The organism is Empedobacter sp. UBA5987, from assembly GCF_002429865.1.
Taxonomy (GTDB): domain Bacteria; phylum Bacteroidota; class Bacteroidia; order Flavobacteriales; family Weeksellaceae; genus Empedobacter; species Empedobacter falsenii_B.
On the sequence record NZ_DJBB01000028.1, the window covers coordinates 1 to 52189 of the forward strand.

Annotated in this window: 55 protein-coding genes and 1 pseudogene; 40 read left to right on the top strand and 16 right to left on the bottom strand. The window is 32.2% G+C overall.

Features of this window, described 5'->3' with window-relative positions; all coding sequences use genetic code 11:
• Positions 1–330: 330 nt before the first annotated feature.
• Positions 331–474, bottom strand: a complete 144-nt coding sequence (locus tag B3J26_RS04420; protein ID WP_185144204.1) for a hypothetical protein — start codon at positions 472–474, stop codon at positions 331–333.
• 1396 nt (positions 475–1870) lie between these two features.
• Between B3J26_RS04420 and B3J26_RS04425 the strand changes: the two genes are divergently transcribed.
• The 3 genes from B3J26_RS04425 to B3J26_RS04435 all read left to right on the top strand — a co-directional run bounded on the left by B3J26_RS04425 (position 1871) and on the right by B3J26_RS04435 (position 5299).
• A complete protein-coding gene (locus B3J26_RS04425) occupies positions 1871–3028 on the top strand; it encodes a homogentisate 1,2-dioxygenase (RefSeq protein ID WP_286496248.1) in 1158 nt (385 codons plus the stop codon).
• A gap of 207 nt (positions 3029–3235) precedes the next feature.
• A complete protein-coding gene (hppD, locus tag B3J26_RS04430; protein ID WP_125350265.1) occupies positions 3236–4366 on the top strand; it encodes a 4-hydroxyphenylpyruvate dioxygenase in 1131 nt (376 codons plus the stop codon).
• 144 nt (positions 4367–4510) lie between these two features.
• Positions 4511–5299 carry a phosphatase PAP2 family protein gene (locus tag B3J26_RS04435; RefSeq protein ID WP_260509578.1) on the top strand — a complete coding sequence of 263 codons (789 nt, stop codon included), beginning with the start codon at positions 4511–4513 and terminating at the stop codon, positions 5297–5299.
• Here B3J26_RS04435 and B3J26_RS14890 read toward each other — a convergent pair.
• Positions 5296–5499: a PLDc N-terminal domain-containing protein gene (locus tag B3J26_RS14890; protein WP_409410641.1), complete on the bottom strand. Its 204-nt coding sequence runs from the start codon at positions 5497–5499 to the stop codon at positions 5296–5298. The genes B3J26_RS04435 and B3J26_RS14890 overlap by 4 nt on opposite strands.
• Before the next feature lie 102 nt (positions 5500–5601).
• Here B3J26_RS14890 and B3J26_RS04440 point away from each other — a divergent pair, with 102 nt between their 5' ends.
• The 17 genes from B3J26_RS04440 (at position 5602) to B3J26_RS04520 (ending at position 22366) form a co-directional block, all read left to right on the top strand.
• Positions 5602–6861, top strand: a complete 1260-nt coding sequence (locus B3J26_RS04440; RefSeq protein ID WP_291073452.1) for a dihydrolipoamide acetyltransferase family protein — start codon at positions 5602–5604, stop codon at positions 6859–6861.
• Between the two features lie 5 nt (positions 6862–6866).
• Complete coding sequence (locus tag B3J26_RS04445; RefSeq protein ID WP_291073454.1) at positions 6867–8921, top strand: alpha-ketoacid dehydrogenase subunit alpha/beta; 2055 nt, start codon at positions 6867–6869, stop codon at positions 8919–8921.
• A gap of 115 nt (positions 8922–9036) precedes the next feature.
• The gene (locus B3J26_RS04450; RefSeq protein WP_291073456.1) at positions 9037–10374 is read left to right on the top strand and encodes a phenylacetate--CoA ligase family protein; all 1338 of its coding nucleotides are present in this window, start codon (positions 9037–9039) and stop codon (positions 10372–10374) included.
• 4 nt (positions 10375–10378) lie between these two features.
• Positions 10379–10951 carry a TetR/AcrR family transcriptional regulator gene (locus B3J26_RS04455; protein ID WP_038335706.1) on the top strand — a complete coding sequence of 191 codons (573 nt, stop codon included), beginning with the start codon at positions 10379–10381 and terminating at the stop codon, positions 10949–10951.
• Position 10952: 1 nt separating this feature from the next.
• Positions 10953–12035 (top strand): 1,2-phenylacetyl-CoA epoxidase subunit PaaE, encoded by a 1083-nt coding sequence (gene paaE, locus B3J26_RS04460; protein ID WP_291073458.1) that lies wholly within the window; start codon positions 10953–10955, stop codon positions 12033–12035.
• Between the two features lie 22 nt (positions 12036–12057).
• Positions 12058–13023, top strand: a complete 966-nt coding sequence (gene paaA, locus B3J26_RS04465) for a 1,2-phenylacetyl-CoA epoxidase subunit PaaA (protein WP_038335708.1) — start codon at positions 12058–12060, stop codon at positions 13021–13023.
• A 4-nt stretch (positions 13024–13027) separates the two neighbouring features.
• Positions 13028–13315 (top strand): 1,2-phenylacetyl-CoA epoxidase subunit PaaB, encoded by a 288-nt coding sequence (gene paaB, locus B3J26_RS04470; RefSeq protein ID WP_038335709.1) that lies wholly within the window; start codon positions 13028–13030, stop codon positions 13313–13315.
• A 3-nt stretch (positions 13316–13318) separates the two neighbouring features.
• Positions 13319–14095 carry a 1,2-phenylacetyl-CoA epoxidase subunit PaaC gene (gene paaC / locus B3J26_RS04475; RefSeq protein WP_219035123.1) on the top strand — a complete coding sequence of 259 codons (777 nt, stop codon included), beginning with the start codon at positions 13319–13321 and terminating at the stop codon, positions 14093–14095.
• Complete coding sequence (gene paaD, locus B3J26_RS04480; RefSeq protein ID WP_291073460.1) at positions 14089–14577, top strand: 1,2-phenylacetyl-CoA epoxidase subunit PaaD; 489 nt, start codon at positions 14089–14091, stop codon at positions 14575–14577. Before paaC ends, paaD begins: the two co-directional genes overlap by 7 nt.
• Positions 14578–14583: 6 nt before the next feature.
• Positions 14584–15369, top strand: a complete 786-nt coding sequence (locus B3J26_RS04485; RefSeq protein ID WP_038335712.1) for an enoyl-CoA hydratase-related protein — start codon at positions 14584–14586, stop codon at positions 15367–15369.
• A 3-nt stretch (positions 15370–15372) separates the two neighbouring features.
• Entirely contained in the window at positions 15373–16530 is a 1158-nt protein-coding gene (locus B3J26_RS04490) for a 3-hydroxyacyl-CoA dehydrogenase NAD-binding domain-containing protein (RefSeq protein ID WP_038335714.1), read from the top strand.
• 14 nt (positions 16531–16544) lie between these two features.
• Positions 16545–16958, top strand: coding sequence for a hydroxyphenylacetyl-CoA thioesterase PaaI (gene paaI, locus B3J26_RS04495; protein ID WP_038335715.1), 414 nt, complete (start codon positions 16545–16547; stop codon positions 16956–16958).
• Positions 16959–17009: 51 nt separating this feature from the next.
• Positions 17010–18215, top strand: coding sequence for a 3-oxoadipyl-CoA thiolase (gene pcaF / locus B3J26_RS04500; protein WP_291073463.1), 1206 nt, complete (start codon positions 17010–17012; stop codon positions 18213–18215).
• A gap of 81 nt (positions 18216–18296) precedes the next feature.
• The gene (locus B3J26_RS04505) at positions 18297–18890 is read left to right on the top strand and encodes a transferase hexapeptide repeat family protein (protein WP_219035117.1); all 594 of its coding nucleotides are present in this window, start codon (positions 18297–18299) and stop codon (positions 18888–18890) included.
• Between the two features lie 56 nt (positions 18891–18946).
• Complete coding sequence (gene paaZ, locus B3J26_RS04510; RefSeq protein ID WP_291062447.1) at positions 18947–20998, top strand: phenylacetic acid degradation bifunctional protein PaaZ; 2052 nt, start codon at positions 18947–18949, stop codon at positions 20996–20998.
• A 78-nt stretch (positions 20999–21076) separates the two neighbouring features.
• The gene (locus B3J26_RS04515; protein ID WP_291062448.1) at positions 21077–21832 is read left to right on the top strand and encodes an enoyl-CoA hydratase/isomerase family protein; all 756 of its coding nucleotides are present in this window, start codon (positions 21077–21079) and stop codon (positions 21830–21832) included.
• Between the two features lie 99 nt (positions 21833–21931).
• Positions 21932–22366, top strand: coding sequence for an FKBP-type peptidyl-prolyl cis-trans isomerase (locus B3J26_RS04520; protein ID WP_291062450.1), 435 nt, complete (start codon positions 21932–21934; stop codon positions 22364–22366).
• A 56-nt stretch (positions 22367–22422) separates the two neighbouring features.
• Here B3J26_RS04520 and B3J26_RS04525 read toward each other — a convergent pair whose 3' ends face one another.
• The 6 genes from B3J26_RS04525 to B3J26_RS04550 all read right to left on the bottom strand — a co-directional run bounded on the left by B3J26_RS04525 (position 22423) and on the right by B3J26_RS04550 (position 27665).
• Positions 22423–22773 carry a hypothetical protein gene (locus B3J26_RS04525; RefSeq protein ID WP_291062452.1) on the bottom strand — a complete coding sequence of 117 codons (351 nt, stop codon included), beginning with the start codon at positions 22771–22773 and terminating at the stop codon, positions 22423–22425.
• A gap of 21 nt (positions 22774–22794) precedes the next feature.
• Positions 22795–24477 carry an RluA family pseudouridine synthase gene (locus B3J26_RS04530; protein WP_291073465.1) on the bottom strand — a complete coding sequence of 561 codons (1683 nt, stop codon included), beginning with the start codon at positions 24475–24477 and terminating at the stop codon, positions 22795–22797.
• Positions 24478–24579: 102 nt separating this feature from the next.
• Positions 24580–25407 carry a hypothetical protein gene (locus B3J26_RS04535; protein ID WP_260391969.1) on the bottom strand — a complete coding sequence of 276 codons (828 nt, stop codon included), beginning with the start codon at positions 25405–25407 and terminating at the stop codon, positions 24580–24582.
• Between the two features lie 105 nt (positions 25408–25512).
• Positions 25513–26277 (bottom strand): hypothetical protein, encoded by a 765-nt coding sequence (locus B3J26_RS04540; RefSeq protein WP_291073468.1) that lies wholly within the window; start codon positions 26275–26277, stop codon positions 25513–25515.
• Positions 26278–26284: 7 nt separating this feature from the next.
• Complete coding sequence (locus B3J26_RS04545) at positions 26285–27172, bottom strand: glycosyltransferase (protein ID WP_291073469.1); 888 nt, start codon at positions 27170–27172, stop codon at positions 26285–26287.
• Entirely contained in the window at positions 27132–27665 is a 534-nt protein-coding gene (locus B3J26_RS04550) for a methyltransferase (RefSeq protein WP_125349489.1), read from the bottom strand. Before B3J26_RS04550 ends, B3J26_RS04545 begins: the two co-directional genes overlap by 41 nt.
• Before the next feature lie 89 nt (positions 27666–27754).
• Here B3J26_RS04550 and B3J26_RS04555 point away from each other — a divergent pair, with 89 nt between their 5' ends.
• The 7 genes from B3J26_RS04555 to B3J26_RS04585 all read left to right on the top strand — a co-directional run bounded on the left by B3J26_RS04555 (position 27755) and on the right by B3J26_RS04585 (position 35752).
• On the top strand, positions 27755–28147 hold the full coding sequence (locus tag B3J26_RS04555; protein ID WP_125349490.1) for a hypothetical protein: 393 nt from the start codon (positions 27755–27757) through the stop codon (positions 28145–28147).
• A gap of 199 nt (positions 28148–28346) precedes the next feature.
• Positions 28347–28592, top strand: a complete 246-nt coding sequence (locus B3J26_RS04560) for a hypothetical protein (protein WP_291073471.1) — start codon at positions 28347–28349, stop codon at positions 28590–28592.
• Between the two features lie 98 nt (positions 28593–28690).
• Entirely contained in the window at positions 28691–33019 is a 4329-nt protein-coding gene (locus tag B3J26_RS04565) for a CusA/CzcA family heavy metal efflux RND transporter (RefSeq protein ID WP_291073473.1), read from the top strand.
• Position 33020: 1 nt separating this feature from the next.
• Positions 33021–34157 carry an efflux RND transporter periplasmic adaptor subunit gene (locus tag B3J26_RS04570; RefSeq protein ID WP_125349493.1) on the top strand — a complete coding sequence of 379 codons (1137 nt, stop codon included), beginning with the start codon at positions 33021–33023 and terminating at the stop codon, positions 34155–34157.
• Positions 34158–34305: 148 nt separating this feature from the next.
• Positions 34306–34488 (top strand): response regulator, encoded by a 183-nt coding sequence (locus B3J26_RS04575; RefSeq protein ID WP_291073475.1) that lies wholly within the window; start codon positions 34306–34308, stop codon positions 34486–34488.
• A 731-nt stretch (positions 34489–35219) separates the two neighbouring features.
• A complete protein-coding gene (locus tag B3J26_RS04580; RefSeq protein WP_291062467.1) occupies positions 35220–35468 on the top strand; it encodes a LytR/AlgR family response regulator transcription factor in 249 nt (82 codons plus the stop codon).
• Positions 35399–35752 (top strand): LytR/AlgR family response regulator transcription factor, encoded by a 354-nt coding sequence (locus B3J26_RS04585; RefSeq protein WP_291062469.1) that lies wholly within the window; start codon positions 35399–35401, stop codon positions 35750–35752. The genes B3J26_RS04580 and B3J26_RS04585 overlap by 70 nt, the downstream gene beginning before the upstream one ends.
• A 129-nt stretch (positions 35753–35881) precedes the next feature.
• Here the strand turns inward: B3J26_RS04585 and B3J26_RS04590 are convergent, their stop codons facing one another.
• The 3 genes from B3J26_RS04590 to B3J26_RS04600 form a co-directional block, all read right to left on the bottom strand.
• Positions 35882–36637, bottom strand: coding sequence for a DUF4241 domain-containing protein (locus B3J26_RS04590; protein ID WP_038335748.1), 756 nt, complete (start codon positions 36635–36637; stop codon positions 35882–35884).
• A gap of 80 nt (positions 36638–36717) precedes the next feature.
• Positions 36718–37317: a hypothetical protein gene (locus B3J26_RS04595; RefSeq protein ID WP_291073477.1), complete on the bottom strand. Its 600-nt coding sequence runs from the start codon at positions 37315–37317 to the stop codon at positions 36718–36720.
• Positions 37310–37885 carry a Crp/Fnr family transcriptional regulator gene (locus B3J26_RS04600; RefSeq protein ID WP_280051264.1) on the bottom strand — a complete coding sequence of 192 codons (576 nt, stop codon included), beginning with the start codon at positions 37883–37885 and terminating at the stop codon, positions 37310–37312. The genes B3J26_RS04595 and B3J26_RS04600 overlap by 8 nt, the downstream gene beginning before the upstream one ends.
• 108 nt (positions 37886–37993) lie before the next feature.
• Between B3J26_RS04600 and B3J26_RS04605 the strand changes: the two genes are divergently transcribed.
• The 4 genes from B3J26_RS04605 to B3J26_RS04620 all read left to right on the top strand — a co-directional run bounded on the left by B3J26_RS04605 (position 37994) and on the right by B3J26_RS04620 (position 39989).
• The gene (locus B3J26_RS04605) at positions 37994–38401 is read left to right on the top strand and encodes an RrF2 family transcriptional regulator (protein WP_291073479.1); all 408 of its coding nucleotides are present in this window, start codon (positions 37994–37996) and stop codon (positions 38399–38401) included.
• A gap of 53 nt (positions 38402–38454) precedes the next feature.
• The gene (locus tag B3J26_RS04610) at positions 38455–39111 is read left to right on the top strand and encodes an NAD(P)-dependent oxidoreductase (protein WP_291073481.1); all 657 of its coding nucleotides are present in this window, start codon (positions 38455–38457) and stop codon (positions 39109–39111) included.
• A gap of 94 nt (positions 39112–39205) precedes the next feature.
• Positions 39206–39637, top strand: a complete 432-nt coding sequence (locus B3J26_RS04615; RefSeq protein WP_291073483.1) for a hypothetical protein — start codon at positions 39206–39208, stop codon at positions 39635–39637.
• A 211-nt stretch (positions 39638–39848) separates the two neighbouring features.
• On the top strand, positions 39849–39989 hold the full coding sequence (locus tag B3J26_RS04620; protein WP_291062477.1) for a hypothetical protein: 141 nt from the start codon (positions 39849–39851) through the stop codon (positions 39987–39989).
• Positions 39990–40171: 182 nt separating this feature from the next.
• Here the strand turns inward: B3J26_RS04620 and B3J26_RS04625 are convergent, their stop codons facing one another.
• The gene (locus B3J26_RS04625) at positions 40172–40537 is read right to left on the bottom strand and encodes a methylglyoxal synthase (protein WP_019973715.1); all 366 of its coding nucleotides are present in this window, start codon (positions 40535–40537) and stop codon (positions 40172–40174) included.
• A gap of 99 nt (positions 40538–40636) precedes the next feature.
• Here B3J26_RS04625 and B3J26_RS04630 point away from each other — a divergent pair, with 99 nt between their 5' ends.
• Positions 40637–41686 carry a 2Fe-2S iron-sulfur cluster-binding protein gene (locus tag B3J26_RS04630; RefSeq protein WP_125349352.1) on the top strand — a complete coding sequence of 350 codons (1050 nt, stop codon included), beginning with the start codon at positions 40637–40639 and terminating at the stop codon, positions 41684–41686.
• A 118-nt stretch (positions 41687–41804) separates the two neighbouring features.
• Here the strand turns inward: B3J26_RS04630 and B3J26_RS04635 are convergent, their stop codons facing one another.
• A complete protein-coding gene (locus B3J26_RS04635; RefSeq protein WP_291073485.1) occupies positions 41805–43127 on the bottom strand; it encodes a solute carrier family 23 protein in 1323 nt (440 codons plus the stop codon).
• A 149-nt stretch (positions 43128–43276) separates the two neighbouring features.
• On the opposite strand from B3J26_RS04635, the gene B3J26_RS04640 reads away from it, so the two are divergent.
• Entirely contained in the window at positions 43277–43498 is a 222-nt protein-coding gene (locus B3J26_RS04640; protein WP_038335762.1) for a heavy-metal-associated domain-containing protein, read from the top strand.
• A 55-nt stretch (positions 43499–43553) separates the two neighbouring features.
• On the opposite strand, the gene B3J26_RS04645 is transcribed toward B3J26_RS04640, so the two are convergent.
• Positions 43554–43898 (bottom strand): hypothetical protein, encoded by a 345-nt coding sequence (locus tag B3J26_RS04645; protein ID WP_291073487.1) that lies wholly within the window; start codon positions 43896–43898, stop codon positions 43554–43556.
• Between the two features lie 528 nt (positions 43899–44426).
• Between B3J26_RS04645 and B3J26_RS04650 the strand changes: the two genes are divergently transcribed.
• The 4 genes from B3J26_RS04650 (at position 44427) to B3J26_RS04665 (ending at position 46751) form a co-directional block, all read left to right on the top strand.
• Positions 44427–44909 carry a hypothetical protein gene (locus B3J26_RS04650; protein WP_291062480.1) on the top strand — a complete coding sequence of 161 codons (483 nt, stop codon included), beginning with the start codon at positions 44427–44429 and terminating at the stop codon, positions 44907–44909.
• Positions 44910–44932: 23 nt separating this feature from the next.
• Positions 44933–45385: a hypothetical protein gene (locus tag B3J26_RS04655; protein WP_291062482.1), complete on the top strand. Its 453-nt coding sequence runs from the start codon at positions 44933–44935 to the stop codon at positions 45383–45385.
• A 385-nt stretch (positions 45386–45770) separates the two neighbouring features.
• Positions 45771–46229 (top strand): lipocalin family protein, encoded by a 459-nt coding sequence (locus B3J26_RS04660; RefSeq protein ID WP_291062484.1) that lies wholly within the window; start codon positions 45771–45773, stop codon positions 46227–46229.
• A gap of 135 nt (positions 46230–46364) precedes the next feature.
• Positions 46365–46751 (top strand): DUF1697 domain-containing protein, encoded by a 387-nt coding sequence (locus B3J26_RS04665; protein ID WP_291073489.1) that lies wholly within the window; start codon positions 46365–46367, stop codon positions 46749–46751.
• A 65-nt stretch (positions 46752–46816) separates the two neighbouring features.
• Here the strand turns inward: B3J26_RS04665 and B3J26_RS04670 are convergent, their stop codons facing one another.
• Together B3J26_RS04670 and B3J26_RS04675 are read right to left on the bottom strand one after the other, a co-directional pair.
• Entirely contained in the window at positions 46817–47377 is a 561-nt protein-coding gene (locus tag B3J26_RS04670; RefSeq protein WP_291073490.1) for a TlpA family protein disulfide reductase, read from the bottom strand.
• 70 nt (positions 47378–47447) lie between these two features.
• Positions 47448–48041, bottom strand: a complete 594-nt coding sequence (locus B3J26_RS04675; protein WP_115000253.1) for a thioredoxin family protein — start codon at positions 48039–48041, stop codon at positions 47448–47450.
• Between the two features lie 111 nt (positions 48042–48152).
• On the opposite strand from B3J26_RS04675, the gene recG reads away from it, so the two are divergent.
• The 3 genes and pseudogenes from recG to B3J26_RS04690 form a co-directional block, all read left to right on the top strand.
• The gene (recG, locus tag B3J26_RS04680) at positions 48153–50258 is read left to right on the top strand and encodes an ATP-dependent DNA helicase RecG (RefSeq protein ID WP_291073492.1); all 2106 of its coding nucleotides are present in this window, start codon (positions 48153–48155) and stop codon (positions 50256–50258) included.
• 179 nt (positions 50259–50437) lie between these two features.
• Positions 50438–50602 (top strand): hypothetical protein, encoded by a 165-nt coding sequence (locus tag B3J26_RS04685; RefSeq protein WP_181816300.1) that lies wholly within the window; start codon positions 50438–50440, stop codon positions 50600–50602.
• Positions 50603–50842: 240 nt separating this feature from the next.
• Positions 50843–52189: pseudogene (locus B3J26_RS04690) on the top strand (catalase); the annotation flags it as partial.

Below are 52189 nucleotides of genomic sequence, written 5' to 3' on the forward strand. Positions count from 1 at the left end.
TTATCTAAATGCACTACGGGTAGAAAAGTAATATTTTATGTCATAGAAAAAAAAACTATAAAAAATGATTACTTTTTCTTATTGCAAAATTTCAAGTACTTTCTTCTAAAGTTGTAATAAATATAGAAAATTCTAAAGCTACATCAGATATTAATCCTTCTTATAATGATAATAAAACAATTGATAGAGTAATTGTTCAACGATTAAAGTAAGAAGAATTATGATCAAAAATAGTCTATATTAAAAATAGTAATAAGTAGCAATTTTATATATTATAGCCCCTTATTAAGCAAAAGTTGGAAAAATAATTAACGTTATAAAAAAATATCTCTAAAGTTTATCTGTTAGATTAAGCTCCTTTTTAAGTGCTTTTGGTAGAATTCGGATAATATACTTTTCACGCCAGTTGACACCAATCACTGTTCCTACTTTTCCTGAGAATCCGCTAAGTATTCCTATTTTTATTTCGGCCATAATCTTAATTTTTTTATATTATTTAACAGTGAGTTAGTGGGGTAATATATTGGTTTTGAGGTTTTAAGATGCGATAGCTAGTATATGCCATTAATAACCGCTATTGTCCATTTTTGTCCAGTATGAAGGAGAGTAGAAAAAAGATGAAAAACATAACTTTCCTTTATTAGAGAGGGTTTGAAGCAAAAATGATAAGATTAGAAATAGTGTTTGTTCGAGTGTGCTTCGATAAAGGTTCGGAAAAATTGGGTGTTTTGTCGAATAATGGTCGAATGAATTTTGAACAAAATAGGGGTAAAGTAAAAAAAATAAATAGATTTTTATATGAAAGAGCAGTTGTTTTCTGATACTGTTGTTTTGGGATTATTTTTGTCTTTTGTGTAAAACCTTTATTTTTTTACTAGATAGCTATAGTGTATTTCAGTTTGATTTTCAAAATATGGATTTATATAAATTTTGATGTAATTATTTTACTTATTAAATAAAATAGTCATTATGAAAATCATAATAACTCATGAATAAAAAATGAATGAAATATAGTTTTGAAAAACGAGAATAATCTTTCTATCACTTTTTTATGAGCAAAAAAGTAATCAAAAAACTCTTGGCTTTGATTTTCAACGGTCAAAATTGGTTTCAGTCATTGAATGTTTTAAATCATTTGCTCCGCAAACAGTAAAACATCTTAATCATGACTTTCAACTTTTTGACACTCGTTTCCAAATCATATGACATTTTTATAATACTTTTCTATACTTAAATTCACTTATAACAACAAATTTATAGATTATCATTGCTGAAGAGTCGAGATTACTTTTTGATCAAGCAAAAAGTAATATTCCGAAGCTTATAAAGCTTCTCCTTTTAATTTCAAATTCTTGATTTCAAATGTTTTGGATCAGGCCAAAATGAATATATAATCTTTTCTCACCACAATAGAAGCATAGATTTTTGCTACATTCTAAGCTTGATGTAATACGTTTTCTTATAACAGCGAATTTTAGTTAGAATAAAGGTTTTAACAACCATTCAGCATCTCAATAAATTTCTTTTCAATAGAAACATAAAATAATCTCAAAATTAATCTAGTTCAATAATGCACTACGGGTTATATGTAGTTTTTTAAAGATATTGAAAATAATTGTTGTAAAGCATTTTTTAGTAAGGTATTTTGTACAATCAAAAAATGTTTCTATCTTTGAGATAGCCACAGAAAAGAAATGCAAACAATTAAAGAAAATATTAAACCTTTATTTGTTGGAATGAATAAGCAAACTTCTGCTTTACTTTCCAAAATTGTATTTGCTCAATATTCACACTAGAATATTGCAGATTATTTGTTGACGAATTTCGTCATCTATCTACCTTTTCATCAAAATAACAAACAAAATACGATATGCCACTTTATCATCATTTGGGAGAATTCCCACAAAAGCGACATACGGTATTCCGAAAACCAAATGGAGAATTATATGCAGAAGAATTAGTTTCTACGCATGGATTTTCGAGTACGTATTCCAATGTTTACCACTGTTATCCACCAACTTTGGTAAAAGCGATTAGCGAACCTTATTCGGTAGAGCCAAAAATTGTCCGCGCAAAACATTTAAAACATACCTCTTTAAAAGGTTTTAAAGTAAAACCTACCAAAGATTATTTAGAATCTCGTGTACCAGTTTTGGTTAACAATGATTTGCATATTTCATTGGCTGCGCCACAAGAATCGATGACTGATTATTTCTTCAAAAATTCGATGGCGGATGAAGTAATTTTTATACACGAAGGTTCTGGAGTTTTAAAAACTGGTTATGGACAAATTGAATTTGAATATGGAGATTATTTAGTGATTCCACGTGGAATTATTTATCAACTTCATTTTAATGATTCTAATAACCGATTGTTTATTACAGAATCATTTAGCCCAGTTGAAACACCTCGTCGTTATCGCAATCATTTTGGACAATTAATGGAACATTCTCCTTTTTGCGAGCGTGATATTAAACGTCCTCAAAATCTTGAAACAAATGATGAACACGGAGATTTCAAGATTATGATCAAAAAAGAAGGATTAATTTATCCTTACGTTTATGGAACTCATCCTTTCGATTTTGTAGGTTGGGATGGTTATCATTATCCATGGGCTTTTTCTATTCATAATTTCGAGCCAATTACAGGGCGTATCCATCAGCCACCACCTGTTCATCAGACTTTCGAAGGAGCAGGTTTTGTGATTTGTAGTTTTGTTCCACGTCTTTTCGATTATCATCCAAATGCGATTCCAGCTCCTTATAACCATAGTAATGTAGATTCTGATGAGATTTTATATTATGTGGATGGAGATTTTATGTCGAGAAAATCGGTTGAGAAAGGACAAATTACATTACATCCAGCAGGAATTCCGCATGGTCCACATCCTGGTACAGTTGAAAAATCGATTGGAGCGAAAGAAACACATGAATTAGCCGTAATGATTGATCCTTTCAGACCATTGATGTTAACTGAACAAGCGTTAGAAATTGAAGATCCAGATTATTATAAATCTTGGCTTTATTAAAAGTTATGAGCTATGAGTTATGAGTTGCGCGATTTGTCATCGTGAACTTGTTTCAATATATCATAAGTTAATTTGAAGAGAAGCTGAAATAAATTCAGCTTGACATGATGTCATTCCGACGTTAGGAGGAATCTCCCCCAAAGTTATCAATAACTGTAAAAATTTAATACTTTTTAGATAATACATAAAAATAAAAACACAATAAAAATGAGTACACAAACATTTGCAGAAAAAATAGCATTAGCACAAGATTTTCTTCCAATCAATGGAACAGATTATATCGAGTTTTATGTTGGTAATGCAAAACAATCTGCACATTATTACAAAACAGCTTTCGGATTTCAAGAAGTTGCATATGCTGGCCCAGAAACTGGAGTGAGAGATAGAGCTTCTTATGTTTTACAACAAGGGAAAATTCGTTTAGTTTTAACATCTGGCTTAAAATCTGATTCTCCAATTTGTCAACATGCAATGAAACATGGTGATGGAGTTAAAATTTTAGCACTTTGGGTGGATGATGCGTATGATGCTTTTGAGCAAACAACGAAACGTGGAGGAAAGCCTTATATGGAGCCAACTACGATTACAGATGAGTTTGGTGAAGTAAAAATGTCTGGAATTTATACATATGGTGAAACGATTCATATGTTTATTGAGCGTAAAAATTATGAAGGTCCTTTTATGCCAGGCTATGTGAAGTCTGAATCAACATATCAACCAACAGATTGTGGTTTATTGTATGTGGATCATTGCGTTGGTAATGTGGGTTGGAATCGTATGAACGAAGCGGTTGCTTGGTACCAAGATGTCATGGGATTTGTAAATATTTTATCGTTTGATGATAAACAAATCAATACAGAATATTCAGCATTAATGTCGAAAGTGATGAGTAACGGAAATGGTTATTCAAAATTCCCTATTAATGAGCCTGCAGAAGGTCAAAAGAAATCTCAAGTAGAAGAATATTTAGATTTTTACGAAGGAGAAGGTGTACAACATATTGCAGTTGCAACTAAGGATATTGTAAAAACTGTGACAGAACTTAAATCTCGTGGAGTTGAGTTTTTATCAGCGCCACCAGAGGCTTATTACGATATGATTCCAGAGCGCGTTGGTGAAATTGATGAGGATATTAAGAAGTTACAAGATTTAGGAATTTTGGTTGATTGTGATGAAGAAGGTTATTTGTTACAAATTTTTACGAAACCAGTCGAAGATCGTCCAACATTATTCTACGAAATTATCGAGCGTCATGGAGCACAATCGTTTGGAGCAGGTAATTTCAAAGCATTGTTCGAAGCCTTAGAAAGAGAGCAAGAACGTCGAGGAAATTTATAAATAGATATTTTTTTAAAGCCATTGGATTATTTCTAATGGCTTTTTTCTTAATCAAATCTTAAGTTTTGTGTAAGGAGGTTTCAAATACATTTGTTCAATAAAATGAATGTGAAAATGAACCAAATTAAAACAAAAATGATAGTAATGAATTGTGTATTACTTTCAATATTTTCGATAAAAGGAAATGCACAAGATACAATTCAGCAAACTAAAACCGATTCTATTCAACTTGATTCTATTCCAAAGCAAATATTTAATCCAGAAGATAAAGTTTATCATTTCAACGCCAAAAAGTTGATTATTCCTGCGACTTTAATTACATATGGAAGTCTGAGTTTGGCAATTCCAGCATTGGATAATTTGAATAAATCTACTCAAAACGAAATTTTAGAAGATAAAACAAAAGGAAATAAATTTGATAATTATACACAATATTTACCTGCAGCAGCGGTTTATGGATTGAATTTGGCTGGCGTTCAAGGGAAACATAATTTACGAGATCGTACAATTATTTTTGCAACATCTCAAATCATCAATACAGGTTTGGTGATGGGGCTAAAACACACTGTACAAGAAGAAAGACCCGATGGTACAAACAATCTTTCTTTTCCTTCTGGACATACGGCGAATGCATTTTCTACGGCTCAATTTATGTTTCGAGAATATCAAGATTCTAATTTTTGGTTGAGTTTGGCTGGATATCCTTTGGCAGCTTTTACAGGTGTTTATCGTGTTATCAATAATCGCCATTGGGTTGGAGATGTTGTTGCTGGAGCGGGAATAGGGATTTTATCTACGGAATTGGCGTATTGGTTATTTCCTACGATTAACAATTGGTTTTCTCCAAAAAATAAAGAATCAAAAGTGGCGACAATGTTTTTTCCTGTTTATCAAAATAATCAAGCGGGAGTTGGTTTGGTGATGAGGTTTTAGTTATTTATAACCATATTTCGACCTTTTAAATAATATAAAATAGGACCTAAGTATGGAATTAATACTACAACAAAAATCCATAGAAATTTTGTTTTTAAATTTCTAAATTGATGTGTAATAACATGTATTAAACACATTATAGGTAAAAAGGTCATTGTTAATACAAAAAGAAACCATATCCCAACAAAAATATCTTCCATTGTTTAATTAATTTGCGTAAAACTAATGAATATTTCAACTAACATTCATTAGTTTTTATAAAAAATCATTATCTTCAACGCTCAAAACTGCAAACAAATAAAATGAAGAATATAGAACTAACGATTCCAAAATTGGGAGAAAGTGTAGAGTCTGTACAATTGGTTCGTTTTACAAAAAACGTTGGCGATTTCATTCAAGAAGATGAAGTAATTGCCGAAGTTTCGACGGATAAAGTAGATTCTGATGTGCCTTCTACAACTGCTGGAAAAATTATTGAGTTTAGATTTAATGAAGGAGATGAAATAAAAATAGGAGAAGTTTTCGCTTTAATTGAGCCTTCAGAAACTCAACAACAATCAGCTCAAAAAACTGAAAATGTTGAAGAAAAAAAGATTGAAACTGTTACAACTTCGCAAGTTATAAATTCAATCGATACAAATCAATTTTTATCACCTTTGGTAAAAAGTATTATCCAAAAAGAAAATCTTCAATCAACAGATATTTCACAAATAAAAGGTTCTGGTCGTGATGGAAGAATTTCGAAAAATGATGTATTAAATTATATTCAAAATAAACCATTTACAACTAATAATTCAAGTAATACTTTAAATAAAAATAATATAGTTTCAAGTTCTTCTTATGGAGCGAAAGATGAAATTATTGAGATGGATAAAATGCGTCAATTGATTTCAAAACACATGAAAAAGAGTAAACAAACTTCGCCTCATGTGACGGCTTATGTAGAACCTGATGTTACGAATTTTGTGAAATGGCGCGAAGAAAATAAAGCTGCTTTTGAAGCTAAATACAAACAAAAATTGACATTTACGCCGTTAATTGTAGATTGTGTTGTTCGGGCAATTAAAGATTTTCCAATGGTTAATGTATCAGTTGATGAAACTGAGACTAAAATAATCAAACACAATGAGATAAATATTGGAATTGCAACTGCTTTACCAAACAATAATTTGATTGTTCCTGTTATTCATCAAGCCAATGAATTGAATTTAGAAGGTTTAGCAAAAGGTGTAAATTCAATTGTAGATAAAGCGAGAAACAACAAACTTTCGCCAGATGATGTTCGTGGAGGAACGTTTACAATAAGTAATGTAGGAACTTTTGGTAATTTAATGGGAACGCCAATTATCAATCAACCCGAAGTGGCAATTTTGGCGACTGGTGTAATCAAGAAAAAACCAGCGGTTTTGGAAACTGAATTTGGAGATATTATTGTGGCAAGACAATTTATGTATTTGTCACTTTCGTTTGATCATCGTGTGATAGACGGATCTTTGGGAGGCGTTTTCTTGAAACGAATTTCAGATTACATGGAGAATTGGGATGTTAACACGCAAATTTAATCAGAATGGAAACCATATTATCAACAACAACATTACTTAAACAAGCATACGAATTATTGGTTACTGCAAAATCTTTAACCGAATTATACGAAGAAAATAAAGCTGTAACAAGCAAATATGTTCACGCAACAGCGCGTGGACACGAAGCAATTCAAATTGCAACAGGATTACAATTATTACCACAAGATTACTTAAGCGCATATTACCGTGATGATGCCATGTTATTATCAATCGGGATTACGCCTTATGAATTGATGTTGCAATTATTGGCAAAACGCGATGATATTTTTTCTGGAGGAAGAACGTATTATTCTCATCCAAGTTTGCGTCGAGATAATATGCCAAAAATTCCGCATCAAAGTAGTGCAACGGGAATGCAAGCGATTCCAACAACGGGAATTGCGATGGGAATGCAATACAAAGAGTTAGAAGGTCTTTGTGACGAAGAACTAAAACCAATTGCAGTTTGTTCGTTAGGAGATGCGTCTTGTACAGAAGGTGAGGTTGCGGAAGCTTTCCAAATGGCAGCGTTGAAACAATTACCAATTTTATATTTGGTTCAAGATAATGAATGGGATATTTCGGCTTCGGCAGATGAAATTCGTGCGCAAGATATTGCCCATTATGCGAAAGGTTTCAATGGTTTGGAAGTTTTTGTGGTTGATGGAACAGATTTCTTGGCTTCTTATGAAACGATTCAACGTGCAATTGAAATTATTCGTACAGAACGTCGTCCGATTTTGGTGCATGCAAAAGTTCCTTTATTGAATCATCATACATCTGGCGTTCGCAAAGAATGGTACAGAGATGATTTGGAGGAAGCACAATCTCGCGATCCTTATGATAAATTAAAACATACGTTATTAAATGAAGGTTTCGAAGAAAATGATTTAATCGAAATTGAGAATAAGATAAAAGAACAAGTTCAGGCTGAATATCAAGAAGCATTAAAAGCAGAAGATCCACGTTCTGAAGATTTATATACGCATGTTTTTGCATCAACACCGATTAACGAAGAAAAAGGAAATCGTTCTCCAGAAGGAAAAGATAAAACAGTAATGGTAGATTCTGCATTATTTGCGATTCGTGAATTAATGGCAAAACATCCAGAAGCTTTATTATATGGACAAGATGTAGGATTGCGTTTAGGTGGAGTTTTTCGTGAAGCGGCAACTTTAGCAAAACAATATGGTAAAAATCGTGTATTTAATACACCAATTCAAGAAGCGTTTATAATCGGATCTACGGTTGGAATGTCTGCAGTAGGCTTAAAACCAATTGTTGAGGTGCAATTTGCCGACTATATTTGGCCAGGATTGAATCAGTTGTTTACAGAAGTGGCACGTTCTAATTATTTATCAAACGGTAAATGGCCAGTTTCCATGATTTTACGTGTACCAATTGGTGCGTATGGAAGCGGAGGACCTTATCATTCAAGTTCTGTAGAAAGTGTTTTGACGAATATTAAAGGAATTAAAATTGCGTATCCATCTACTGGAGCGGATTTGAAAGGTTTGATGAAAGCAGCTTATTACGATCCAAATCCTGTGGTAATGCTAGAGCACAAAGGGTTGTATTGGAGTAAAATAAAAGGAACAGAAGATGCTGCGACAGTTGAGCCGGACGAAGATTATGTATTGCCTTTTGGTAAAGCACGTGAAGTTTTAACGGCTGAATCTTCTCAAAATCATAATTCTGTTTCGATTATTACATACGGAATGGGAGTGTATTGGGCAAAACAAGCGGCAAAGGATTTTCCTAATCAAGTCGAAATTATCGATTTAAGAACTTTAGTTCCGTTAGATGAAGAAACAATCTTTAATAGTGTAAAAAAACACAATCGTTGTATTGTTTTGACAGAAGAAGCGAAGCAAAACTCTTTTGCACAGAGTATTTCAGGCTTAATTAATGAAGAGTGTTTTGAGTACTTAGATGCACCAATTCGTGTGTTAGGAGCGCAAGATATGCCAGCAATTCCATTAAATTCGACTTTAGAAGCAGAGATGTTACCTAATGCTGAAAAATTAAAAACATTGATTAATGATGTTTTATCTTATTAAAAGACAATAATTAGTATGAATTGTATTTTTTACACTAAAAAAACTAACGTTTGTTAGTTTTTTTAGTTTTTTTGATTAAATTTGTTATTATCAAAAATCAAAATCTGCAAAAATTATGATATTTAATCCCGAGATAGAACAAATGCCAATTGAAAAATTGCGCGTTCTTCAAAACGAAAGACTTCAAAACATGTTACAAAAAGTGTACAACAATGTACCTTTTTACAAAGAAGCATTTGATGCGGCTGGAATAAAACCAGAAGACATCAAAGGTGTTGAAGATCTACACAAATTACCTTTCACCAAAAAAACACATTTAAGAGAGAACTATCCGTTCGGATTATTTGCAGAACCAAAGAGCAACGTAATCCGTTTACATTGTTCAAGCGGCACAACAGGAAAACCAACTGTTGTAGGTTATACCAAAAATGACATCGAATTATTTTCAGAAGTAGTAGCACGTTCTTTAGCGGCTTCTGGATGCGAACCAGGAATGACATTACAAAATGCTTATGGTTATGGTTTGTTTACAGGAGGTTTGGGATTACATTATGGAGCAGAAAAGTTAGGAATGACAGTTGTTCCTATTTCTGGTGGAAATACTGAAAAACAAATCATGTTGTTGAAAGATTTTCAGGCTGATGCGATTTGTGCAACACCATCGTATGCATTAACAGTAGCTGAGGAAATCAAGAAAAGAGGCGAATCATTAGAAAGCTTAAATCTTAAGTTTGCGATTTTGGGATCAGAACCTTGGTCAGAAGCCTTACGCCAAGAAGTAGAAGGAAGTTTAAACATCAAAGCGTCTAATATCTATGGATTGAGCGAAATTATCGGACCTGGTGTATCTAATGAAGATTATGAAGAGCAAGGAACAGGATCTTACATTTGGGAAGACCACTTCTTTCCAGAGATTGTAGACGAGAAAACAGGTGAGCCTGTGCCTTATGGACAACCTGGAGTTTTAGTGATTACAACGTTAACAAAAGAAGCTTTACCATTGGTGCGTTATTGGACGGGAGATATCACAACCCTTACGTACGAATATTCTAAGAAAAGAACGCATATCAAAATGGGACCAATTATTGGTCGTGCAGATGATATGATGATTATTAGAGGTGTAAATTTCTTTCACACACAAATCGCTGATTTTATTCCAGAATTTCCAGAATTATCGCCAAATTATCAAGTAGTTTTAACAAAACCTAAAAATATGGATGCTGTAGAAGTTGGATTTGAAATTAATCCTGACTATTTTGCAAGCCAAGGTTTCACTTGTGATAATTTGAACGACGAATCTAATCATGCATGTTGCAAATTAATCTCTAATATTCACAAAAAAATTAGAGACAATATTGGATTAGGAATGAATGTTAAATTGTACCAAGTTGATGGACTTCCGAAAAGTGAAGGAGGGAAATTAAACCGAATCATCGATAACAGACATTTATAAATATATGCCTAAACAAAGTAAAAAAGAACTGATTATACAAGAAGCTGCCTTAATCTTTAAACAAAAAGGTTATTCGGCAACATCAATGCGTGAACTGGCTGAAAAGGTTGGAATGGAAGCCGCAAGTTTATACAATCATATTCGTTCGAAAGACGAAATTTTAGAAGAGATTTGTTTTAAAGTTGCTAATCAATATGTTTCTCACATTAGCTCGATCGAAGATACAAACGAATCAAATGTTCAGAAATTGAGAGATTTAATTCAATTGCATGTCAGAATGATTATTGATGAGCCAAACGAAGTTTCTGTTGCAAATAATGATTGGAAAAATCTTTCGGATACGAAAAAGGATTTGTATAAAACAATTCGAAAAGGATACGAAAAAAGAATCGCCAATCTTATCAAAGCAGGAATTGCAGCAGGCGAATTTAAAGATTTGAATGTTTCGGTTGCTTTATTTACTTTATTATCATCATTACGTTGGATAGAATTGTGGTACAAACCTGGACGAGATATCTCACCAGAGCAGTTAGAAAATGACTTAATGACACTATTAATTAACGGATTTCAAAAATAATATGGCTATAAATTTTCACCAATTACGCGTTAAAAATGTAAAAAAGGAAACACCAGATTGTGTATCCGTTACATTTGAAGTGCCAGAAGAATTAAACCAAGAATTCAAATTCAAACATGGTCAATATTTAACGTTTAAGAATTTTCACAATAACGAAGAAATTAGACGTTCTTACTCAATTTGTTCAAGTCCTTTGGATAATGAATTAAGAGTTGCTGTAAAGAAAATTGAGGATGGAATTTTCTCGACATTTGTTAACGATACAATCAAAGTTGGCGATGTTCTTGATGTAATGACTCCACAAGGGAATTTCTTTACAGAAGTACACGAAGACAACAAAAAGTTATATGTAGGAATTGTGGCGGGATCTGGAATTACACCAGTACTTTCGATTATCAAAACAGTTCTAAAAACAGAACCTAACAGTCAATTTGTGCTGTTATATGGAAACAGAAACAAAGGTTCGATTATTTTTAAAGAAGAAATCGAAGCATTAAAAAATAGATACATAGAACGCATTAGCGTTTACAATATCTTGAGTCGCGAAACGGCTGATGCTGAGATCTTGAGTGGCCGAATTGATAAATCAAAAATTGAATATTTCTTGCAAAATATCATCGATCCAAAAGAAGTAAGCGAAGTTTTCCTTTGTGGACCAGAAGAAATGATTTTAAGCGGTCGTGACGCTTTTGTAGAAGCAGGAGTTGATGCAAAACATTTACATTTCGAATTATTCTATAGTGCATCTGCAGAAGCGAAAAAGGTAGAGCGTCAAAAAGCTGTAAAACAATCAAACGATACAATGAGTAAAGTTACCATTAAATTAGATGCAACAGCTTTACAGCTTGATTTGGGTTACAATGGCGACACAATCTTAGATGCGGCTTTACAAAACGGAGCTGATTTACCTTATGCTTGTAAAGGTGGTGTTTGCGCAACTTGTAAGTGTAAAGTAGAGAAGGGTGAGGTAGAAATGGACATCAACTACTCACTTGAGCCAGATGAATTAGAAAGAGGATTTGTATTAGCGTGTCAAGCGCACCCTCGTTCTGCAGAAGTCGTGGTAGATTTTGATGCCAAATAATCAACTTTAAAAACGTTTAGAAATGAGTGCAAAAGAAATTGATTTTCAAGAAATCTTCGATAATAAGATTGAAAATGAAGTTCGTATCGAACCAAAAGACTGGATGCCAGATGCATACCGTAAAACATTAATCAGACAAATCTCTCAACATGCTCACTCAGAAATTGTTGGGATGTTACCAGAAGCAAACTGGATTACAAGAGCGCCTTCGTTAAATAGAAAGAAAATTTTATTAGCGAAAGTTCAAGACGAAGCTGGTCACGGATTATACTTATACTGTGCAGCTGAAACGTTAGGTGTTTCTCGTATCCAAACTTTAAATGACTTACATTCAGGTAAAGCAAAATATTCATCAATCTTCAATTATCCAACCCTTACTTGGGCAGATATCGGAATGATTGGTTGGTTGGTAGATGGAGCTGCAATTTTGAATCAAGTTCCATTATGTAGAACTTCTTACGGACCTTATGCTCGCGCAATGGTACGTGTTTGTAAAGAAGAATCTTTCCACCAAAGACAAGGTTACGAAGCATTAGTGGTATTATCAAAAGGAACACCAGAACAAAAAGCGATGTTGCAAGATGCAATGAATCGTTGGTGGTGGCCTACATTAATGATGTTTGGTCCAAAAGATGAAGAATCATCAAACTCAGAATTATCAATGAAATGGAGAATCAAACGTTTTTCGAATGACGAATTACGTCAACGTTTCGTGGATATTTCTATTCCTCAAGCTGAATATTTAGGATTAACTATTCCAGATCCAGATCTAAAATTCAATGAAGAAACAGGTCACTACGAATTCGGAGAAATTGATTGGGAAGAATTCTGGAATGTTGTGAAAGGAAACGGTAAATGTAACAAACAACGTTTGGATGCTCGCCGTAATGCTCACAACGAAGGAGCTTGGGTTCGTGATGCTGCAACAGCTTACCACGAAAAAAGAAAACAAAGAGAATTAGAAAAAGAACAACGCAAAAACGCATAAAAAGATGGAAAATAGAGATTGGCCTTTATGGGAAGTATTCATTAGAAGTAAACAAGGGTTAGACCACAAACACGTTGGGAGCTTACATGCTGCTGATGCTACAATGGCACTAGAAAATGCACGTGATGTATATACGCGTCGTTTAGAAGGTGTAAGTATTTGGGTGGTAGAATCTGCTAATATTCATGCTTCTAATCCTGATGAAGCAGAACAATTTTTTGATCCTGCAGAAGACAAAGTTTACCGTCATCCAACTTTTTATGATGTACCAGAAGAAATTAAAAACATGTAATTTATGACAAGTACAGTTTATCAAAACAATCAAAATTACATCGATTTTATCTTACATTTAGCAGATACAAATCTAATTTTGGCACAACGTTTATGCGAATGGTGTGGTCATGGTCCAATTTTAGAACAAGACATCGCAATGTCTAATATGGCGTTAGATTTATTAGGTCAAACATCTAATTATTATGACTATGCGGCTGAAATGATCGGAAATGGAGCAACAGAAGATACGTTAGCAATGTTACGCGAAGAGCGTGAATACAAAAACTTATTGTTAGTTGAGTTACCAAACGGACATTTCGGTGATACAGTTGCACGTCAATTCTTTTATGATTCTTACCACGCGTTATTGCTAGAACAATTCTTGAAAGTAAAAGATCTTAAATTACAAGCTATCGCTGAAAAATCATTAAAAGAAGTAAAATATCACTTAAAATGGTCATCAGAATGGATGATTCGTTTAGGGGATGGAACACAAGAATCTCACGATAAAATTCAGGAAGCTGTAAATAATATTTTACCTTATGTAAAAGAAGCGTTTTTATTAGCGCCTTACCAAAAAGCTTTAGTTGAAGAAGGATTAATTTCAAGTCCAGAAGAATTCCAAGCGACTTGGTTAACAAATGTAAAAGTAATTTTAGACGAAGCGACAATCGAAGCTGATGTAGAAAATGCTTTTGTACAAAAAGGAGGTAAAGAAGGTGTTCATACAGAGCATTTAGGATTTATCTTAACAGATTTACAATATTTACAAAGAACTTATCCAGATTCGCAATGGTAACCGAAAAAGAAATTTGGCAATACATGGAGGAAGTCGCTGATCCAGAAATTCCTGTGATTAGTGTAATTGATCTTGGTGTTGTGCGTAAAGTAGAAGTTATAGATGACCAAAGTGTTAATGTAACAATTACGCCAACGTATTCAGGATGTCCTGCTATGAGTGCAATTTCAATTTCTGTTCGTTTAAAATTAATCGAAAAAGGATTCAAAAATATCAATGTCATTAATCAGTTGAGCCCTTCGTGGTCAACTGATTGGATGACAGAAGAAGGAAAGCAAAAAATGAAGGCTTATGGAATTGCACCGCCAACCAAAAATCCTTCATCTGATGTGCTTTTTTCGGATGAACAAAATGTAGAATGTCCACAATGTGGCTCTACAGATACCAGACTTATCAGTCAATTTGGTTCTACGGCCTGCAAAGCTATGTATCAATGCAATAGCTGCCACGAACCATTTGATTATTTCAAATGTCATCACTAAAAAATTATGGAAAATTCAACATCAATCCTATACACACAAGAGGGAGGAATTGCTACGATTACGTTGAATCGTCCTTCTGTTTTTAACAGTTTTAATCAGGAAATGATTAAATCTCTTCAACATCACTTGGATGTTGCAGCTCAAGATGTTTCTGTTCGTGCAGTAGTTTTAACTGGAACGGGGAAAGCATTCTGCGCTGGTCAAGATTTAGGCGAAGTTTTAGAAGAAAAAGAAATTGACTTCAATAAAATCGTTCAAGAAAATTATAATCCATTGGTTCTTAAAATTAGAAACATGGACAAACCAGTTGTTGCTGCTGTAAACGGTGTTGCTGCCGGCGCGGGAGCAAATTTAGCTTTGGCTTGTGACATTGTTGTCGCGAAAGAATCGACAAACTTTATTCAAGCTTTTTCTAAAATTGGTTTAATCCCAGATTGTGGAGGAACTTATTTCTTACCTCGTTTAATTGGACTTCAAAAAGCAACTGCTTTGATGATGCTTGCTGATAAAGTTTCGGCGGCTCAAGCAAAAGAAATCGGAATGATTTATGAGTTTTTTGCTGACGATATTTTCGATGCTGAAGTTGCAAAGATTGCTGATAAATTAGCCAATCTTCCAACAAAAGGTTTGGCTTATACAAAGAAATTATTGAATCAAACATTTAATAATTCAATCGAAGAACAATTAATTCAAGAAGGATTATTTCAAGCTAAATCAGGGAATACATCAGATTATCAAGAAGGTGTAGACGCATTTATCGAGAAAAGAAATCCTGTTTTTAAAGGCGAGTAAGAAATGAAAAAAATAGGAATTATTGGTGGAGGAGCAATGGGGTCTGGAATTGCACAAGTTTTTGCTCAATCTGGTCATCCAGTTGTTTTATATGACACAAATAAAGAAGCTTTAGATCGTTCAAAACAAAACTTAGCGAAGACATTCGAGAAGTTAGTGGCGAAAGAAAAATATACTGCTGAAAAAGCACAAGAAATTCAAAACAATATCGAATATGCAGATAGCTTAACCGCTTTTGCATCGATTGATTTAATGATTGAAGCAATTATTGAAAATTTAGATATTAAAAAATCAGTTTTCAAACAAGTGGAAGAACTCGTTTCTGACGAATGTATTTTAGCTTCAAACACTTCTTCATTATCAATCGCATCAATTGCATCTGCGTGTTCAAAACCAGAACGTGTTATTGGAATTCACTTTTTTAATCCTGCGCCTTTAATGGCTTTGGTAGAGATTATTCCAGCCGTACAAACGCGAGAAGGTTTAGCAGAAGAAGTAAAAGCCTTGATTCAATCTGTTGGTAAATTACCTGTAATTACGAAAGATACGCCAGGATTTATTGTAAATCGTGTAGCTCGTCCATTTTATAGCGAATCAATTCGTTTATTAGAAGAAGGCGTAGCCGATGCAGAAACAATAGACTTTGCGATGACTTCTGTTGGAGGTTTCCGTATGGGACCATTCGAATTAATGGATTTTATTGGTCATGATGTGAATTATCGTGTAACCGAATCGGTTTTCGAATCATTCTTTTATGATCCAAGATTTAAACCATCTTTCTCTCAAAAACGCTTATTCGAAGCTGGATATTACGGACGTAAATCTGGTCGTGGATTTTACAATTATGCAGAAGGAGTGGAGAAAAAAGTACCATCTCAAGATCAAGCTTTATTAGAAAAAATATACAAACGTGTTTTGGTGATGTTAATCAACGAAGCAGCTGATGCTTTATTTTTAAACATTGCAAACCGTGAGGATTTAGATACGGCGATGACAAAAGGTGTAAATTATCCAAAAGGATTATTGAAATGGGCGGATGAATATGGACTGGAAAATGTACAAAATGATTTAGATAAATTGTACAATTATTACCATGAAGATCGTTACCGTTTAAGTCCAATTATCAGAAATTTCGTCAAAGAAAATAAAACATTCTACTAAAAATTATCAAAAAAATGGAACCACAAAAGTTATTAAATAGAATGCTTGACCACGATAAATTTAGTGAATGGTTAGGTTTAGAAGTAATCGAAGTTAGAGAAGGATATGCAAAATTACAAGCAGCAATTCGTCCAGAAATGATGAACGGAGTAGGGTCTGTTCACGGAGGCGTAACGTTTGCGATGGCAGATTCTGCGTTTGCTTTTTCGTGCAATATGTACAATAATATTTCTGTAGCCTTAGATGTTCACATTTCGTTTACGAAAGCTGGACGCGAGGGAGATGTATTTACCATTGAATCTCAAGAAGTTTCGACAACGAAAAAAACAGGTATTTACGATATCAAAGTTACAAATCAAAACAACGAATTAATTGCTTTATTTAAAGGAACTTGCTTTAGAACAGGTAAACCTTTAATTGAAGAATAAATTTTATAAATTGCCTAAAGCATAAAGTTTTAGGCATAAAGCTTTAAAACAATGAACCAAACATATATAATAGATGGAGTTAGAACTCCAATTGGTAAATTAAAAGGTGGATTATCTGCTGTTCGTCCAGACGATATGGGCGCAATGGTAATCGCCGAATTATTAAAAAGAAATCCATCAATCGATCCTGCTGCATTTTACGATGTAATTTTAGGAAATGCAAATCAAGCAGGAGAGGATAACCGTAATATTGCACGTATGTCGGCTTTGTTATCAGGATTACCTTATACAGTTCCGGGTGAAACGGTAAACCGTTTATGTGCTTCTGGATTATCGGCTGCAATTGCTGCATCAAGAGCAATTCAAGTTGGTGATGCACAATTAATGATTTCTGGTGGAGCAGAATCGATGACTCGTGCGCCTTTAGTGATTTCTAAATCAGCTTCTCCATTTGGTGGTGATGCGCAAATTTATGATTCAACTTTTGGTTGGCGTTTTATCAACCCTAAAATGAAAGAAATGTGGGGTGTTGATGGAATGGGAAATACAGCAGAAAATTTGGCGGAGCGTGATAATATTTCGCGTGAAGATCAAGATTTATTTGCGGTTTGGTCTCAACAAAAAACGGCTGCTGCACAAGCAAATGGTCGTTTAGCGAAAGAGATTATTCCTGTTGTTATTCCACAACGTAAAGGTGATGCAATCATTTTTGATACTGATGAATTCCCAAAGAATAATACAACAATGGAGATTTTATCAAAGTTACGCCCAGCTTTCAAAGCAGATGGAACGGTAACTGCGGGTAATGCTTCTGGACTTAATGATGGTGCGGCAGCGAATATTTTAGCTTCTGAACAAGCGATTAAAGATTTTGGTTTAACACCAATGGCACGTATTGTTTCTTCTGGTGTTGCAGGTGTTGAGCCTCGCATTATGGGAATTGGACCAGTGAATGCAACGAAAATTGCATTAGAAAAAGCTAGTTTAACAATGAATGATATTGATGTAATTGAATTAAATGAAGCTTTTGCAGCGCAATCTTTAGCATGTACGCGTGCATTAGGTTTAGTAGATAACGATTCTCGTATCAATCCAAATGGTGGAGCTATCGCTTTAGGACATCCACTTGGAATGTCAGGAGCGCGTATCTTAAATTCTGCGGCTTACGAATTACAAGCTACAGGAAAACGTTATGCATTGGTTACAATGTGTATCGGTTTAGGACAAGGTTACGCTGTAATTATTGAAAGAGCATAAAATAGTTATTCGAAATTCGAAGTTAGTTTTTCGAGTAATACTAAGTTCGAATTTCGTCAAACGAAAAACTATATTAGAAAAATGATTTACGAATTCAAAGGATATAAACCCGTTGTTCATCCAACAGCATTTATTCATCCGCAAGCTGTGGTGACAGGAAATGTGATTATTGGGAAAGATGTTTACATTGGTCCAGGTTGTGCGTTACGTGGTGATTGGGGACAAATTATTATCGAAGATAATTGCAATGTACAAGAAAATTGTACGATTCATATGTTTCCAGGAACAACAGTTCATTTAAAAGAAAAAGCGCATATCGGTCACGGCGCAATTATTCACGGCGCAACAATTGGTCGTAATTGTATGGTTGGGATGAATGCAGTTGTTATGGATAATGTTGTGGTAGAAGACGAATGTATTGTTGGTGCTTTAGCTTTTGTAAAGGCTGATACACATATTCCGACAAGAAGTGTTGTGGTTGGAAATCCTGCAAAAATCGTAAAACAAGTTTCGGATCAAATGATCGAATGGAAAGATCAAGGTACTCAACAATATATGCAATTACCAAGTGATTGTCATGATAGTTTAAAACCTTGTGAACCATTAACAGAAGTTCCAGATTATTATTACGAGTCAATGGCTTCGAATTATAAAACGTGGAATGAAAGTAAGTAAAACGATTTTCGAAATTCGAATTTCGTAAACGTATTAAAAACACAAACAACATAAAAATGGCTAAACAATTAGAAAATTATGCTTTAGGACAATGGACAAAAGGTTCGTCTGAAGGGCAAATGTTATATAACGCCATCAATGGCGAAGAAATAGGAACTGCATCATCAGCTGGATTAGATTTCGGTGCGATGATGGATTATGCACGTACAGTTGGTGGACCAGTTTTACGTAAAATGACGTTCCAAGAAAGAGGTTTAATGTTGAAAAAATTAGCCTTATACTTAATGGATCGTAAAGAAGAATTTTACACGGTTTCTTGGGCAACAGGTGCAACACGTGCAGATTCTTGGGTTGATATTGAAGGAGGAATTGGAAACTTATTTGCCAATGCATCTTTACGACGTCAATTCGGAGATCAACCATTTTATGTTGAAGGAGAAACGCATAAAATCTCTAAAAACGGAACATTCTTAGGTACACATATTTTAACACCAAAACGAGGTGTTGCAATACATATCAATGCATTCAACTTTCCAGTTTGGGGAATGTTAGAAAAAGTTGCGGTTAATTTATTGGCTGGAGTTCCAGCTATTGTAAAACCTGCGACAATTACATCTTTCTTAACGGAAACTGTTGTTCGCGCAATCATCGAATCTGGAATTTTACCTGACGGTGCTTTACAATTAATCACAGGTTCAGCAAACGGAATTTTAGATAATGTAGAGTCAGAAGATGTTGTGACATTTACAGGTTCTGCTTGGACAGGACAAATGTTAAAAGCACATCCAAGAATTACTTCAGAAGGTGTTCCATTCAACTTAGAAGCAGATTCTTTAAATGCTTGTGTTTTAGGAGAAGATGTACAAGTTGGCTCACCAGAATTTGATATTTTCATTAAAGAGGTTACACGTGAAATAACAACTAAAGCAGGACAAAAATGTACAGCGGTTCGTCGTGCATTGGTGCCAGCTCATTTGGTTGAGGATGTTCAAATTGCTTTAGGACAACGTTTAGCAACGACTACAATTGGAGATCCAAATGTGGAAGGTGTTCGTATGGGAGCTTTAGCGGGAGCAGCGCAAGTAAAAGAAGTTCGTGAGAAAGTAGAAGAATTAGCTAAAACACAAGAAATTATTTTTGGAAACTTAGATAATTTCGAAGTAAAAGGTGCTGATAAAAACAAAGGTTCTTTCATTTCTCCAATTTTATTCTTCAACAACGATCCATTCAATAAAACGGACGTTCACAATATCGAAGCTTTTGGACCAGTTTCTACGATTATTCCTTACAATGGAACTGCCGAAGCAATTGAGTTAGTGCGTATGGGGAAAGGATCGTTAGTGTGTTCTATTGTTACTGCTGATAATGATATTGCGACTGAATTCGTATTAAATGCAGGTTCATTACATGGGCGTATTGTTATTTTAGATGCTGAATGTATCAAAGAATCGACAGGTCACGGATCACCACTTCCTTTATTAGTTCACGGAGGTCCAGGTCGTGCAGGAGGAGGAGAAGAAATGGGAGGAAAACGTGGTGTATTACACTATATGCAACGTACAGCAATCCAAGGTTCTCCAAATAAATTGACGGCAGTTACGCAACAATATCAATACGGAGCAGATTATATTGAAGAAGATAAACATCCATTTGCGAAGCATTTCGAAGAAGTAAAAGTTGGTGATACATTAATCACAGCAAAACATACGATTCAACAATCAGATATTAATGCATTTGCAGCTTTATCTGGTGATAATTTCTATGCACACGTTGACGCAACTTCTTTAGAAGGAACTATTTTTGAGCGTAATGTTGCTCACGGGTACTATTTATTGTCTAAAGCGGCAGGTTTATTTGTTTTAGCGAAAAAAGGTCCAGTTTTATTAAACTATGGTTTAGATGAATGTCGTTTTGTGAAGCCTGTATATCCAGGTTCTACAATTGGAGTGCGTTTTACGTGTAAAGAAAAAATCGATCAAGAGAAAAAAGATGAAAACGATGTGGCAAAAGGAATTGTTCGTTGGTTAGTTGATATTTACGACGAAACGGGAGAAACAGTTGGTATTGCAACAATTTTAACAATGGTTAAAAAATTAAATCAAGATTAATTTATTTAGATAATGTGATAATTCGTTAATTAGCTAATAATTTTCAAATTATCTCATTAACATATATTCAAATTAGAAATGAAAGCTTACGTAAAATCAGATATACAAAACGGAATTGGTACAATTGAATTCTTTCATCCACAAAGTAATTCAATGCCAGGTTCTCAATTAAGAAACTTAGCATCTGAAATCGAGAAATTAGGAAACGATGACGAAGTAAAAGTTATTGTTTTGAGAAGTGCTGGAGACAGAACATTCTGTGCTGGTGCATCTTTTGACGAATTAATTTCAATCAAAGATCGTGAAACTGGTCTAGAATTTTTCTCTGGATTTGCATACGTTATTAATGCGATTAGAAAAGCAACAAAATTCGTTTTAGCACGTATTCAAGGTAAAGCAGTTGGTGGTGGCGTTGGAATTGCATCGGCAGCAGATTATACTTTTGCAACAGAATTTGCGTCTGTAAAGTTATCAGAATTGGCTGTAGGTATCGGACCTTTTGTTGTTGGACCAGCAGTTGAACGTAAAGTTGGAAATTCTGCTTTTACACAAATGGCGATTAATGCAACTGAATTCCAAACAGCAGAATGGGCAAAAGAAAAAGGTTTATACGCAGATGTTTTTGAAACTATTGAGGAAATGGATGCTTCTATCAATTCTTTAGCTACTAAGTTAGCTAACTCTAATCCAGAAGCAATGAAACATTTGAAACGTGTTGCGTGGGAAGGAACAGAAAATTGGGATGAGTTATTAATCGAGCGTGCAAAAATTTCGGGTGAATTAGTTTTATCAGAATTTACGATTAACGCGATTAACAAATTCAAAGCAAAATAAGAATACAATATAGTTTATAAAAAAATCCACTTCATTTGAAGTGGATTTTTTATCTTAAAATAATTTAGATTTTGCAATTGTTGTTTTTAAATTTGCAGTATGGGAGTAGCTGAATTATTATTAAAACGTAAACAAGAATTAATCGAAAAGAACAAAACAGAAGGTTTAGCTTTTCGAGAAGAATATAAATTAAAAGAAGGTGTAACCGAAACTGATAGTGGATTATTGTATGAAGTAATCACATTGGGAGAAGGAGTGAAACCAATTTTGTCCGATACCGTTTTATGCCATTATCATGGAACAAATATCAATGGAGAAGTTTTTGATAGTTCGGCTCTACGCAAGAAACCTGCAGCTTTTCCTTTGGAAAATGTAATAAAAGGTTGGGCAGAAGGAGTACAATTAATGCCTATCGGAAGCAAATTTAGGTTCGTTGTAAAACCAGAAATTGGTTACAAAGACCGAGAAATTTCGAAAGAATTAGGTCCTTACTCTACTATGATTTTTGAAGTAGAGTTGATGGGGATTTTATAAAATATTAAAAAATAAAACCATTTCTAATGAAGTGGTTTTGTTTTTTAATATTTTCTCTATTTTTTCAATATTTCATCAAAAAATTCTTTCGAATCGTTATCAAACGTAGGTTTTTGTAACAATAATTGAGAAATTTTTACAATTTTATCAAAATCTTGTTGTGTAAAATATTCACCAAAATGTTCGTTGCAAAAATCACCAACATTTCCTAAAACGATATTCACTTCATCTTCGCTCAACTCACCTTTTTGTTTCCAACGTTCACGGAACAAACTTGCTGCTAAATAAGAAGAAATATCAATCAAATCATCAATCGAAATGTTAGATCCGTTTTTCAATTTTGCCATAATCAACGTATCCATATCGCGATAAATCACTTCTCGTATTGTCAAATCTTTATTTTCCATTCTTTGTATTCTTTCGCAAAATTAGAGATTAAAATTTGGTTCTACCTGAAATTTCATCAATTCTTTCGTTTTTGGATGTGTAAATTCCAAAGATTCTGCATGTAAATGTAAACGATTTGCTTTTTTTCCATATAAATCATCGCCAATAATTGGCGCATTTAGTCCCAAACGATGCGAAGCATGCATGCGCAATTGATGTGTACGACCAGTAATTGGATAAAAATAGACAAGCGTTTTATTGCTTTTTCTTGTAATGACTTCATATTTCGTTTGTGCCTTTTTTCCATGTTCATAACAAACCATTTGTCGTGGTCTATCGTCCAAATCGACACGCAAAGGCAAATCTATAAAACCATAATCGCGCTCAATATTTCCATCTAAAAGTGCAATGTAGCGTTTCTGAACTTTACGTTTAATGAATTGTTGTTGAAGAAGTTTATGACTTTCTTTATTTAACGCCAAAACAAGAATTCCAGAAGTTGACATATCCAAACGATGAACAATAATTGGACCTGTTGCCAATGGAAATTGATGTTTAATTCTAAGATAAACCGAATCTTTAATTTCAATTCCAGGAACCGAAAGAAACTCTTCTGGTTTATTGATAACAACCAGATCATCATCTTGATATAAAATTTCTAATTCTTCAACGGTAGAATTTTGCTTCAACAATAAGTTTTCATTCAGTTCAATTCCTTGCAACATATGTCCCAAAATAGGCTCACATTTTCCTGTACAAGCTGGATAAAATTGACCATGTTTTCTAACTTCAGACTTTGGCGAATCTCCCCACCAAAACTCAGCCATACAAATTGGTTCTAAATCATTTTGAAACGCATATTGCAATAATTTGGGTGCAGCACATTCTCCAGCAGCAGCTGGAGGTTGTTGAAAAACAGTGTTCGAAAAAATCTCTAATAATCCTTTTTCTTGCTTAAACTTATTCAAGAACTGATATTGATTAAATAATTGATTTTGAAGCGAATTAGATTTTGTTTTTCGTTCTTCTTTTAATGAATTGATTTCAGTCTCAAAAACATTTATTTTGTTTAATAAAAACTGTTTTTCAGCATCAAGTTTTTCACTCAAAACTCTGAATTCGTATTTATCGCGTAAACTTTGTTTGACTAAATCTTCTTCAAAACTCTGAAGTTCTTCTTGAGATAAAGTTGGAGAAATTGTTTCGCGTTGAAATTTTCGGTTTTTTTTATTTGATTTTAAAAGTTGTTTTCCTTCTTCAATTTTTAATTTAGAATTGATTTCAAATTGAATAAAATCTTCTTTAAGTTGTAGATAGTTTTGATTATTCTCTAATGATTCTAAAATACGATTGATTTCATTCAAACGTTCTTCTTGTTCTAAGAAAAAACCATTTTTATTCAACATATCAAAAACAGGTGGAACAAAAAGTTTGTGCTGATTAGTATTAGCTAATTTCCCCGAAACAGCTGCTAAATATCCGACTTCATTTTTTTTATTTCGAACAACTAAAACTCCAAACATTTTACCAATTGGAGTAGAAGATAGATCATTTTCTAAACCAAAATTATGTTCAAAATCGGTTTGAGTTTCCAAGTATTTTTTTAGCTCTTTACACGCTTGCTTCGCAATTTCAGTTGGTTCATAATAAAATGGATAATCAAACTTTTCGGGAAGTTCGTATGTTGTAATTGGTTGTTTAAAATATTGAAAATAACTGGACATTTGTTTCTTTAAAATCGATGCAAAGATACAATTTAAGGTATAAATTTAGAAAAGAATAGTTTTAAAATACCAAAAAAAAGCTTGATTTATCAAGCTCTTTTTTTAATCGTCTATCGTATCTTTTTTGATGATTTTCGTATTATTTGGTACTTTTCCGTATAAAAAGTCGAGGTATATTTTACTGTAAGAATTAAATAATTGAAGTAATTTGAAATAATTTACATCATTCAATTCTATTTTAGATTCGGTATTTGTTAATGCATTTTCAATGAAATCTCTGATTTTGAATTTCGGAATTTTTAAATCATTTGTGAAATAATCTTCACCAAAATAATTCTTAATTTTTGTAATTTTATCGTATTTATCTTCATAATCAAGCAATGCTTTTCGTTGTTTGGCTTTACCAGAAAAAACATCATAAATACGCCCAATATCCAATCTCGTCAACGTAATATCTCCACTCAAAAATCCAGCTTTCAACGAAGATGTGTCTTTTATAGGTTTGATATCAGGATTAACACCAAGACTTTTATAAAGTTTTGTTACAACATCAGCTTTTTTTCCATTTTTGACATCTTTTTCAAGAATTCCTGTCAATTTTTGACCAATATATGCGGTATTCAATTGAATTGTCTGCACAGCTAAATGCACTACAATTGTTTGTTTATTGAACAAATTTGGTCTTAAGATAATTAGTCGATTTTCGTACCAATCAGATTGTATTTTTAGCGTGTCATTTACTTTTGCTTGAATAAGAAAAGTTCCTGTAAAATTAGAAATTGTTGTATGATTTGTTCTCAGATTTGTAACGTAAACTCCTTCTGCTGTATCGTCAGAATCATCAATGATAATGTTTCCCTGAATCCATTTTTCTTGTGCGAAAATAAAATTCGACAACAGCAATATTAGAATGGTAAATAGTGATTTCAATTGTTCGTGATTATACGTTTAATTATTTGTACGAAGATAAGTCTTAATAAATTAGCATCAATTTTGTTAACGTTTATTGGCTAAATTTTAAAAATCTATTAAGAATTATTGATTTTTGTTTTGATTTAATTCATTCAAATAATCTTTCGCATAAGATTCTAAATCAATCATTATCGTACCAAATTGTCTGCTCAAAACTTTTTCTTGAAGCGGATAACGCGCATTAACATAATATAAAAATTCTTCTATTTTATATTCAGGAATTTGTAATTGATTTGTATAAAAATCTGTAGGATAATAATGTTTAACTTCTTGAACGAGAGAAAGTTTTGTTTCGTAATTACGTACACGACGTTGCTCACGATAAAATCCATTCATATGACCAATCAATCGAACAGGATTTAAAACATCCATTGGCTTGAATTTTGCAATATCTCTTTTAGGTTCTAAATCTCGTAAACGTTGATCAAGTCCCATTTTATCGTACAAATCTGTTTTATTATCCTTGTGATATTTAGGTTGTAAAGGGCCTTTACCAATTGTAGCACCACTCAATTCAATTGTTTCAATATCCAAATGTGCTTGTAAAAAACCTTTGTTGTAAATATTTTGATTGACTACAATTTTTCTTGGAATCAAAAAATCTGCTTCAAACAAAATTGTATCGCCAACATTTGCTTGGATAGAATAATAACCCGAAGAGCTTGTATATGTCTTACTTTCTGACGTCAGATTTTCTATACGAGCACCAGAAACTGAGGAAATATAATCGTTTCCTTCGTCTACAACCACAGAACCAGTAATCAACTTATTTTGTGCAAAGCTGATGAATGGAAATATAAATAGTGTGTATGTTAACCAATATCGCATGTTAGATTTAACCTTTTATTTTTTGTTTCATTTTCGACCAACGATAATTTCGGATGAATTTCTCTTGCTCTCGATTTACCATTTTTTTTGTACCATTGGTTTTAGCGTCAAAAAAACCTTTCAAATAATACAAAATATAAGTGGGTTTCTTTTTACGTAAAGCCAATTTTGTGCCAGCAATTAATGTAATCCAAAATCCGTAACCTAATGCATAGTAAGCTGCACCTTGTTTGTAAAGTGCCGATTTATTATAACTAGCACCAGTTGGTTTTAGATGTTTGATGTGTAAAGATTCGTCTGTAACAACTTTCCAACCATAATATTTACACAACAATTCGTCTACTGTATCCCAACCCATATGTGCGCGTAATCCACCAATTTTTTCGTAACAATTTTTTCGATATGCTTTAAATGCACCACGAATATGGTCTTTATCTGTCAGATTTTCAAGAATCCATTTTCCGTCTTTGTCAATATACGCAAAACCACCAACCATTGCAATATCTTCATCTTGATTAAAATGAGTTAAAATAGTCTCAAAATAATTGGACGGAATATCTAAATCTGCATCCAATTTAACAATAATATCATAATTAGGATCAATGATTTCGTAACCTTTTAAAAAAGCTTGTATCACTTTGCTTCCTGGTTGATGTTCACCTTTTGATAATATATTTCTTAATTTGATGAACGGATATTTTGTTGTAAATTCTTCTACAATTTGTTGCGTTTTATCGGTTGAATGATCATTTACAACAATCACTTCATAGGGCAAAACAGTTTGATTAACGAGAGAATTTAGCGTAATCGCAATAAAATCTTCTTCGTTATGTGCAGGTATAACAATAGAGTATTTAGTAAGTAAAGTCTTTTTTTCGTTCTGCGTAGACAGCATAATATCTTGGTGTAATTCTTCTTAATAAGGGTCTTATTCCCAGTTTGTTTGATGGATGCGTCCATTTGTGACGATGTATCACATTCCATCCAGCTTTTTCCATTAACATGTCAAATTGCCAATCTTCAAATTCGTGATAATGTACATCTCGCGCATCATTTTGATTACGATAAGCAGGTGAAAACCACAAACGCATCGGAATTGAAGCTAATAATTTATCTCCAGGCAAATTTCTTAGCACTTCCATTGGATTTACCAAATGTTCTAAAATTTCTAAAGCCGTTACAAAGTTAGCATCATAATTTTGCAAATCCTTATAATAATAGTCCAAATCGTCGCCATTTGTATTTTTTACATCAAAACCATTTTCCAACATCACATCTGTAAAAGGATTTTTGATTCCTAAATCAAGAATTTTATCAGTAGGTTGAGCAAATTGTTTCAGCAAAGCTAAGGTTTCATTGTATCTTTTTTGTGGATATATTTTGTACATTGTGTTAGTTGTTTTCGGATGATAAATTTAATCATCTATTTTAATATTGCTCGTTTCTATTTTAAATTTTTTTATTGCAAATTTGCCAGATGAAAACGATTGGATATTATCGATTACGAAACAAAAATAAAGTAGAAGGTTTTGCGAAGGAGATAGATGGAGTGACCTATTTTAAAGGTTATAACGAGTTTTCTTGGCACGAAAATGCTTTACAATTTGATACCATAGATATTGGAATAGATATATTGGATAAACGAAATCGACGATTATTTACCAATGATATTGTGTTGTATAAAGTTTCTAAAAAACCATTCTTGCGTACAGGTTTTGTCGTTTACGAACCAAAATTGAAAGAATTTGGAATCGTAGACCAACAAAGTTTTCATTTTACACCTTTCTATGTTGAAGGTTTGTGTTTATTCGATCATGATAAACTAGAAGTAATTTCTCATTTATTTACGAAGAAAGAGGTTTCTAAGTAAGTTTAACGAGATTTTTCCATTAATTAAATTTGAAAGAAAGCAAAATTGACTGTACATTTGGATCGTGAAACTATGGGCAACTAAAATTTTAATTTTTTTTTATATAACGACTTCAACTCAATTTTGTCAGTTATATAAATTTCCAGTGTTTATTTCTCATTTTATTGAACATGATAAAGGAGGAGATTTTTTGGATGAAATGAAAACTTTTTTAGTTCATCATTATGGAGGACATGAGGTTGATGCGGATTGGGAAACTGACCAAAAATTACCTTTCATGAAAGTTGAGTTTGTTCATATCGACTTTTTTTTCTCTCCTATAAAACTCTTTGATGTTTTACACTTAGATAAAGAAATTTCTACCACTTCAATCAAAATATTTGATGAAGATTTTTTACATACTTATTATTTAGATTCTATCTGGCAACCGCCAAAACAAGCGTGATTTTTTTTAGATTTATGATAGATTGATTCTTTCAATTTATCCAATTTCAGCTATTTACAACTTGTATTTAGCACATTTTTAATCTATACAATTTTACGATGTTAAATAAAATTATTGATTTTTCAATCAAGAATAAATTTATCGTGGGTTTGTTTACGTTGGCTTTGTTGATATTTGGTATTTACGATGCGACAAAATTACCCATTGATGCACAACCTGATATTACATCTAATCAGGTTCAAATTATCACTGTAGCGCCTTCTTTTAGTGCAGAAGATATTGAGCGTTTAGTGACTTTTCCTATCGAACAAGCTAATTCTAATATTGGCGGGATTACCGAAATTCGTAGTTTTTCTCGTTTTGGATTATCATTGGTAACCATTGTTTTTGATGACAATACAGATGTTTATTGGGCGCGACAACAAGTAAGTGAACGGTTGATTCAGGTTCAAAATGAGATTCCAGAAGGTATTGGTGAACCACAACTTGGTCCAATTTCGACAGGGTTAGGGGAAATCTATCAATATGTTGTTCGTCCTGCCGAAGGTTACGAAGATCAATATGATGAAACTGAATTAAGAACAATTCAAGACTGGATTGTTCGTCGTCAACTTTTAGGCGTTCCTGGTGTGGCAGATGTGAGTAGTTTCGGAGGAAAATTGAAGCAATACGAAATTGCAATTGATCCTCAACGTTTACAATCTTTTAGTCTGACAATTAATGATTTATTTGATGCACTGAGTGAGAATAATCAAAATACAGGTGGAGCTTATATCGAAAAAGGTCCTACTTCTTTATTCATCCGTTCTGAAGGTTTAATTGGTAAAATAGAAGATATCGAAAATATTTTGGTCAAACGTTCGCAAAGTGGAACACCTATTTTATTGAGAGATGTTGCAGATGTAAAAACTGGTTTTGCTACACGCTATGGTGCAATGACATATAACGATACAGGTGAAGTTTCTGGTGCAATTGTTATGATGTTGAAAGGAGCGAATAGTAACGAAGTGGTTAAGAATGTACAACAACGTATCGAAGAGATCAAAAAGACGTTACCTGATGGAGTTGTTATTGAACCTTTCTTAGACCGTAAAAAAATGGTTGACAATACTATTCATACGGTTGAAACGAATTTACTTGAAGGAGCCTTAATCGTTGTCTTTATTTTGGTACTTTTCTTAGGTAATTTACGTGCTGGTTTTATTGTAGCTTCTGTCATTCCTCTGGCCTTATTATTCGCGATTATTATGATGAATATTTTTGGTGTAGGTGGAAACTTGATGAGTTTAGGCGCATTAGATTTTGGATTGATTGTCGATGGTGCTGTGATTATTGTAGAAGCGGCGATGCATCAGTTAGCACACAACAAAAAATTTGGGTTGAAGAATAAATTAACGCAAACTGAAATGGATCAAACAGTTGGTTCTTCAGCTAAAAAAATGGTGAATTCGGCTGTTTTTGGTCAAATTATTATTCTAATCGTTTATTTACCAATTTTTACTTTACAAGGAATAGAAGGAAAGATGTTCAAACCAATGGCGCAAACAGTTGCTTTTGCTCTGATTGGTGCATTTATTCTTTCGTTGACTTATGTTCCGATGATGACTACTTTATTCTTAAGTAAAAAGAAGAAAGTCAAACCAAATTTATCGGATCGTGTAATGGCTAAAATTGAGATTTTCCATCAGAAATATTTAATCAAAGCCTTAAAAGTTCGTACTATTATTCTAGCTGTTGTACTTTCACTTTTCACTATTGCTGTTTTTGTGATGTCTCGTTTAGGTGGAGAATTTATTCCTGCCTTAGAAGAAGGAGATTTTGCTGTAGAAGCGCGTATTTTACCAGGAAGTAATATTACGACAACAATAGAATACACAAATAAGGCAGCTAAAATACTGAAAGATCGTTTCCCTGAAGTTGAAATGGTTGTCACGAAAATTGGGAGTGGAGAGATTCCTACCGAGCCAATGCCAATGGATGCAGGAGATATGATTATTGTTTTGAAACCTAAAAAAGAATGGACTTCTGCCACAACTTTTCCAGAATTATCGGATAAAATGAGTAAAGCTTTGGAAGATGTTCCAGGACTTTCAACGGGATTTCAATTTCCTGTTCAGATGCGTTTTAATGAATTAATGACAGGAGCACGACAAGATGTGGTGGTGAAAATATTTGGTGAAAATTTAGATAGTTTAGCCAATAATGCAGAGAAATTAGGAAAAATAATCAATACTGTAAAAGGAGCGCAAGATTTGTATATCGAACCAATTAATGGAATTCCACAAGTTGTGATTGAATTTGATCGTGCTTTATTAGCGCAATATGGATTGAGTATTGGAGAAGCAAATCGAATTATTAATATGGCTTTTGCAGGACAATCTACTGGAATGGTTTTCGAAGGTGAAAAACGTTTTGATATGGTGGTTCGTTTAGCAGAAGACAAACGCGAGAATATCGAAGATATTCGAAATTTATTGATTCCTACTGCTTCTGGAATTCAGATTCCATTGAATCAATTAGCAAAAGTAGATTATAAAAATACGCCAAATCAAATTCAGCGCGAAGATGCAAAACGTAGAATTGTTGTTGGATTTAACGTAAAAGGACGCGACATAGAAAGTGTTGTACAAGAATTACAACAAAAAGTTGATGCTCAAATAAAACTTCCTACAGGTTATTATACAACCTATGGTGGAGCTTTCGAAAATTTGAATCATGCTAAAGCTCGTTTAGGTATCGCTGTTCCAGTCGCCTTGGTTTTGATTTTTGTCTTGTTATTTTTTGCATTCAAATCAATCAAAGAAAGTTTATTAATTTATACAGCCATTCCGCTTTCTTCAATCGGTGGAATACTATTCTTAGCTGCGCGAGATATGCCTTTTAGTATTAGTGCTGGAGTTGGATTTATCGCACTTTTTGGAATTGCCGTTCTAAACGGAATTGTATTAATATCAGAATACAATCGTCTACGTGATAACGGAATTAAAAATACAACTCGAATTGTTATTATGGGAACACGAACTCGTCTTCGTCCCGTTCTAATGACAGCTGCCGTAGCCTCTTTAGGTTTCTTACCAATGGCTCTTAGTAATGGTTCGGGCGCAGAAGTTCAACGTCCATTAGCAACTGTTGTTATTGGAGGATTAATGGGCGCGACTTTCCTTACTTTATTTGTTTTACCAATTTTATATGTTATGTTCGAAAATATTCATTTTAAAAAGAAATCAACTCGTCATAAATCAATTCCTACAGCTATTTTATTAGTTCTAGCTTTGTTTGGAACAACTGCTAATGCGCAAGAACGTATGAGTTTTGATGAAGTTGTCAAGTTAGCTGACGCGAATAACCTCGAAATTAAACAAGCAGAATTGACTACTGTTTATCACGAGAAAAATGTGTTTGCCAATCGTTCGCTTTCACCTTTAGATATAGCTGCGGAATTTGGACAAGTGAATTCAGGTGAATTTGATAACAAGTTTACTATTTCGCAATCGTTTCAATTTCCTGTGGTTTTTAAACGTCAAAAAGCTTTGAACGAACAAATGATCAGTACTTCTAAAGCAAATGAACAATTGACGAAAGTTGAAATTAAACAACGATTAGCTAATCTGTATGTCAATATGCAAAATACAGAATATCAACAAGATTTATTGAAAGAAAATGAATTGATTTACCAAGAGTTTTTGAAGAAAGCAAATTTACGTTTGAAGAAAGGTGAATCAAACCGAAGTGAGGTTTCAACGGCTATTATTCAGTTGAAATCGATTCAAAATCAATTGAAATTAGTCGAAAATGAATTAGAAAATGAATCAAGACAAATTCAATTTTTAACCAATTCATCATTCAAAATTTATCCAACAAAAGATGGTGTAAATTGGAGTGAAATTGCAGGATTATCTGTTTCAAATGTACATCCAATGTTAAAATTAGCTGAAGAAAATATTCAGACTTCTACTTTAGAAACTGAAGTTGAAAAATCGAAAAAAGTTCCAGTTTTAACAGTTGGATATTCAAATCAAAGCTTTTCTGACTTGGATCAAAATCGATACAATTCTTTTCAAGTAGGAGTTGGCTTACCTTTGTTTAATAGAGGAATTAATTCGTCAATTGAAGCCTCAAAAGTTAAAACTGATCTTGCAAAACAAGCGTATACTTTACAACAATCGAAGTTGCAACAAGATTTTGATGTTTTAAAAAATAAAGTAAACGCTTACGAAGAAATAGTAGGAGATTTTGAGCAAACTCAACTTCCTGCTGCGAATGATTTACAAAAAACAATTAATCGTCAATTACTAGAAGGAGAGATTAATTTTTTGGATTGGGTGATTCTGAATAATCAAATCATCGAAGTGAAAACAAAGTTTCTAGAAGCAAAGAATCTACGTAATCAGGCTTATGCCGCAATGACTTTTTATACTGCACAATAATATGAAAAAATATATCTTAATGCTTTGTACATCTTTTGTTGTGATGAGTTGTAACAAAGAAGAAACAAAACCTGAAGTAGAGCAAAAAGCAACTATTTCTACTTCAATTTTAAAGTTGACAGATGCTCAATTAAAGAATTTTGAAATTGATACAACCTCTTTACGTCATCAGAATTTACCTACAACTATTCGGCTAAATGCAAAGACGGCAGTAACCCCAGAAAATACTATTTCTATCACCAATGCCTTTGGTGGTTATGTGAAACGAATTGCACTAATTCCAGGAAATTATGTCAATAAAGGACAAGTTTTGGTGGTTTTAGAAGATCCGCAGTATATCCAAATGCAAGAAGATTATCTCACAACAAAAGCTTTGTTAGAGCAGGCTAGTGCAGATTATGTTCGTCAAAAGGATTTGAATGCAGAGCAAGCAGCAAGTGACAAAGTGATGCAACAAGCGAAAGCAACACGTCAATCGTTGATGGTAAAGAAAAGTTCCTTGGAACAGAAACTAAGATTAATGAATATCAATCCTTCCTCAGTTTCGTTGAGTAATATCCGACGTACCATCAATGTTTATGCACCGATTAGCGGAATGGTGAGTCAGGTTTTTGCGAATACAGGACAATATATTTCGCCAGCAGATGCGATGTTAGAAATTATTAATCCAGATCGTTCTTTGTTGAATGTAAAAGTATTTGAAAAGGATCTGAGTAACATTCAGATTGGTCAATTTTTGAAAGCTTATACCAATGCAAAACCAGATCAAAAGTTAGATGCGCAAATCACCTCAATTTCAAATCAAGTGAATGAAGATGGAACGGTTGATGTTTTTGCACGAATTACGAATGCGAATGGTACGCGATTAACAGCGAATATGTATTTCAATATCGAATTGCAAGTGAATTCGCTTGACGCGAATGTTTTACCAGAAGAAGCTGTAATTCAGTTTGAAGGAAAAGACTATGTGTTCGAAAGACAAACTAAAAATCAGTTTCGATTAGTTCTTGTAGAAATAGGAGGTTCTGCGAATAAAATGATTGAAATAAAATCTCCTCAAAATTCAGGAAAAGTCTATGTTTCGAAAGGAGCATATAATCTTTTGACTGCGATGAAAAATAGTGGAGAAGGAGATTAGACTTCGAATTATTGAATATAAAAAACGAGCAATTTATTGCTCGTTTTTTATTGAATTTTGTTCTTTTTAAATTAAAATCCAATTAGAAAATTTGCTATATTCATCTCATCTTGATCAATTTCATTAATTTTGGAAAAATGGAAAGTATATGCAAATTTTAGTAATCGAAGATGATAAGCGAATTAGCGATTTTTTAATCAAAGGATTAGAAGAAAATGGACATTTGGTTACGCTTTGTAAAGATGCGGAAACTGTTTTAGATGAATTTCTTACGATTCAGTTTGATTTGATTATTTGTGACATTATGTTGCCAAAAATGGATGGAATTTAGCTTTTCAAACAATTCGTTAAAAAAATATTCGCTCCAATTTTGATATTTAGTGCATTATATACAGTTCAACATAAAGTTTCGGCTTTTGATTATGGTACAGATGATTACATTACAAAACCATTTCATTTCGACGAATTGTTATCGGGAATCAAAGTTTTAAAGCTTGGTAATCAGTTTAGTTCAAAAAAAAATCTGAAAATAAATTGATTTTGATGACTTACAAATTTTTAAATGCAGTTTAGGGAATAAAATTTGATATTCACACCAATGTTTTGGATGTTTACATTTCGAATTCGCATAATAAAATCGAGAAAAATTGTACGAAATATATCCATAGACTAAAAGGTGTTGGTCATCTGTTTAATGTCTAACTTATGAAATTATAACACCGATTAGCGCTTTATTCAGTCATTATTTTGATTGTTTGTTCAGGTAAAGAGTATATTTTACAAGAAAATGATGTTAGTTATACAATAGAAATCCCACAAGCAGCTAAGCTCAATAATCCTTATTTATAAAATTTTTAGACCGTCTTTATTCATCATTGAGATGGTTTTTTATAATCTTTCATTCATGAAAATTACAATTGTAGAGGACGAATTATTGGCGGTTACTTATCTAAAGAATCTTTTAGAGAAACAGTCTATTATAGATGTTTCTTCCATTACAATTTTGCGTACTACAAAGAAAGCAAGGCTTTTTTTAAAGAAAATTCGGTTGATCTTATTTTTATGGATATTGATTTGGGAGATGGAAAAAGTTTCGAAATGTTTCAAGAAGTTGAGATACTAACGCCAATTATTTTTATCACAGCTTATGATGAACATGCTATGAAGGTATTCAATCATTTTACGATAGATTATATTCTTAAACCGTTTGAAGTAGAGGGATTGAGGAATTGCATGTTGCTTTGCAAAAATTTAAAACGATTCGTACAAGCTTCGTTATTTTACCAACTTTACAATCTATTGCAGTTTTAGAGAATTCTCCGTCCGATATTATGTATCGTTTTTTAGTGACAAATGGTAATAAATTACGCTCAGTTGAAGAACATGAAATTGATTATTTTTTTGCTTCGGGAAAACATCTTTTTATAAAAACGAAAGATGAGCTAACCTGTATTTATGATGACACAATAAAGGATATTATAAATAAATTGGATGAGACTATTTTCTTCAAAATCAATCGAAAGTTTATTGTTCACATTGATGCAATTACTGAAATAATAAAACATTCAAGTCAAAAAATTGAAATTCATCTTTAACCAAAATCAGAAGCTGAACAAGCTATTTTTATCAGCAAAACGCAGATTTATAGTTAGATGGATTGGATGAATCGATAAAAAAATCTCACATTTGTGAGATTTTAAAATATTATTTGATCGAAAAATTAATTACAACCATTCATCATCATCTTCTGAATCTTCTAATTCAGCATCGATGAATTGAATATAAAATGCAACAATTTCTCCTTTTTCATTATAACCAAAGTAAGCAGGGTAGATTCCTTCTCCAAAACCAGCTTGAAAAATTGGCGATTTGAATTCTGTATTTGGAATTGTCCAATTGATCCAATCTCCTTCTTCTGACTGATATTTTGGGTTATTTTTAGCGTTTTCTACGAATAATGCATTAAAATAATCATCGTATAAATTTACATCACCTTTGCTCTCGAATTCATCAATAAATTTCACAAAAGAATCTTTTGCTTCTGCATCAACTATCGTTGCTAAACCACTTTCGATAGAAAAACCAAAATATTCTCCTTCTTGTAATTCGTCAATCAACTCAATTCCTTTCATTGCTTCTTCGTAACGAACAGGTTTTTCGTTTGTAAAAGCAACTTTGATACAACCAATCAAATTCTCAACATCACCATCGTCTTCAAATTTTACGATGCTTGCAGTTACAGGAAAATTACCTTTTGGCGTTTCAAGGAAATAAGGATCTTTATCCATTGATAAATATTCTCCCAAAGGATCATTTACAAAGATTTTACCTGATGGTAAAGAAACTTCTCCCATTTCGATTTGGTCGATTTCTACACCTCCAATTTCTTTATCTGTAAAATATTTTTCTAAATCATTAGGAGCTAAAGTGAATTCTCTTTTAGATTCCCAAGTTTTTAACCATTCTGCTGTTGGTTGCATAAATTATTGTTTTTAAGTAGTACAAAATTACATTAAATAATGAGAGTAACTCAACTTTTATATGTTAGTGAAAAATTAAATTATCTTAATTTTTTTCTCAATTCGTTCTTATCAATATCATATTCTAAATGCATGATCGAAATTAAATCATCTTCAGAAAGTAAATTGTTTTTGTAATATTGAATTAAAAATGATTCGATTTTAGAAAATTCATTTAACGATTTTTGTAAAAAATAAGCCTCAATAAATTGATTGTCTTTTGTTTTTAATGTAATCAAATTACTAATTCCGTGCGAACCTTCTGGATTTTCGAACTCACCAAATTCCTTTACAGCTTTTCCTTTGTAATCTTTATTATCAATGACAATAGAAAACAAATCGTTGATTGAAAAAGTTTGATCCTTTAAAGAAATTGTATCTTTTGTAAATGTCAATTTTCCATCAAAATTACCTTTCAATTCTGCCGAAGGTCGCTTAAAATAACCATTCCAATAAGCAACAGCTGTTGCTAAAAGCCCAATAAAAATGTAATAATACGTTTGATTTTTGAACACTTTCAGTTCCAAAAACACAAAACTAATTACAGTAACCGCTAAGAATGATAAGATGACTTTTGCAATCTGTTTATTATTTTTTTTAGGTTTTTCTGGTACAAAAATTTCAAAACTATAACTATCCATGTGCTATTTCTTTACGAACTCTACTTAAACTTTCGGGTGTGATGCCTAAATATGAAGCGATCATCCATTGCGGTATGCGAGAGAGTTGGTTGGGATAAAGACGCATAAATTCTAAATAACGAGTCTTTGCAGATGCACCAAGTAACAAATTAATACGATCTTGTAAACTACGTACATGATTTTGAATTAATTTATTTTGAGCAGCTAAATAATTTGGATTTAATCGAGTGATTAAATCATTCAATTTTTCATTCAATAAAATAACGGTAGAATCTTCTATTGCTTGAATATAAAATTTTGATTGTTGCTTACAAAAAGCACTATTTCTATCACTTACAATCCAATTTTCTGTACCAAATTGTAAAACATGTTCTTTTCCGTTTTCATCTATTGTATAAGAACGAATAACGCCAGATTCTACAAAAAAATAATCTTCGGAATATTCGCCAGGTTCTAAAATAAATTCATTTTTTTTGATGTGTTTTACTACCAAAAATTTTTCAATTTCTACCCATTGTTCTTCTGTGAGATCAATAATATTTGATAAATGTTTTTTATAATTTTCCATATGTATAGGAGTATGCAACAAATTTAAGAGAAATTAATCAATAAAATTGTATCAATATTTGTTACAATTAAAAAATTTGTACTAAATTTGTCCCATCGATATAGAGAAATGAATAATTTAAGATTTGCAACGGCGATTCATATTTTAGTTTTGACTGAAAAATTCAAGGGACAATTAATAACTTCTGATTTTATTGCGGGAAGTATTAATGTGAATCCTGTTGTGGTTCGTCGTGAGATTAAATTCTTGAAAGAAGCAGGTTTCATCGATTCGAAAAAAGGTAAAGAAGGAGGAATTTATTTAGTTAAAGATTCTGCTGATATTTTGTTAGGCGATGTCTATAAAATTGTCAATCAAGAAAATGTTTTTGGGCGAATGAATCATACCAATCCTGAATGTCCAGTTGGTAAACAAATGAATAACAATCTTGAAAAATTATTTGATCATGCTGAATCAGAATTGATTCATTCATTAAATCATAAAACTTTAAAACAATTCTCTGATGAATTTCAGTAAAATTTTTTATCTTTAAATGTAACAAAATTAATTACAATATAAAATTAAATAAAATGAGAGTAGCAGTAATTGGAGCAACAGGTTTTGTAGGCTCACATATCGTAGAAGAATTGGTAAATAGAAATCAATCTATCAAAGCATTTGCTAGAAATACAGACAAGGTTTTAGATAGTAAAAATGTAGCAAAAGTGGCGTTAGATGTAAATGATGTGCAAGCTTTGGCGACAGATTTGAAAGGTGCTGATGTGGTTGTAAGTGCTTTTAATGCTGGTTGGACGAATCCAAATATTTATGAAGATTATTTGAAAGGCGCAAAAGCTATTGAAGAAGCAACTAAATTGGCAGGCGTAAAACGTTTGATTGTTATTGGTGGAGCGGGAAGTTTGTATGTGAATGATCAAAAAGAATTACAAATTGTAGACGCGCCAGATTTTCCTGAACAAATAAAGCAAGGCGCTTTGGCAGCGAGAGATTATTATAATATCTTGAAACAAGATAATGAGTTGGATTGGACAATGTTTTCTCCAGCACCAGAAATGCATCAAGGTACTTCTGGAGAGCGAAAAGGAACATATCGTTTAGGAAATGATGTACCAGTTTTCAATGCAGAAGGACGTAGTATTTTGTCTGTGGAAGATGTTGCAGTGGTGATTGTAGATGAAATTGAAAATGCCAATCATATAAAAAGCAGATTTACAGCAGCTTATTAAGATGTTTGAATAAATTTATAATAAAATTATTTTTATAGGACAATTTTTTGTTTTTGGTACGGTTTGTGAAAAACAGATAGCAAATACAAGAATAATGAAATTGTCAATCGCAATAGGATGTTTAATCCTAAGTTTAGGATTTGTTCTAATATGCTCTTTTCTAAATCTTGGTGTATTTTTTAATCAACTGCTTGGAGTAGTTTTTCTGTTCTGTAGTTTGTTTATGGGATATTTAGGTTTTGTCAATTTATTTGACTACCTAAATCATTCAAGATTATTAAATAAAGGAGTAAAAGTAAAAGCACATATTATTGAAATAAAAAGAGGTTTATTAGGAGAAAATCATTTGCCAGACTATATAGTTGAAGTTTTTTATAAACATCCAAATACTGAAAAAATTTATTATACAGAATTTGAATATTTTGGAGATGTTAACGCAAGTGAGATTTTAAAAAAAGGAAAAGATGTAGACATCTTAATAGATCCTCAAAATCCAGAAAATATTTATTATAAAAATGTAATTTAAAAAGGCTGTCTTATTTGTTAGGACAGCCTTTATTATTTTTATTAGGAATAAAAACTATTGTTTGATATACGTTTTATTTCCGTTGTCGTTGATATAGTATTTTCCACCTTTTGGCCCTACAAAAACTTTGTGCCCATTGTAAGTCCCCGCAGTTGTTGTTTTAGCTACAGTTGTTTTTGTTTCTTTTTTTTCTGAAGCTACTTTTTTATCATTGACTGTTTTAGCAGTTGCATCAGTTTTCTTAGTTGTAGTTGCTTTTACATCCTTTTTTGTTTCTGTTACTTTTTTATCAGTTGTAGCCTTTGTTTTTGCAATTTCTGTTTTAGCAGTCTTAGTTGGAATTTTAGTTTGAGCAAATCCTACAGTAGATCTAGTAAATGCAAATAAGCTAAGCGCGATAGCTGTTTTTTTTAATTAAATTCATTGTAATTTGGTTTTGAATTGTTATTTATATTCAGTTAAAATTTCTATTCAATATTAAATAAATTATCCACCAAAACAACCAAAATAAACTTAAGATTAGCTTAAGAATAATTATTTCAAATGATCCAATAACATTTCTGCTGTAGCTGGGTTTGTTGCTAATGGAATATTGTGTACATCGCACAGTCTCAGTAACATATTTACGTCGGGTTCGTGCGGATGTTTCCCCATTGGATCTCTAAAAAAGAAAACCATATCTGTTTTTCCTTCCACAACACGAGCGGCAATTTGTGCGTCACCACCAAGAGGACCAGATAGATAGCGTGTAACTTTCAAGCCAGTTTGCTCCGCATATTTTCCTGTCGTTCCAGTTGCGATAAATGTGATATTATTTTTATTTAAAGCTTCTTTATGTTTCATTAAAAAATTGACCATTTCAGCTTTTTTTCCATCATGAGCGATCAATGCTATTTCCATATATTTTTTCTATTTAATCTAAAATCTTACTTTTGTACAAAGTTAGCAGAACAATCTTAAATAACGAGTTGTTTTAAGAATTATAAATAGTATACGACTATGAAATTTAATTTATTAACAGTAAAAGAAATTGTAAAATTAACGGCTGATGCTGTTCAAATTTCGTTTGATGTTCCTGAGGAATTACACGAAGAATACAATTTTTTACCTGGACAATATATCACTCTTAATATTAATGGAGAACGAAGAGATTATTCTTTGTGTGAATCTCCTAATGATAAAAAATGGAGCATTGGGGTTAAATCTCAACCAAATGGAAAGATTTCTTCTTATTTAGCAAATGAACTAAAAGTTGGTGATCAATTGGAAGTTTCTACACCAAGTGGACGTTTTACAATTCCAACAAAACCAAACGAAAAACGTACGTTATTAGCTTTTACGGCGGGTAGTGGAATCACGCCAATTATGAGTATGTTAGAGTTTACTTTGCAGACTGAAGAATGGGTAAATTTTCATATTTTTTATGTAAATAGAGATGAAAACTCAATCATGTTCAAAGAGCGTTTGACAGAATTGAAACAAAAATATCCAAACAATGTTTTTATTCATCATTTCTATACGCGTCAAGATCAAGAGAATTTTATTTACAACGGACGAATTGATGAGAAGAAGTTTGATTTAATTTTGAATCAAATTATTGATATCAATGAAGTCGATGAAGCAATGGTTTGTGGACCAGAAGAAATGATTTTGACTTTAGCGAAGAAAATCAATGAAGCGGGAATTATCGAGAAACATATTCATTTCGAAATGTTTAATCCTTCAGTGAAAACAGAAGATATTTTTACAAAACATGACGAAGGACCTCAAACGGTTCAAGTTACTGTAACACTTGATGGAGAAACTTCTGAAGTGACTTGGGATAGAGGAAAAAATTTGATTGATACAATGTTAGACGCTGGTATTGATGCGCCTTATTCATGTAAAGGTGGTGTCTGTTCGTCTTGTATGTGTAAGATAACGGAAGGCGAAGTGCATATCGGAGACAACTATGTATTAACAGATTCTGATTATGAAGAAGGAATGACGTTAGCGTGTATTTCTCGTCCAAAAACAGCTACTTTAGCAATTGATTTTGACGAAGTTTAAGAACAATATATTTTAAATCAAAAAGGCGAGCTGAATTCAGCTCGCCTTTTTGATTTATATATGTTCACTTTTAATTAAAATTCTATCGAAAATATAATTTTAACTTCTAAATCTTTATTTAATTTTCTTCATCAAACATTTCCTTAAAGGAGATAAATTCTCTTCCTGGAAGAATCAAATTTAAAGCAACTCCAATTATAGAAGCCAAAGCCATTCCTTCTAAAGAAAATAAATCTCCAATGTGAATTGCTGCACCACCGATTCCAATAATTAAGATAACAGATGAAATGATTAGGTTTCGTTTAATCTTAAAATCAACTTTATTTTCAATTAACATTCTTAAACCACTCGAAGCAATAATTCCGAATAATAAAATAGAAACGCCACCCATAACTGGTGTTGGAATTGTACTTAATAATGCTGAAACTTTACCACAAAATCCAAATAAAATTGCAAAACAAGCTGCTCCAATAAATACATAAATACTAAAAGCTCTTGTAATAGCTAAAACACCAATATTCTCGCCATACGTTGTGTTTGGAGGTCCACCTAAACAAGCTGCAATCATTGTTGCAATACCATCTCCTAACATCGATTTATCAAGACCTGGATCTTCGATTAAGTCTTTGTTCACGACTTTACTCAAAACTAATTGATGTCCGATATGTTCTGCGATTGGTACAATTGCGACCGGAATCATTAAGAAAATAACATACCAAGACAAAGTTGGTGTGTAATCTACAAAAGGAATGGTAAAATCTGGAATCATAAACCATTTAGCTTCTATAACAGGATTTAGGTCGACAACTCCCATCGTAATTGCAAAAAGATATCCACCAATAATTCCGACCAAAACTGGAATTACACTCAAAAAACCTTTACTGAAAATTGCTGTAATTATCGTGATAATTAAGGTAACAAAACCAATTATAACATAGGTTAAATCATATTCACCAGAAGGATTATTTGTCACCATTTTGATTGCTGTAGAAGCTAATCCCAGACCAATTACCATAATTACTGGACCAACAACAATAGGGGGTAAAAGTCTCATTAACCATTTTGTTCCTGCCGTTGCTATAAATAGTGTGACCAATGAATAAGTAACTCCTACCAAAAAACTACCAACCAAGAAACTTCCTGTCGCAATTCCACTTTCTGGGTTTGTTTCTAAAGCTTTCATTGCGATAATTGGATTGATAAAAGCAAATGAAGATCCCAAATATGAAGGGACTTTTCCTCGTGTAATTAAGATGAAAACTAAAGTTCCGATTCCACTCGAAATTAATGCAATTGCTGGAGACATTCCTGTCAAAGCAGGAACTAAAACTGTTGCACCAAACATTGCAAAAAGATGCTGTATACTTAATAATATACCTTGTCCTAACTTCGGTTTTTCGTCGATCGCTAAGATAATATTTTGGTCATTTTGTTGACTCATTTGTAAAAGAAATTGAAATTGTTTTGTTTGAATGCAAAAGTAGCTCAAAACGATTAATAAGTATAGAAATCATATAACTATTTAGCGAAATCTTGTAAATGGTTTTGGAACAATTCTATCGAAATTTGTAAGACAAAAATCAAAGAGTTATGGAAACAAAAGAATTAAAATTCAAAACAAATATAAATTGTAGTGGTTGCGTGAGCAAAGTGAAACCTTTTTTAGATAAGTTAGATGGTTTAGAAGCTTGGGAAGTTGATACTGATAATCCAGACAAAGTTTTGTCTGTAAAAATTAATCAAGCAACAGACGAAGAAATTATTGATACAATTGAGGAAGTTGGTTTTTCAGCTGAATTAATTGAGGAATAGATATTTTTTTAGGTAGAATGACTTATTTTTTGTGATAGTTTAAGTCAATATAATCTCAAGTTAATCTTGTGTTGACTTGAGATTTTTTATTTTTTCGAAATTGTAGAAAGAAAAGTACGCCCATAGCAAGTTGAAGAATAAATAATAAAATAATCCAAGTATTCATTTTTGCTGCAAAATCAGATAATTGATTGTACATTACATCATATTTATCTACCGAAGTTTCAGCTATATTTTTCACAAACTGTATATCGTTCGATTTTTCAATGAGCATAATTTGTTCACCTTTATAACCTTCATTTTTATTCGGAACGAGTTCAATTTGATTCGGGCTTACAAAAAACAGAAAAACACTAATGATTGTAGATAAAAATAATAGAAAATAATTGATGTATTTCATGGATTATAAAATCTTTCGTAAAGATACATTAACTTTTTTAGATTGTTGTACATGCGCCAAATGATGACTGCAATGCCAAGCATAAATCGCAAGATTTGTTTTTAAATCAATAAATTGATTTGTTTACTGATGACGAAATTTTTTGTCCCAATCGCTTTCAACAAAAGAATTTAACAAAACAACCCAACGTTGATGCAGCCTTCAGAACGATATTATTGTTCGAATTTAGGTTCTGAAAGAGAGGTGATTTCATTCTGAATTTTTTGTGGAAACTCACGAATTGTTAAAATTCATCATTCAATAGATTCTTTGTTAAATGATGTTGAAATTTCAAATTTTCTAGTGTTTTCATATTGTTCTTAAGTTTAAGAAATTTTTACAACTTTACTGATAAAAATTATTCTATTTTGTTAAAACAAGTCACTAACTTTGCAACTTCAAAAAATAATTGTGCAAACCAAACGCATCATAAAATTTGTCACGATACTGATTATTTTTATAATTCAGTTTCTGTTTTTATTTTCGATAATGAACGAAAGAATAGAACATTATCTTGTTCCTTACATTATTGCTGCAATTTGTTTACTTTTGATTGTGGTTTACCGCAAGTTTCCACTGCATCATCACGAATATTCTTTTGATCGTAAAACTTTGGTTTTATGGATTCCTATTGCAGCAATAATTACATATTTGATCAATAATAAATTAGGTTTAGGCGGTGTTTTTTCTGCAGGAATTATAGGAACTTTAGGTTCTTTTTTAACGAAGTTTAATTCTCGTTCAGAATATCTAAAACAAATTGCAGGACCAATTTATTGTGGTGCTTTCATTGGGATGACTTCGCTTGATTTTCAGTATGTTTATTGGATGATTATTTCGGCTGGAGTTTTTACTGCCTTGTTATTTTTTGCTACAAAATCTTTATTTGTTGGTGTGGGTGGAAAGCTAGGAACATTAGCATTTATAGGCGTTTTGTTGAGTATGTTGTTGTTTAAATTAATTGCGGGCTAATGATTATTGAATTTTTAATATTAATGATGTGTTCAATAATAGCTTCATTAATAACATATGAATTAAACATTCGTTTCAAGCAAGGACCAGTTCGAGCCTCTGCAATGATTGCGATGATTGTTGGCGGATTTTTCTATTTCTTTCCAACAATTTTACCTGAGTTTTATACCAAAAATATTCCGTTGTATGTAATCGGTGGAACTTTCATTGGAATGGTATCATCAACCATAAATATCAGTTATTTTTCGTTGGTTTTCTCTCCAATTTTATTTGCAGTTTTATTGCATTATACGAGCAAAATTTTCAATGGTTATGGAGGCGCGTTAGGTACAACAGCTTGCATTTCGTTGATGTGCACAATGGCATTCCCAATTATCACAAAAAATAAAAAGGTAACGTATGGTTATCGACTAATTCGAATTATTTTTAAGAAAAGAAAACGAAATAAAATTATTAAACGTAAAGTTTATTCGTAATTTTACCCATCTAACCTTAGGAAACTTGTAATAGCGAAAGACAGAAAAGTAATGTAAATTACTCCAAATAATTCCATCATTTAATTTCATAATTGCTTGAAATAGATAATTATTGTTGTTCTAATAGATTCCTATATAAATAAAACTAATTAAATAATTTAAAAATTTTGGTAAATAAGGAGGTTTATAGATCATTAAATTATGTCAAATAGCAACATTTAAATACAAAATTATAATGGTAATAATTATAGCAAATAACCATCACTAATTGCAAGTAATTTGTGCTAATTATATAATTCTAAATCCTAAACATTTAATTAATAATTAACAATCAAAATTACCTTTTGGTTTGATTTTTTCATTCAAAAAGTTTAAAAAATTATAAATGAATTTAGATAGAATAGAAGGAACGTGGTATGTTATTTTTACGAACTTTAAAATGTGGTTGTCTGGGGATAAAATAAGACCAACTTTTACATATATGAAAGAAGAAAAAGAAGGTAAATTTTATTTAAGGGACGAAGTGAACTATTTACATAACGGATATATAAAAAGCATTTTAGGGAAAGATGAACCTTTAGACGATGAAAATACAAAATTCAGATGGCAAGGAAATGGATTAAAAAGTGTTTTTAAAAGTAATTGGGAAATTATTTATTTTGACGAAAAATTAGAGTGGCTTATCATTTATTTTGATAAAAGCCTTTTGACTGCTGAAGGTTATGACGTTTTAATAAAAAATAAAATTCCAACTGAAGAACAAATTTCGGCAATCAAATTAAAACTTACGGAACTTAATTTGGCTGATGAATTGACTTCTTTACTTACTTCTCATCAAGAATAAAGAAATATTTATAATAATAATTTTCAAATTATTAATTTTATACCTTTTATTTAATGTGGATTTAGGTCTTTTTTTATTCTTGTAATTTGAAATTATCCCTTATATTTAGTTTAGAATTAAATAGTTTCTAATAAAATGAAGGTAGACTATATTCATGATAAAATTGTAGAAAGTTTATCTTTTGAAGTTCCAATTTTGATTTTAACCATCGAAAAATTAAAAAACATCATCGAAAATAATCCATTCTTAAAGGATTTTAGCATCGATAAAGAGTTTTTGCATTATACATTTTTAGCCAATAAACCTGAGGAAATAAATACTGAAAAAGTTGAAAATTCGAAAACTGAAGATGAACAATATTTTATTGCTGATGATGTCGTTTATTTGTATTGTCCTTCTGGTTACGGAAAAACAAAATTGACCAATAATTTTTTCGAAAATCTATTTAATGTAAGTGCTACTACACGTAATCAAAATACATCAACTGCTTTATTGCAATTGGCATTGATGAGAGAAAATTAAATTACAGATATAAAAAAAACCGTTATTAATCATTTAATAACGGTTTTTTATCTTTTTGAATGACATTATTCAGCGATTAATTTATCTAATAAATCATTAATTTCTTTATCGTTCCAATCTCTCGTTTTTGTTTCTTTCAACACAACTTCACCTTTTTTATTTAAGATATAAGTTGTTGGAAAAACCTTTGGTAACATATTGTTCGAAATTGGACTATTCGGCTCATAAACTGGCATTGTATAATTATTTTTTTGCAAAAAAGGATTGAAAACTGTTGGTTTATCCTGAATTGCAATTAATACAAATTTTACTTTTTGTCCTTTTGCTTCATACAATTTCTGAATTGTTGGCATTTCTGCAACACAAGGAGGACACCAGCTTCCCCAAAAATTTATGAAAATAACTTCACCACTTTTCTTGAAATCAATCAAGTTTGTATTCGCTACGCCGTTATGACCAATTAAATTAATGTCATAATCACTTTCTGTTAATTCTATATCAGAACCAGCAACGTGGCTATTGTCTTCCATTTTACTTTTAAAAAATGTACCGATTGGCGTAAACATAATAGCGACTAAAGCGACAACTACAACGATGGCAAAAATAATTTGCTTATTTCCTTTCATTTTTCTTTTTCAATAAAATCTTACACAAAGATGCGAACAAATAACAAGTTGAACAAATTGAAAAAAATGATTAATTACCGATGTTTTCGTCAATCAAATCTAAAATTTCATTTACAATATCTTCACCTTTATTATTGTTGTAATATTTTTGTAAATCTTCGTGAAAATCATCTGCCGAATACGTATCAGGATTACTTTTGAAACGCGCCAACATTTCCATTCCAGCTTGTGGACGAGGACCAAAACGGAAAGCTTCTTCATTTTCATCATTCACTCCAATAATAATCGGAATAGAAGCTGCACCATTTGTTTTGTATTTTTCCATCAACTCCATGTTTTCATCACGTAAAACATAATGCGTCGAAACTTGAAGTGCATTTGCCAATTTCTCCACAACAGGTAAAATTTGAGATGCATCTCCACACCAACCTTCTGTAATTACTAATAATTTTAAATTATTTGTAGTTGATTTAACGCGTATTTCTTGAGCAGGATTTAAACTGAATGTTTTAAAAATTCTGTTCATGCGTTGCAATCCCAAAGCATAATATTGTACATATTCTTTCGGATCATCGTTTTCGATTTCGTTTTCCAAATCATCTTCAACGCGTGTGATATAATCTTCGTATGATAAACCTTTGTTGATGTATTCTGTTAAATTCATTTGATTCTAATTTGTTACAAATATAATGCAATTCTACGAGCTTATTTTGTAACAATGATGACATTGTTTGTCGTTAAAAATTGGTAAATTGCGACTTTCGAAAGTAGAAAAATGTATCAAAATCCATTAAAAAAAACAATAGAATATTTAAAAGGTGCTGGACCTGAGCGTGCTAAAACATTGCAAAGTGAATTCAGAATTTTTAGATACGAAGATTTGATACAACATTTTCCTTTTCGTTATGTTGATAAATCAAAATTCTATAAAATTTCTGAAATTTCTTCAACAGCTGCCGAAATTCAATTGAAAGGTAAAATTGTTAGTTTAGAAGAAATTAATCAAGGAAAAGTAAAACGTTTGGTTGGGAAATTTCAAGATGGGACAGGAACTTTAGAATTGGTTTGGTTCAAAGTTTCTTCTTGGCAAAAGGAGAAATTGAGAAATGATCTTTTCAAAGAAGTTGTCATTTACGGAAAACCAAATGTATTCAATAATAATTTCAGTATCACACATCCTGAAATTGAATTAGTTGAAGATGCTAAAAATATTCCGCTTGGATTATTTCCTGTTTATCCAAGTACCGAAAAGTTGACAAAAAAAGGAATAACGAATCGTGTTCTTCAGAAAATGATGATGAATCTTTTTGCTGAAAATAATGATATTCCTGAGAATTTACCATTAAATGTTCTCGATCATTATAAATTAGTTGGAAGAAATGAAGCCTTAAAAGCAATTCATTTTCCAAAAGATGTAACAGAATTAAATGCGGCAATTCGACGTCTAAAATTTGAAGAATTTTTCTTTCTAAATCTTGCTAATCTCTCTCAAAAAGCAGTCAATAAACAAAAGAATAGAAGTAATCCTTTTCCAGAAATTGGTCGTTATTTCAATACATTTTACAATGAATATTTACCTTTTGAATTGACAAATGCACAAAAAAGAGTGATAAAAGAAATTCGTTTTGATCTTCGTCAACCTGCGCAAATGAATCGTTTGTTGCAAGGTGATGTTGGTTCTGGAAAAACGATGGTTGCGTTGTTAACGATATTGATTGCAGTTGACAATGGTTTTCAGGCGGCTTTAATTGCGCCAACCGAAATTCTTGCACAACAACATTACGAAAGCATTACAGAATTGCTGAATGGTTTGGATATTTCGGTTGAATTATTAACGGGTTCAGTGACAAAGAAAAAACGTCAACCTATTTTAGAAAACCTTGAAAATGGAAACCTTAAAATCATTATTGGGACGCATGCTTTGTTGGAAGATAATGTGATTTTTCAGAATTTAGGATTAGCGATTATTGATGAACAACATCGTTTTGGAGTCGCTCAACGTGCTAAATTTTGGAGAAAAGCTAAACTACCACCACATATTTTAGTGATGACAGCCACACCAATTCCACGTACACTTTCGATGACAATGTATGGCGATTTGGATGTTTCGGTGATTGATGAATTGCCAAAAGGACGAAAACCAATTAAAACGCTTCATAAAACGGATGCGCATCGTTTAAGTGTTTTCAAATTTATGAAAGATGAGATTGCGAAAGGTCGTCAAATTTATGTGGTTTATCCACTAATTGAAGAATCAGCAAAGTTAGAATTGAAAGATTTGATGGATGGTTACGAGAGTATTTCTCGTACTTTTCCGTTGCCAGAATATGCGATAAGTATTGTGCATGGTCGTCAAAAACCTGCGGATAAAGAATTTGAAATGAATCGTTTCAAAAATAATGAAACCCAAATTTTGGTGGCAACAACTGTGATAGAAGTTGGTGTAAATGTCCCAAATGCGTCGGTGATGATTATTGAAAATTCTGAACGTTTTGGTCTTTCTCAATTGCATCAGCTTCGTGGTCGTGTAGGTCGTGGTGCGGAACAATCGTATTGTATTTTGATGACAGGTGGAAAATTGAATGAAGTTTCGAAACGTAGAATTCAGACAATGTGTGAAACTAATGATGGTTTTCAGGTAGCGGAAGTTGACTTGGAATTGCGTGGTCCTGGTGATATGATGGGAACGCAACAAAGTGGAGTTCTCAACCTTAAAATTGCTGATTTAGCGAAAGACAAAGAGGTTTTGTATGCTGCAAGAAAATGTGTAGAAGCTATTCTTTCACAAGATCCAACACTTTCTTTACCAGTTAACGAACCAACAAAAAAATATTTTATTGAAAATCATAAAGATAAAGTAGGATGGAGTCAAATTTCTTAAAATTTAACATTAAGGAAACGATTTGTATAATTTTTTGGTATAATTTATGTTTGTTTAAAAACAAATATAAAACACTGAATTTTATTAGAAACTTTTAATTTTATCAGTTGTGTTAAATGAAATTAACATTAAAAATTATTTTTAACACAATATTAGCGTCAACCAAAAAATTATAGATTATGATGTACACAAATTTAGAACTTATCAGAACTCCACAAGGAGTAGAGGTTGAAGGAAATTCACTATGGATGTTCAATCAGCATTTGAATTTAATGGTATTAATAGCTAATGAATCGATAAAAATTAAACCTTCTATGTCTTTTCAACGATTTAGAAAAAATTAAATAATATCTCTCAAAACCGCTAAATAAGCGGTTTTTTTTATTTCTAAAATTCTTAATCATTTTTATATATTCATTTATTGCGAAATAATATATCAGCTTTTTCTTCCTTGTTAAGGATTGGGTTATAATTATTATAAAAAATAATTCTATCTAATAGATTTTTATAGATTTAATTTATAATTATAGTCGATTTAGTTTTGCTCTGTCTTAAAATGATAAATAAAGAATAAAACTATAATTATGATCAAAAGAATTTTAGTATTAAGTTTAGCATTCCTTTGTACGATTGGATTTGCCCAACAATTAACAACAAACACAGGCGCTCCAGTTGGAGATAATCAAAATTCTAAAACAATCGGAAATAACGGACAAGTTTTGTTGGAGGACATTCATTTAATTGAAAAATTAGCAGCATTTGATCGCGAACGTATTCCAGAACGTGTTGTTCATGCGCGTGGAGCTGGAGCTTTCGGAGAATTTGTAGCTGATAAAGATTTTTCTGATGTGACAATGGCTGATTTCTTGTCAACAGCTGGTAAAAAAACACCATTATTTGTACGTTTTTCAACTGTAACGCATCAACAAGGTTCGCCAGAAACTTATCGTGATCCACGTGGATTTGCTGTTAAATTTTACACAGAACTAGGAAATTACGATTTAGTTGGAAACAATTTACCTGTTTTCTTTATTCGAGATGCGATCAAATTCCCAGATATGGTGCATGCTTTCAGGCCATCTCCTGTAACAAATGGCGCATCTGATCCAAATCGTGTATTTGATTTCTTCTCTAATTTGCCAGAATCTACGCATATGTTAACGTGGTTGTTTTCAGATTACGGAATTCCAGCAAATTTTCGTCAAATGGAAGGAAATGGTGTACATGCTTACAAATGGGTAAATTCAAAAGGTGAAGTGACTTATGTGAAATACAAATGGGTTCCTCAACAAGAAACGAAAAATTTAACGCAAGAAGAAGCGGATAAAATTCAATCGACTGCAATTGAGCATGCAACATTAGATTTGCGTAATGAAATTGAGAAAGGAAACTTTCCGAAATGGGATTTATATGTTCAATTATTGAAACGAGAAGATTTTGATAAATTAGATTTCAATCCTGTTGATGTAACGAAAATTTGGCCAGAATCTGTTGCAAAATTAGTTAAAGTTGGAACAATGACATTGAATGAGAATCCAACGAATTATTTTCAACAAGTTGAACAAGCAGCATTTGCTCCAGCTACGTTGGTTCCAGGAATTGAAGCTTCTGAAGATAAATTGTTACAAGGTCGTATGTTTTCCTATTCTGATACGCAACGTCATCGTTTAACGGGTAATTTCTAACAAATTCCTGTTAATGCACTAAAAAAAGTGTAAAAACATATAATCAAGACGGATATATGTCGATCCGTGAGCAAAAAGGTGATGTAAATTATCAACCTTCAACTAATCTTCCTGAGGTTGTAGATAATGCAAAATTCAAATATTCAAAATCTTTTTTTCCTGCAGGAGCTATAACAACTCAGCATGTCATTGATAAAGGAAAATAACTTTGTACAAGCTGGAGATTTTGTAATCTCCCCCTTGTTA

Excerpts from the sequence above, each read along its gene's own strand:
- B3J26_RS04420 (WP_185144204.1), bottom strand. The coding sequence starts at position 474 with ATGGCCGAAATAAAAATAGGAATACTTAGCGGATTCTCAGGAAAAGTA.
- B3J26_RS04425 (WP_286496248.1), top strand. The coding sequence starts at position 1,871 with ATGCCACTTTATCATCATTTGGGAGAATTCCCACAAAAGCGACATACG.
- hppD (WP_125350265.1), top strand. The coding sequence starts at position 3,236 with ATGAGTACACAAACATTTGCAGAAAAAATAGCATTAGCACAAGATTTT.
- B3J26_RS04435 (WP_260509578.1), top strand. The coding sequence starts at position 4,511 with ATGAATTGTGTATTACTTTCAATATTTTCGATAAAAGGAAATGCACAA.
- B3J26_RS14890 (WP_409410641.1), bottom strand. The coding sequence starts at position 5,499 with ATGGAAGATATTTTTGTTGGGATATGGTTTCTTTTTGTATTAACAATG.
- B3J26_RS04440 (WP_291073452.1), top strand. The coding sequence starts at position 5,602 with ATGAAGAATATAGAACTAACGATTCCAAAATTGGGAGAAAGTGTAGAG.
- B3J26_RS04445 (WP_291073454.1), top strand. The coding sequence starts at position 6,867 with ATGGAAACCATATTATCAACAACAACATTACTTAAACAAGCATACGAA.
- B3J26_RS04450 (WP_291073456.1), top strand. The coding sequence starts at position 9,037 with ATGATATTTAATCCCGAGATAGAACAAATGCCAATTGAAAAATTGCGC.
- B3J26_RS04455 (WP_038335706.1), top strand. The coding sequence starts at position 10,379 with ATGCCTAAACAAAGTAAAAAAGAACTGATTATACAAGAAGCTGCCTTA.
- paaE (WP_291073458.1), top strand. The coding sequence starts at position 10,953 with ATGGCTATAAATTTTCACCAATTACGCGTTAAAAATGTAAAAAAGGAA.
- paaA (WP_038335708.1), top strand. The coding sequence starts at position 12,058 with ATGAGTGCAAAAGAAATTGATTTTCAAGAAATCTTCGATAATAAGATT.
- paaB (WP_038335709.1), top strand. The coding sequence starts at position 13,028 with ATGGAAAATAGAGATTGGCCTTTATGGGAAGTATTCATTAGAAGTAAA.
- paaC (WP_219035123.1), top strand. The coding sequence starts at position 13,319 with ATGACAAGTACAGTTTATCAAAACAATCAAAATTACATCGATTTTATC.
- paaD (WP_291073460.1), top strand. The coding sequence starts at position 14,089 with ATGGTAACCGAAAAAGAAATTTGGCAATACATGGAGGAAGTCGCTGAT.
- B3J26_RS04485 (WP_038335712.1), top strand. The coding sequence starts at position 14,584 with ATGGAAAATTCAACATCAATCCTATACACACAAGAGGGAGGAATTGCT.
- B3J26_RS04490 (WP_038335714.1), top strand. The coding sequence starts at position 15,373 with ATGAAAAAAATAGGAATTATTGGTGGAGGAGCAATGGGGTCTGGAATT.
- paaI (WP_038335715.1), top strand. The coding sequence starts at position 16,545 with ATGGAACCACAAAAGTTATTAAATAGAATGCTTGACCACGATAAATTT.
- pcaF (WP_291073463.1), top strand. The coding sequence starts at position 17,010 with ATGAACCAAACATATATAATAGATGGAGTTAGAACTCCAATTGGTAAA.
- B3J26_RS04505 (WP_219035117.1), top strand. The coding sequence starts at position 18,297 with ATGATTTACGAATTCAAAGGATATAAACCCGTTGTTCATCCAACAGCA.
- paaZ (WP_291062447.1), top strand. The coding sequence starts at position 18,947 with ATGGCTAAACAATTAGAAAATTATGCTTTAGGACAATGGACAAAAGGT.
- B3J26_RS04515 (WP_291062448.1), top strand. The coding sequence starts at position 21,077 with ATGAAAGCTTACGTAAAATCAGATATACAAAACGGAATTGGTACAATT.
- B3J26_RS04520 (WP_291062450.1), top strand. The coding sequence starts at position 21,932 with ATGGGAGTAGCTGAATTATTATTAAAACGTAAACAAGAATTAATCGAA.
- B3J26_RS04525 (WP_291062452.1), bottom strand. The coding sequence starts at position 22,773 with ATGGAAAATAAAGATTTGACAATACGAGAAGTGATTTATCGCGATATG.
- B3J26_RS04530 (WP_291073465.1), bottom strand. The coding sequence starts at position 24,477 with ATGTCCAGTTATTTTCAATATTTTAAACAACCAATTACAACATACGAA.
- B3J26_RS04540 (WP_291073468.1), bottom strand. The coding sequence starts at position 26,277 with ATGCGATATTGGTTAACATACACACTATTTATATTTCCATTCATCAGC.
- B3J26_RS04545 (WP_291073469.1), bottom strand. The coding sequence starts at position 27,172 with ATGCTGTCTACGCAGAACGAAAAAAAGACTTTACTTACTAAATACTCT.
- B3J26_RS04550 (WP_125349489.1), bottom strand. The coding sequence starts at position 27,665 with ATGTACAAAATATATCCACAAAAAAGATACAATGAAACCTTAGCTTTG.
- B3J26_RS04555 (WP_125349490.1), top strand. The coding sequence starts at position 27,755 with ATGAAAACGATTGGATATTATCGATTACGAAACAAAAATAAAGTAGAA.
- B3J26_RS04560 (WP_291073471.1), top strand. The coding sequence starts at position 28,347 with ATGAAAACTTTTTTAGTTCATCATTATGGAGGACATGAGGTTGATGCG.
- B3J26_RS04565 (WP_291073473.1), top strand. The coding sequence starts at position 28,691 with ATGTTAAATAAAATTATTGATTTTTCAATCAAGAATAAATTTATCGTG.
- B3J26_RS04570 (WP_125349493.1), top strand. The coding sequence starts at position 33,021 with ATGAAAAAATATATCTTAATGCTTTGTACATCTTTTGTTGTGATGAGT.
- B3J26_RS04575 (WP_291073475.1), top strand. The coding sequence starts at position 34,306 with ATGCAAATTTTAGTAATCGAAGATGATAAGCGAATTAGCGATTTTTTA.
- B3J26_RS04580 (WP_291062467.1), top strand. The coding sequence starts at position 35,220 with ATGGATATTGATTTGGGAGATGGAAAAAGTTTCGAAATGTTTCAAGAA.
- B3J26_RS04590 (WP_038335748.1), bottom strand. The coding sequence starts at position 36,637 with ATGCAACCAACAGCAGAATGGTTAAAAACTTGGGAATCTAAAAGAGAA.
- B3J26_RS04595 (WP_291073477.1), bottom strand. The coding sequence starts at position 37,317 with ATGGATAGTTATAGTTTTGAAATTTTTGTACCAGAAAAACCTAAAAAA.
- B3J26_RS04600 (WP_280051264.1), bottom strand. The coding sequence starts at position 37,885 with ATGGAAAATTATAAAAAACATTTATCAAATATTATTGATCTCACAGAA.
- B3J26_RS04605 (WP_291073479.1), top strand. The coding sequence starts at position 37,994 with ATGAATAATTTAAGATTTGCAACGGCGATTCATATTTTAGTTTTGACT.
- B3J26_RS04610 (WP_291073481.1), top strand. The coding sequence starts at position 38,455 with ATGAGAGTAGCAGTAATTGGAGCAACAGGTTTTGTAGGCTCACATATC.
- B3J26_RS04615 (WP_291073483.1), top strand. The coding sequence starts at position 39,206 with ATGAAATTGTCAATCGCAATAGGATGTTTAATCCTAAGTTTAGGATTT.
- B3J26_RS04625 (WP_019973715.1), bottom strand. The coding sequence starts at position 40,537 with ATGGAAATAGCATTGATCGCTCATGATGGAAAAAAAGCTGAAATGGTC.
- B3J26_RS04630 (WP_125349352.1), top strand. The coding sequence starts at position 40,637 with ATGAAATTTAATTTATTAACAGTAAAAGAAATTGTAAAATTAACGGCT.
- B3J26_RS04635 (WP_291073485.1), bottom strand. The coding sequence starts at position 43,127 with ATGAGTCAACAAAATGACCAAAATATTATCTTAGCGATCGACGAAAAA.
- B3J26_RS04640 (WP_038335762.1), top strand. The coding sequence starts at position 43,277 with ATGGAAACAAAAGAATTAAAATTCAAAACAAATATAAATTGTAGTGGT.
- B3J26_RS04645 (WP_291073487.1), bottom strand. The coding sequence starts at position 43,898 with ATGAAATACATCAATTATTTTCTATTATTTTTATCTACAATCATTAGT.
- B3J26_RS04650 (WP_291062480.1), top strand. The coding sequence starts at position 44,427 with ATGAACGAAAGAATAGAACATTATCTTGTTCCTTACATTATTGCTGCA.
- B3J26_RS04655 (WP_291062482.1), top strand. The coding sequence starts at position 44,933 with ATGATGTGTTCAATAATAGCTTCATTAATAACATATGAATTAAACATT.
- B3J26_RS04660 (WP_291062484.1), top strand. The coding sequence starts at position 45,771 with ATGAATTTAGATAGAATAGAAGGAACGTGGTATGTTATTTTTACGAAC.
- B3J26_RS04665 (WP_291073489.1), top strand. The coding sequence starts at position 46,365 with ATGAAGGTAGACTATATTCATGATAAAATTGTAGAAAGTTTATCTTTT.
- B3J26_RS04670 (WP_291073490.1), bottom strand. The coding sequence starts at position 47,377 with ATGAAAGGAAATAAGCAAATTATTTTTGCCATCGTTGTAGTTGTCGCT.
- B3J26_RS04675 (WP_115000253.1), bottom strand. The coding sequence starts at position 48,041 with ATGAATTTAACAGAATACATCAACAAAGGTTTATCATACGAAGATTAT.
- recG (WP_291073492.1), top strand. The coding sequence starts at position 48,153 with ATGTATCAAAATCCATTAAAAAAAACAATAGAATATTTAAAAGGTGCT.
- B3J26_RS04685 (WP_181816300.1), top strand. The coding sequence starts at position 50,438 with ATGATGTACACAAATTTAGAACTTATCAGAACTCCACAAGGAGTAGAG.